Raw genomic sequence first — 57430 nt, forward strand, 5'->3', positions numbered from 1 at the left:
GCGGCACCGGCATCGCCGTGGGATCCGGCCGCGCCGCGATCGCCGTCGCCTGGCTGCCGCCGACCATCCGCGCCGCGGCGACCGCCGCCCGGTTCACGCTGCTCGGCTGGCTGGCCGTCAGCCTCGTGGTGCTGCTCGGAAGCCTCGCCGTCGACTTCAGCACGGCGGCCAACGTGATGTCGCAGCTGCACACGGGCGCCGGCGAGAGCGTGCTCTACACGCTGCTGACCGCCACCGTGCTGCCCAACGCCACCCTCTTCTCCGGCTCCTACCTCCTCGGCCCCGGCTTCACCGTCGGCGTCGGGACGCTGGTCAGCCCGCACGCGGTCGTGCTCGGGCCGATGCCGATGTTCCCCCTGCTCGCCGCTCTCCCCGACGCCGGCCCGGCGCCGGCCTGGGCTCCCTGGCTGGTGCTGCTCGCCCCGCTCGCGGCCGCGCTCGGCGCCGTTCGCGCCCAGCGGCGGCACCCGACCACCCGGTGGGACGAGGGCGCCATCCGGGGCCTGGCCGGCGGCGTCTGCGCCGGGCTCGCCTTCGGCATCCTCGCCGGGTTCGCCGGCGGCGCGGTCGGGCCGGGCCGGATGGCCGACGTGGCGCCGTACGCGTTGGACGCCTGCGTGCGCGCCGTGCTGGCCTTCGGCGCCGGCGGTCTGCTGGCCGGGCTCGCGATGACCTGGCGGCAGCGCCGTTCGGAGCACGCCCAGTAGGATCGCCGCCCGTGCGACTGGTCGTCCTCGTCTCCGGCTCCGGCAGCAACCTGCAAGCGCTCCTCGACGCGTGCGCCGACCCGGCGTACGGCGCCGAGGTCGTCGCCGTCGGCGCCGACCGTGACGGCATCCTGGCGCTCGAGCGGGCGGAGCGGGCCGGCGTCCCGACCTTCGTGCGCCGGCTCAAGGACCACGCCACCCGCGCCGAGTGGGACGCCGCACTGACCGAGGCCGTGGCCGAGCACGAGCCTGGCCTGGTCGTGCTCGCCGGGTTCATGAAGCTGGTCGGACCGACGTTCCTCGCCCGCTTCGGCGGCCGGACGCTCAACACCCACCCCGCCCTGTCACCGTCCTTCCCCGGCACCCACGGCCCGGCTGACGCGCTGGCCTACGGCGTGAAGGTCACCGGCTGCACCCTCTTCGTCGTCGACCCCGGGATCGACACCGGCGTCATCGTCGCCCAGCGGGCGGTGCCGGTCGAGGACGACGACACGACCGAGACGCTGCACGAGCGGATCAAGGTCGCCGAGCGGGCGATGCTCGTCGACAGCGTCGGCCGGATCGCGCGGGAGGGCTTCAGCGTCGAGGGCCGCCGGGTTCGCATCGGAGGGGCCTGAATCCCTACGATGAACGCACACGACTGGCGCGGGTGGGCGACCACCGGGGAGTGTGTGAGTAGGCATCGACCGCCTGGGTGCCCCCTCGTCGAAGCAGACGACCGATGAGGAGTGAGCCGCTGTGGCTGGCCAGCAGGACAAGATCGCGATCAAGCGGGCCCTGGTGTCCGTGTTCGACAAGACCGGCCTCGACGGGCTGGTCACGGGGCTGCACGAGGCCGGCGTCGAGCTCGTCTCGACGGGCGGCTCCGCGAAGCTGATCGCCGACCTGGGCCTCCCGGTCACCAGGGTGGAGGACCTCACCGGCTTCCCCGAGTGCCTCGACGGCCGCGTGAAGACGCTGCACCCGCGCGTCCACGCCGGGATCCTCGCCGACCGGCGTCTCGAGAGCCACGAGCAGCAGCTCGCCGACCTCGGCGTGGAGCCGTTCGACCTCGTCGTCGTCAACCTCTACCCGTTCGTCGAGACGGTCGCCGGCGGGGGCACGCCCGAGGAGATCATCGAGAAGATCGACATCGGCGGCCCCTCGATGGTCCGCGCCGCCGCGAAGAACCACCCGAGCGTCGCGATCATCACCGACGGCGCCGACTACGGCCGGGCCCTCGAGGCGGCCCAGGGCGGCGGCTTCACCTACGAGGAGCGCAAGGCGCTGGCCGCCAAGGCGTTCGTGCACACGGCGACCTACGACGTCCACGTGGCCTCCTGGATGGGCTCCGTCCTGACCGACAGCAGCGAGGGGACCGGCTTCCCCGCCTGGATCGGCGGCACCTACGACAAGGCGACGGTGCTGCGCTACGGCGAGAACCCGCACCAGAAGGCAGCGCTCTACCTCAACGGCTTCGGCCCGGCCGGGCTCGCCCAGGCCGAGCAGCTGCACGGCAAGGAGATGTCCTACAACAACTACGTCGACACCGACGCCGCCCGCCGCGCCGCCAACGACTTCGCGGAGCCGGCGGTCGCGATCATCAAGCACGCCAACCCGTGCGGCATCGCGGTCGGGGACGACATCGCCGAGGCGCACCGCCGTGCCCACGAGTGCGACCCGGTCAGCGCGTTCGGCGGCGTGATCGCGGCGAACCGTCCGGTGAGCGTCGAGATGGCCCGCCAGGTCGCCGAGGTCTTCACCGAGGTCATCGTCGCCCCGGCCTACGAGGACGGCGCGGTCGAGATCCTCACACGCAAGAAGAACATCCGGATCCTGGTCGCTCCGACCGACGGTGGCTCGCCCGTCGAGACCCGTCCGATCTCCGGTGGGCTGCTGATGCAGACCGTCGACCACGTCGACGCGCCCGGCGACGACCCGTCGACCTGGACCCTGGCCACCGGTGAGGCGGCCGACGAGCGGACCCTCGCCGACCTCGCCTTCGCCTGGAAGGCCTGCCGCGCCGCGAAGTCCAACGCGATCCTGCTGGCCCGCGACGGCGCGAGCGTCGGCATCGGCATGGGCCAGGTCAACCGGGTGGACTCCTGCCGGCTGGCCGTCGAGCGCGCCAACACCCTCGTCGAGGGTGCGGAGCGGGCCCGGGGCGCGGTGGCCGCGTCCGACGCGTTCTTCCCGTTCGAGGACGGCCCGCAGATCCTCCTCGACGCCGGCGTCACCGCGATCGTCCAGCCGGGCGGCTCGGTCCGCGACGAGCTGACCGTCGAGGCCTGCAAGGCGGCCGGCGTGACGATGTACTTCACCGGGACCCGCCACTTCTTCCACTAGGAGGGCGCGGGCCCCGGCGTACGGCTACCGGGGCGGGCCGCCCGTCGGGTCGATGCCCGGGCGGTGGGTGGCCCTGCCCCGCCAGAGGTTGCGGAACTGGCGGGTGTAGGCGGTGTAGTAGGCCGGGTCGGTGAACCGGACGACGACCTCCTCGTTGGCGAACGAGATGGGGCTCCAGTTCTCCGAGCCGGTCCACACCGACTTCGTCGGCTGTCCGCGGAACGAGCCGTTGACGGCCATCTCCTTGAAGTGGACGTAGAACCGCGGGCCCCAGCCGCTGAGACCGTCCTCCTCCGCCGGGTTGCGGTTGGCGAAGCGCCAGTCGCCCATCCGCAGCGGCACCCCGGCCCGGCGCAGGATCCCGATCACCGGGCGGCTGAAGACGCTGCCGATGACCATCACGTCGCAGCCGCGGCGCTTCAGTCCGGCGATGGCGTTCGCGACCCGGACGCCGCGGCTCTTGAAGACGGCGTACTCGGTGATCCGCACGATGGTTCGACCGTCGGCGGTGCCGTAGCCGCGACGGGTGCGGCAGCCGACGTCGTTGATCCGCTGCACGACCGGGTCGTGGCCGGCGCGTGCGACGGGGGCCTGGACGGCTGACGCGGTCGCGGGGGTCCGCTGCAGCCACAGCGAGTAGGCGTGCTTCACGCCCGGCTGGCTCGTGGTCAGGAAGCCGCGCGGCCCGCGCTGCCGCTGGATCTTCATCTGGTCGAAGAAGCCGACCCAGGCGTTGAAGACCTTCGGGTCGTAGGCGATCGCCCACGAGTCGTTCCACTGCCGGTAGGTGGCCTTCGACGTCAGGTTGCCCGAGCTGCCGATGATGACGTCGCGGGCGCCGCCGGTGCGGGTGAAGCTGGCGATCTTGATGTGCTGGTTGCCACCGTCGCCGGGGCCCCGGCAGCGGCCGGGGCAGGTGACGACGAAGTTGGCGCGGTGCGGGTTCTTGCCGAACGCACGCTGCAGGGCGAAGACGAGCCCCGACGAGGTGCGCTTGTTGACGATCACCTGCACGTGCGCCCCGCGGCGCCGCGCCTGGCGCAGGGCGTAGGTCACCTCGGGGCGATCGAGCGAGTACGTCGCGATCCGGATCGTCTCGCCGCGGGGCGTGTGCCGGATCGCCTGGAGGATCCGGCGCAGGATCACGCGAGATCCCCGGCGGCCCGGGTCGTTGAACATCGGCCTGAGCGACGGCCGCCAGCCCGGCAACGGCGCCAGCAGCGCCGACGGCGCGGCCGCCTGCGCCGCTACGGCCGCTGGACCGCCGGCCGGAACCACCTCGATCGCGGACGCACCCAGTGCGCCGGTCGCCACCACCGAAGCGGCGACGACGAAGCGCCGAAACCTTGCCCCCATGTTTCTCGCCCATCTGACGTAGTCGTCGCCCTTGCGAGCCCCTCCCGTCAGGACGATAGTCCTGGGCACCGGTGTGGCGGGAGGGGTCTGACGCGCGAGTCCGGCCCGTCTTCGGCTTTTCCGCCCGGGTCGGGGAAACTAGGGCCGTGACTGCCCAGAAGCTCGACGGCACCCAGACCGCCGCCGCCATCAAGGAGGAGCTCCGGCTCCGCGTGGCGGCCCTGATCCAGGCGGGCGTCCGACCCGGCCTGGGCACGATCCTCGTCGGCGACGACCCCGGGTCCCGGTGGTACGTCAACGGCAAGCACAAGGACTGCGCGGAGGTCGGCATCGAGTCGATCCGCATCGACCTCCCGGACACCGCGACCCAGGAGGAGATCGAGGAGGCGGTCCGCACCCTCAACGCGGACCCCGCGTGCACCGGCTACATCGTGCAGCTGCCGCTCCCGAAGGGCATCGACGAGAACCGCGTCCTCGGCCTCATCGACCCGTCCAAGGACGCCGACGGGCTGCACCCGACCAACCTCGGGTGGCTGGTCCTCGGCGAGCCGGCTCCGCTGCCGTGCACGCCGTACGGCATCGTCGAGCTGCTCCGCCGCCACGGCGTCGAGCTCAACGGCGCCGAGGTCGTCGTCGTCGGTCGGGGCGTGACGGTGGGCCGTCCGCTCGGCCTGCTGCTGACGCGCCGCTCGGAGAACTCGACCGTCACGCTCTGCCACACCGGCACGCGCGACCTCGCCGCCCACACCCGCCGGGCCGACATCGTCGTGGCGGCCGCGGGTGTCCCGGGCATCATCACCGGCGACATGGTCAAGCCGGGTGCCGCGCTCCTCGACGTCGGCGTCAGCCGGGTCGACGGGAAGCTCGCCGGTGACCTCGCCCCCGACGTCTGGGACGTCGCCGGCTGGGTGTCGCCCAACCCCGGCGGGGTGGGGCCCATGACCCGTGCCATGCTGCTCTCCAACATCGTGATCAACGCCGAGAAGGTCGCGGCGGAGACGACGGCGAAGGGTCTGGCGTGACGGTCGTGCACGAGAGCGAGGAGTCCCCGGCGGAGCCGGGTGGCGTCCCCTCCCCGGAGGAGGTCGAGGCCGAGCTCGTCGCTGCCGGCGTCCAGGAGCCGACGCGCGTCGACGGGGCGGAGCGCCGCTACCCGTCCACGCTCGGCGGTGCGTTCTATCTCGGCATCCTCGCCGTGGTCGGGCTCGGCCTGGCCGTCACGGCGGCCGGCCACTGGCGCGGGGGCGTGCACCTGATCGCGGGCGCGCTCGTCGCGGCGGCGCTGCTGCGCCTGGTGCTGCCCACCCGCGACGCCGGGATGCTCGCCGTCCGCCACCGCGCCCTCGACTGCTCGCTCCTCGCGGTCGCCGGCGTCGCCCTCTGGGTGCTCGCCAGCACCATCCCCAGCCAGCCGGTCTGACGGCTCAGCGGGCTCTGCTCACCGTCGCGAAGTGTCTGTGACACCGTGTAACGTGTAACGCCGGACACGCCCGGTGTCCCCACGGCCCCAGGGGGTTCTGCATGGTGCTCGCGTACGAACGGACCGGTAGCGGCGAGCCGCTGGTGCTCATCCACGGGATCGGCCACCGCCGGCAGGCGTGGTACCCGGTCCTCGACCGTCTGGCCCACGACTACGACGTCATCGCGATCGACCTCCCGGGTCATGGCGAGAGCGCCGACACCCTCGACCCGTCGCTCCCGGTCAAGGACGCCCTGCGCCAGACCCTCGCGGAGACCTTCGCCGAGCTGGGCGTCGACCGCCCCCACGTCGTCGGGAACTCGCTGGGCGGGCTCATCGCCCTCGAGGCCGCCCAGGACGGGATGGCCCGGACCGTGACCGCACTGTCGCCTGCGGGGTTCTGGGGCGGCCCCCGCGACTTCCTCTACGTCCGCGCGCTCTTCGGCGCCGTCCTGGCGACGGCGCGCGCGACCCGGCCGGTCGCCGGCCCGCTGCTCCGCACCCGCGCCGGTCGCGCGGCCATGTTCGGCTGGCTGCACGCGCACCCGGCCTCGATCGATCCGGACCTCGCCCGTGGCGACTTCGCCAATCTGCTGCGCGCCCGGCGCACCATCGGGAGGCTGTTCGCGGCGGCCTACTGCTACGCCGCCTCCGACACGGCCGCCGCCCCCGTGCCGACGACGGTCGCGTGGGGCGAGCGGGACCTCGTGCTGCTGCCCTACCAGGCCGGGCGGGCGACGACGCTGTTGCCGCACGCGCGGCACGTCCGGCTCGCCGGCGTCGGCCACGTCCCCATGCCCGACGACCCCGAGCTCGTCGTCAGCACGATCCGGGCGGGCACGCTGCCGGGGACCGAGCGGCTCACCGCCTGACCCCGGCGCCGCCGGTCGATGATCAGATGAGCCCGAGCGAGCGGACGGCGTCGGCCTCCTCCTGGAGCTCGGCGACAGAGGCGTCGATCCGGCTGCGCGAGAAGTCGTCGATCTCCAGCCCCCGCACGATGCTCCAGCTGCCGCCGTCGGTGGTGACGGGGAAGGACGACACCAGACCCTCGGGGACGCCGTAGGAGCCGTCGGACACGACGCCCATCGACTCCCAGTCGTCGGCCGGCGTACCGAAGAGCCAGTTGCGGGCGGCATCGATGGTGGCCGACGCCGCGGACGCGGCGGACGAGAGGCCGCGCGCCTCGATGATCGCCGTGCCGCGCTTGGCGACGGTGGGGATGAAGTCGTTCTCGATCCAGTCCCGCTCGACGAGCTCGGTCGCGGGGCGGCCGGCGACCAGGGCGTGGAAGAGGTCGGGGTACTGCGTCGCCGAGTGGTTGCCCCAGATCGTCATCCGGTGGATGTCGTGGGCCGGGACGCCCGTCTTGCGGGACAGCTGGGCGAGGGCCCGGTTGTGGTCGAGCCGGGTCAGCGCCGAGAAGCGGTCACGCGGGATGTCCGGGGCGTTCGAGGCGGTGATGAGGGCGTTGGTGTTGGCCGGGTTGCCGGTCACCTGGATCCGCACGTTGTCGGCGGCCGCCTCGTTGAGGGCGCGGCCCTGCGCGGTGAAGATGGCGCCGTTGGCCTCCAGCAGGTCCTTGCGCTCCATGCCGGCGCTCCGCGGTCGGGCGCCGACGAGGAGGGCCAGCTCGACGCCGTCGAAGACCTGCTTGGGGTCGTCGCCGATCTCGACACCGGCCAGGTGCGGGAACGCGCAGTCGTCGAGCTCCATGACCACGCCCTCGAGCGCCTTGAGCGCAGGAGTGATCTCGAGGAGCCGGAGCTCGACCTCACGATCACCGCCGAGCGCGCCGGACGCGATGCGGAAGAGCAGGCTGTAACCGATCTGACCGGCGGCACCAGTGACCGCCACCTTGAGGGGAGTGCTCACGCTCAGCACCGTAGCGGAGGTGTGAACCAGGTAACAGGGCATCCTTGGACGTGTGCTCGTACGACGGACCCCCGCCGCCCTGCTCGCCTCGATCTGCCTCTGTCTGACCGCCGGCTGCGGCACGTTCGCGCAGTCCTACGACCCCGCCGGCGTGGACGGGCTGACGATCCCGACGCCCAGTCCTGACCCGGGGGAGTTCGCGAGCACCGTCGACAACGACTGGCTCCCGCTGAAGCCGGGCACGACCCACACCTACGCCGTCACGAGACCCACCCTCCCCGCGGCCACCCGCACGGTCGAGGTGCTGCCCGGGCGCGTCGACGTCGACGGCGTGCCGACGACGGCGGTCCGCAGCACGCTCGGCGCCGAGGTGACGACCGACTACTACGCGCAGGACAGGCACGGCAACGTGTGGTGGTTCGGTCACGAGGCGCCGACCGGCGGCTGGCGTGCCGGACAGGGCGGCGCCGAGGCCGGGCTGGCGATGGCCGCCCGGCCGCGCCGGGCCGACGGCTACCGGACGGCATACCTCGCAGGCGTCGTGGAGGACGTGGCGACCGTCGTCCAGGTCGATGCCGACACCGTCGAGATCGACGTGACGACGGCCCTCGCGCCCGGCGGCGTCAGCCGGGAGACCTATCGGCGCGGCACCGGCCTCGCCAGCCGCGTCGACGCGGCGACGGGGGAGTCCGACCGGCTGGTGCGGTGAGGGTGGCGGTTGTGGCCGGACTTGGTCAGGAGGGCCGACCTCGTGGGACCCTGGCAGATGTGTTTGCTCCCTTCGGCCGGGTACGACGCCCTGCTCGTCTCCTCGCCCCGCTCCTCGCCGTCGCCCTCGCCGCGTCGGTGCTGACGGCCGGGCTCGTCGCGGCGGCGCACGCTCCGCAGCACGTCCACGCGCACCTGGCGACGAGCCCGTCCGTCTCGACGCTGGCGACGCCGACGCGCGCGAGCCTCGCGGCCAAGCCGAACATCGTGGAGGTGCTCGCCGACGACATGCGCGTCGACGACCTCGCCTACGCCCCGCACCTGCGCCGGCTCGTGGCCGCACAGGGCATCACGATGCAGAACGCGTTCTCGTCGTACCCGCTGTGCTGCCCGGCGCGCGCGTCGTTCTACAGCGGGCTGCTTCCGCACAACCACCACGTCTACTCGACCAAGCCGCCCTACGGCTACCGGTCCTTCGACGACCGTCAGACGCTGGCGACGTCGCTCAAGGGCGCGGGCTACCACACCGGGTTCCTGGGCAAGTACCTCAACGGCTACGGCCGTGACGCGGCGCTCGCGCCGCAGCTCCGGTGGCGGGCCAAGCACCCGGGTGCCCCCGCGCGGCGCGCCCCGCGCGTGCAGTCGCAGTACTACGTGCCGAACGGCTGGGACGACTGGAAGGGCGCCATCTCCGACGTCTTCTGCAAGCCCGCCTGCGGCGGCCTCTACAACTACTTCCACTACGCCTACTCCGACAACGGCCGCCCGACCGCGTCGCGCAAGGGCGCCTACTCCTCGGACGTCATCGGTCGACAGTCGGTCACCATGGCCAAGCGGTTCCACCGCAATCGCGCCCGCACGGGCCAGCCGTTCCTCATGTCGGTCAACTACGTGGCGCCGCACTACGGCCGCGGGCAGGGCTCGCTCCACACCAAGAACCCCGACGGGTCCACGACGACGCTGCAGACGCCCGCGGCCCCGAAGCGGGTCTACCGGCTGCCGGCGATCAAGAACATCCACAAGGGCGCCGGCATCACCGTCGGAGGGCTCGGCGAGACGGACGTGAGCGACAAGCCCGGGCAGTTCGCCCGCCTGCGCCCGCTCAACGCCGGACAGCGCGCCATCGAGACCGAGGACACCCGGCGCCGCGCCGCGGCCGTCTACGCGATGGACCGCAACATCGGACGCCTCGTCCGGCAGCTGAAGGCCAGCGGTGAGTGGGACCGGACCGTCTTCGTCTTCTGGTCCGACAACGGCTACTTCCAGGGCGAGCACAACCGGATGACCGGCAAGATCCACGTCTACGAGCCCTCGCTCCGGGTGCCGATCCTCATCACGGGTCCGGGCATGCGCGGCGGCAGCCACACGGGCCTGTTCGGCGGCCAGGACCGCTTCGACCCGATGGACGTCGTCGACCTGACTCACACGCTGGTCGACCTCGCCGGCGCGCGGGTGCCGCACACGCCCGACGGCAAGTCCATGGTGGCGGTCCTGCGCGGCCGTGACGCCGGCTGGACCGAGGCCGTGCCCTACGAGGCCGTCGGCAACAACCCGGGCGGCTCGTCCGCGGGCGACGGCGACCGCGTCCTCGGCGTCCCCGTCGACAAGCGCGAGAGCGACACGGTCGCCGCCGGGGTCGACCCGCGCGACAGTGTCGGGGTCAGGACCAGCCGCTACGTCTACGTCCGCTACCGCGACAGCGAGATCGAGATCTACGACCTCTGGAACGACCCGAAGCAGTGGTCGAACCTCGCGAAGAACGCCGGCTGGATGCGCGCCAACGCGGGCGTGGTCAGCGCGCTCCAGGCGGCGGTGGCGGAGCTGCGCTACTGCGCGGGCACGTCGTGTCACCCGCGCCTGCCCGCCAGTCTCTCGGCGCCGGCCGCGACGAACGCCTCGAAGACCGCGGCCTACTGGCGGACGATCGCCCGCGAGTACGGCTGGTCGCGGATCCTCCGGTCCTAGGAGCCTGGCGGCCGGTCAGGACTCCTCGGTCGGGGGCTCCTGCAGCGGCTTCCACTGCTGTGCGGCGTAGTCCCACTCCCAGCCGTCCTGGATGATCCGCGGCTGGGCGGCCGGCTCCGCCGCGCCGCCCGTGGGCATGCGGGTCGTCGTCTCGCTCGGGGCGGTGACACCGGGTACGCCGGTCGCGTCGTCGTCCTGGTTCCACTGCTGCTGGAACGAGTCCGGTGCTCCGTAGCCGGGGACGGCGCCAGGGATCGCACCGGCACCGGCACGGGCGCGGGCGCCCCAGCGCATGCCCGAGCCGGCGACCGGCTCCGTGGCGTGGCCGAAGAGGACCGGGTAGACGAGGCCGCCGACCACGCCGCCGACGAGCGGGGCGAGGATGAAGAGCCAGAGCTGGACGATGTAGGAGCCGCCGGCGAACAGCGCCGGGCCGATCGAGCGGGCGGGGTTCACCGAGGTCCCGGTGAGCGGGATGAGCACGAAGTGGATGCCGGCCAGCGCGAGGCCGATCGCGAGGGGCGCGAGGCCGGGGTGCTCGTTGCGCTCGTCGGTGACGCCGAGGATGACGATGACGAAGATCGCCGTGAAGACGAGCTCGACCAGGAACGCCGCCCACCAGGCGAAGTGGGAGGCCGAGTGGTCGCCGTACCCGTTCTGGCCCATGTGGCCGGTGGCGTCGAAGTTCGGCACTCCTTGGAAGGAGACGAACAGGACGAGGGCCGCGACGATGGCGGCGACGACCTGCGCCGCGACGTAGAGCGGGACCTGCCGCCACGGGAAGCGCCCGCCGATGGCGGCCCCGACCGTGACCGCGGGGTTGAAGTGACCGCCCGAGACCCGGCCGAACGCGTAGACGCCGATGAGCACGGCGATGCCGAAGGCGAGTCCGGTGGGCGGCACGTCGCCACCGGTGGAGATCGCCGCGCCGCAGCCGACCACGACGAGGATGAAGGTGCCGAGGGCCTCGGCAGCGAGCTTCTGTACCTGATCCGACGTCTGCATGCTCGGGACTCTAGACCCAGGCGTCGCCTTCCGCCGGTAGCCGTGCGGGTGCGAAGGTGGCCGTGAGGGCGACGTCAGGTATCTTGACGTCAAGCAATCTTCTCCCAGTTCCAGGAGTGACGCCTCTTATGGCCAAGATCATCTACACCCACACCGACGAGGCGCCGCTGCTCGCGACGTACTCGTTCCTGCCCATCGTGCAGGCGTACGCCGCCAAGGCGGGCGTGGAGGTGGAGACCCGCGACATCTCGGTGGCGGCGCGCATCCTGGCGCAGTTCGGCCTGGCCGACGACGCGCTCACCGAGCTCGGCGAGCTGGCGAAGACCCCGGACGCCAACATCATCAAGCTGCCCAACATCTCCGCCTCGATCCCGCAGCTCAAGGCCGCGATCAAGGAGCTGCAGGCGCAGGGCCACGCGGTGCCGGACTACCCGGACGACCCGCAGACGCCTGCGGAGAAGGAGATCCGGGCCAAGTTCGACAAGGTCAAGGGCTCCGCCGTCAACCCGGTGCTGCGCGAGGGCAACTCCGACCGCCGCGCGCCGCTCTCGGTGAAGAACTACGCGAAGGCACACCCGCACCGCAACAAGCCGTTCGCCGACGGGTCCAAGACCGCCGTCGCCACCATGGGCGAGCACGACTTCCGCTCCAACGAGAAGTCGGTGACCGTCGCAGCCGACGACACCCTCTCCATCGTCCTCGAGACGGAGAGCGGCAACACGATCACGCTCAAGGACGGCCTGAAGGTCCTCGCGGGCGAGATCGTCGACGCCACCAAGATGGACGTCGCGAACCTCAACGCCTTCCTGCGCAACGCGCTCGCCAAGGCCAAGGCCGACGACGTGCTCTTCTCGGTCCACCTCAAGGCCACGATGATGAAGGTCTCCGACCCGATCGTCTTCGGCCACGTGGTGAGGGCCTACTTCCACGACGTCTTCGAGCAGTACGGCGCCGACCTGGCCGCGGCCGGTCTCTCGGCCAACGACGGCCTCGGCGCGATCCTCTCCGGGCTCGACGCGCTGCCCAACGGCGCCGAGATCCGCGCCGCCTTCGACGCGGCGCTGGCGAACGGCCCACGCCTCTCCTACGTCAACTCCGACAAGGGCATCACGAACCTGCACGTCCCGTCCGACGTCATCGTCGACGCGTCGATGCCTGCCCTCATCCGCAACGGCGGCAAGCTGTGGGGCGCCGACGGCAGCGAGGACGACACGCTTGCCGTCATCCCGGACTCGTCCTACGCCGGCGTCTACCAGACCGTCATCGAGGACACCATCGAGCACGGCCCGCTCGACCCGGCCACCATCGGCACGGTCCCCAACGTCGGCCTGATGGCGCAGGCGGCCGAGGAGTACGGCTCGCACGACAAGACCTTCGAGATGCCCGCGGCCGGCACCGTCCGCATCGTCGGCTCCAACGGCGACGTGCTCATCGAGCACGACGTCGAGGCCGGTGACATCTGGCGTGCCTGCCAGACCAAGGACGTCCCGATCCGCGACTGGGTCAAGCTGGCCGTCAACCGCGCCCGCGCCTCCCAGACGCCGGCGATCTTCTGGCTGGACGAGACCCGCGCCCACGACGCCGAGCTCATCAGGAAGGTCGCGGCCTACCTGCCCGAGCACGACACCGACGGGCTGGACATCAAGATCCTGGCGCCCACGCTCGCGACGGCGTACTCCCTCGAGCGGATGCGCCGCGGCGAGGACACCATCTCCGTCACGGGCAACGTGCTGCGCGACTACAACACCGACCTCTTCCCGATCCTCGAGGTCGGCACGTCGGCCAAGATGCTGTCGATCGTCCCGCTCATCGCCGGCGGCGGCCTCTTCGAGACGGGCGCGGGCGGCTCGGCGCCGAAGCACGTGCAGCAGCTGATCGAGGAGGACTACCTGCGCTGGGACAGCCTCGGTGAGTTCTTCGCGCTCGCCCCGTCGCTCGAGCTGTACGCCGACCAGGCCGGTGCACCGGCCGCCAAGGTGCTCGCCGCGACCTTGGACCGGGCCACCGGAACGTTCCTGGAGAACGACCGCTCCCCGGGTCGCAAGCTCGGCACCATCGACAACCGCGGCTCGCACTTCTACCTGGCGCTCTACTGGGCCCAGGAGCTGGCGAACCAGACCGACGACGCCGACCTCGCCGCGGCCTTCAAGCCGCTCGCGGACAAGCTCGCCGCCGCGGAGTCGACGATCGTCGAGGAGCTCCTCGCCGTTCAGGGCAAGCCGGCCGACATCGGCGGCTACTACTTCCCGGACGCCGAGAAGACCTCGGCGGTCATGCGTCCCTCCGCGACGCTCAACGAGGCGCTCGCCTCGTTCTGACGACCGGTGGCCGCGGTCCGCAGCACGCTGCGGGCCGCGGCCTCGCCGTCTCCGGAACCCCGTTCGGGGGTCTGATCCCGGGGCTTGTTCCGGGGGCCTGTTCCGGGGCGACGGTCGGCACGGCTCTCGCTGATTCTGCTGCGGCCCCGGCGGGTGTCTCCCTACGCTCGGCCCCGTGACGGATCCCGGCTCCGGCAGCCTGTGGGAGTGGTACGCGACGAGGCTGTCGTCCTCGCCGCGGCCCGAGCCGCTGCCGCGCAGCGTCGCGCTGTTCCTCCAGGCCGGCCTGCGGGCGGGCGCGGGCGACGCCCGGACGGCGCTCCGGCTCGTGGAGCAGGTGCTCGTCGACCCCGCCGCCGAACCGCTGCTGCTCAGCGCCGCGCAGAGCTTCCGCGCCGCTCAGCTCACGACCCTCGGCCGGCCGGTCGAGGCGCTCGCCGCCGCCCGCTCGGCCACCGCCGTGGCCCGGCGACTCGACGGCTCGGACCCCGGTGAGGCGGCAGCGCTGCCCCGGGCCCTGCGCGGCGAGGCGACGATGCTGGCCCGCGCCCAGCACGACCAGGAGGCGCTGGCGGCGGCCGAGGAGGCGGTCGACCTCGCGCGGGCGCTGCCCCTGGACGACGGGTCCGAGCTGGTCGGCGCGCTCAGGTCGCTCGCGGCCGTGCTCGGCCTCCTCGACCGCAAGGCCGACGCGCTGCCCGTCGTGGACGAGGCGGTCCGCGTCCTGCGCCGGCTCGACCCGGAGCGCCCCCACGTCCGGCGCGCGCTCGCCTCGTCGCTCGCCCTCCGCGCCGACTGCCACCGCGAGCTGGGCGAGGTCGCCGAGCAGGTGGCGAGCGCTCGCGAGGCCGTGGTGCTGCGGCGGAGCCTGCCGCACGACGCCGCCGCGCACCCGCAGCTCGCCGCAGGCCCGCTGTCCCTGCTGGCCAGCGGCCTCTTCAAGCTCTCGGTCAGCCACGCTCGCGCGGGCGAGCCGGACGCTGCCCTGGTCGCCAACGGCGAGGCGCTTCAGGTCTTTCGCGAGCTCGAGGTCGTGGCGCCGGGCCGGCACCCGGACGGCGTCGGGCTCACCCTCCTGAACCGCGGCAACATGCTGCTGCAGTGCGGGTGGCCGCGCGAGGCGGCCGAGGCGTATGCGGGGGCGGTCGACGCACTGCGCGCCTCCTCGCCCGACCCGGCTCGCGAACCGCAGCTCGCCCTGGCGCTCAGCCACCTCACCGCGGCGCAGCTCGGGATCGAGCGGTTCGCCGAAGCCGTCGCGGCCGCGACCGAGGCGGCCGAGATCCGCGAGCGCCTCTACGAGGACGACCCGGCGACCATGACCGCCCCGTTCGCCGCCGCGCTGACGACGCTGGCGGAGGCCTTCCTCAGGAGCGGACAGCCGGCGGAGTCCCGCGCGATGGCCGACTGGGCGCGGGAGCTCGACGCCGTCGCCGGCCGGGCTAGGAGTTAAGAAAACCAGGAGAGAAGTGTCCGTTCGGACACGTAGCGTCATCCCTTGATGACCGACACGCTGGCCCCTCTCGCACCCACCGATCGCACCTCGCCGGCGGACCGCCCCGACGACCCCTCCCGACGGGTCGACTGGCGCCGTCTGCGCGGACCCGTGACGGTCGCCGCCCTGACCGCGGCGGCGGTCGCGTCGGTCGGCGCCACCCTCGGCACGGTCGTCGCTGGCCGGATGACCGAGAGCCCGAGCGGGCACCTCGTCGCGCTCCTGGCGCTCTGCGTCGTCGGCGCCGCGATCGTCGACACCTCCGGCAAGGTGGCGTGGGTCGGCGTCTCCGACCGCGTGGAGGGCAAGCTGCGCGAGGACGTCCTCCGGGCCGCCATGCGCCAGCCGCTCGCCGCGCTCAACGAGCAGGCGGTCGGGGAGATCCTCGACCGGGTCGACGACGACTCCCACGAGGTCGGCAACCTGATGCGCTGGCAGCTCTGGATGCTGTTCCGTGCGCTCTTCGGGACGATCCCGATGTGGGTGGTCGCCGGCGTCACGTGGTGGCCGTCCTTCGTCCTCTTCCCGCTCCTCGGCGGCCTGACCTGGCTGGCCATCCGGCGGCTCCTCCAGGAGATCGCGAAGCGCAAGGTCGTCGAGGAGATGGCCTGGACCGACCACGCCGCCGTGCTCGAGGAGGGCATCGCCGGCCGTGACGACCTGCGCACCAGCCTCGGCCAGGCGCACATCATCGCCCGCGTGGCCGGGCTCTCCGCGTCGGTGCACGCCAAGTTCCGCGCGGTGGTCGACATCGAGAGCAGGCTCGCCCGCCGGGCCGGCGTGCTCCTGCACGCGCTGCTCGCCGGCATCGCGGTGGCCGGCGTCGCGCTCGCGGTCGACGGCAACCTGTCCGTCGCCCGGCTGGTCACGCTCTTCCTGGTCACCTCGACGTTCGTCGGCCAGATCGCCATGCTCGCCAACCACCTGCCCGACCTGCAGGCCGGGCTCGGCGCGGTGATCAGGCTCCGGCAGATGCTCGCCGTCGAGCCGGAGCCCGAGGGCGGCCTGGCGGTGCCCTCCGATGCTGCCGTCGGCATCGAGATCCGCGACCTGCACTTCTCCTACGCCGAGGGCACCTTCGCCCTCCAGGGCATCGACCTGTCGGTGCCGGTCGGGCAGACCATCGCGCTGGTCGGCCGCACCGGCTCGGGCAAGTCGACCCTGGCGTCGCTGGTCTCGCGTGCCGTCGAACCGCCGCCCGGCACCGTCTTCGTCGCCGGCGTGGACGTCCGCGACCTCGACCTGCAGCGGCTGCGCGCCGCCGTGGGCGTCGTGACGCAGCGGACCGAGCTGCTGGCGGGCACGCTGGCCGAGAACATCGCGCTCTTCGACGACGAGATGCCGCGCGCCACCATCGAGGCGGCGGTCGCCGAGCTCGGCCTGGGTGCCTGGGTCGCCGGCCTCAGCGACGGTCTCGACACCCTGCTCGGACCCGGCGGCACGTCGCTCTCGGCGGGCGAGGAGCAGCTCGTCGCGTTCGCGCGGCTGCTCGTCCGCGATGTCCGGGTCGTCATCCTCGACGAGGCCACCGCGCGGATGGACCCGCTCACCGAACGCCGCGTCGTCGCCGCCTCCGAGCGGCTGCTCGCCGGTCGCACCGGCGTGCTCATCGCGCACCGCCTGTCGACGATCGAGCGCGCGCCGCTGGTCGCCGTCCTCGACCACGGGCGGGTCGTCCAGGTGGGCGCCCGCTCCGAGCTCGCCGTCGTCCGGGGGCCGTTCCGCGACCTGCTCGAGGCGAGCCGCGACCAGCACGAGGGGCCTGTCGACCATGCTCCGGCCGACGGGAGTACGGCGGACCACGCGACGCTCGACCACGTGGCCGTCGGCGGTCGGCGGCGCTCCGGACCGCCGCCCGCGACGCCCGAGGTCGGCACCGGACCGTCGCTGACCCGTGGCATCGCGCACGCGCTGCTCATCCGGCCCGAGTGGGGTGTCGCCGGAGCCCTGATGTTCCTGCTCGCCTCGCTGAGCGGTGCCCAGGGCGCCTTCACCGGCTTCGTGTGGGGTCGCATCGCCGAGTCCCTCAAGCACGACGAGACGCCGCAGTGGCTGCTCGTCGCGCTCGTCGTCAGCCTGCTCGCCGCGCCGATCATGCTGGCCGACGCGTTCTGGCGCTACCCGCGCTGGTGGGTCGAGGTGATGCTGCGGGCCCGCATGGCCGTGCTCAACGGCCAGACCCAGCAGCACCGGCTGGCCCGGACGCCGGCCGGCGAGGTGGTGGCGCGCTCCATGGACGCCGACCGCTACGCGCGCTACGCCGACCGCTGGGTCGACTTCATCAACGGACTGATCATCGCGACGGTGACCGCGCTGATCGGCGGCACCTGGCTGGCCGGGGCCGTCCTGCTGGCCGTCATGATCTCCTCGGCCCTGGCCTCGAGCCTGGGCCGGCCGATCGCCGGCCGGTCTGCCGCCGCGTCCTCGGCCGCGCGGGCGCGGTTCGGACGCGCCCTCGTCTCGGCCCTCGAGTCAGCCCGCACGGTGAAGCTGGCCGCGGCGACGCCGCAGGTCCACGCCCACCTGCGCAAGGTCGACGCCGGGCGCGTCGCGGCGGCCGTCCGCGAGCACCGCGTGCAGGCGATGCTCGACGGCGTCCCGATCGTGATGGTCCAGTGCGGCATCGTCACCGCCTGGGCCGTCTACGTCCAGGGCGGGTGGCCGCTCGCCACGGCGCTGCTGGTCGCCAGCGCGGTCTCCGGCTTCGACTGGTTCGGTCGGGTGGCCGGCATGGTCGTCACCGAGGCGCCCGGCACGCGCGCCTGGCAGAAGGAGACGAGCAGGTTCGCGGGCGGCGCCGACCTCATGGACCTGCCGCCGGGCGTCGACCTGGTGTCCGGCACGGCGCCGGAGCCCGTGACGGTCGAGCGCGTCCCGCTGCGCCGGCTGGAGCTCGCCGACTTCTCGGCGGTGCACGAGGACGGCACCATCGGCGCCCTCGGCGTCGACCTCACGGTCGACGCGGGCGAGCTCCTCCTGCTGGTCGGCCAGGTCGGGTCGGGCAAGTCCAGCCTGCTCTCGGCACTGGCCGGGTTGATCGACCACGGCGGCACGATCAGGTGGAACGAGAACGTCGTCGACGATCCCCAGGCCTTCCTCCGCCCGGGCCAGGTGGCCCACGTGGCGCAGGTCCCGCGGGTGCTCTCCGGCACGTTCGCCGACAACGTCCGGCTCGGCCACGAGCGCGCCTTCGACGGGCCCGTGGCGGACGCGCGGCTCGAGTCCGACATCGTCGAGGCGGGCGGCAAGGACGCGCTGGTCGGGCACCGCGGTGTCCGGCTCTCCGGCGGCCAGGTGCAGCGCCTCGCGCTGGCCCGCGCTCTCGCGACCGACGCCGAGCTGCTGCTGGCCGACGACGTGTCGAGCGCCCTCGACGCCACGACCGAGATCGAGCTGTGGCGCGCGCTACGGGAGCGGAGGGCGACGGTCATCGGCGCGACGTCCAAGCGGGCGGCGCTGGCTCAGGCCGACCGGGTCGTCGTGCTGGTCGACGGCGAGGTCGCGGCCACCGGCCCCTGGAACGAGCTGTCGGCGACCTGGGGACACCTCGCGGGCTGAGGGTCGCGCCGAGCCGTCAGGCGTAGAGCCCGAGGAAGCTGCGGGAGGCCGCCTCGACGATGTCGTCGGCGGTGGCGTCGATGACGCCGTCGAGCCAGGCGGCGATCAGCTCCGCCATGCCCCCGATGAACAGCAGGCCGGCGACCTCGTCGCTGCTGTCGGGGCGGCGGGGGAGGCCCATCAGCTCGTGCGCCTCCTCCGCCGAGCGGTGCGCGAGATGGCGCAGCAGCTCCGTGCGCCGGTGCCGCAGCGCCGGGATCGCCGCCGCCTCGATGATGGCGACCCGGCCCTTGCGCGGGTCGTCGGCCAAGAGCTGCATGAACGCGGCGACGGAGGCGTGCACGCGCGCGACCGGGTCGTCACCGGCCTGCTCGGCGGCGCGGTGGGAGGTCTCCTCGATCTCCACGGCGACGGCGTCGAGCACCGCGGTGAGGGCTTCGTCCAGGTTCGTGAAGCTCTCGTAGAAGTAGCGCTCGGTGAGCCCTGCTCGAGCGCAGATCGCGGTCATCGTCGTGCGTGTCCCCGGGTCGGCCCAGACTGCCAGCGTGGCCTCGACGAGTCGCCCGCGGCGCTCGGCGGCACGGTCCTCGGCGCTGACGCCGCGGTAGACACCCGACTGCACGGCCATGCCGCTCAGACTCTCACGAGATGTTGACGCGTCCAATGGTTGACAGGGCATCCTTCCTGAATCAGGCTGTTGCCCGGCATGACGCACGTCACACGTCAGCGTCACCCCGTTCCCGCACGGAGAGGCAGGGCACGATGACCGTCCAAGCCACCCGCGCCGCCGAGATCTCCGGCGAGGGCGACTCCGGCGGACGTGCGCCGATCCCTGCCGTGCTCCCGGCCGACCGCGGTCTGCCCTGGCTCGGGCGCGTCTTCGAGTACGCGAAGGACCCCGTCACGCTGATGCGGCACCAGTGGGACACCTACGGGCCGGTGGCGCCGTTCAACGCGACCGGCAACCTGGGCGCGATGCTGCTCGGGCCCGACGCCTGCGGTGAGGCCCTGCAGAACCGCGACAAGGCCTTTGCCAACGGGCCGGCGTGGTCGCGGCTGGTCGGGCCGTTCTTCAACCGGGGACTCATGCTGCTCGACTTCGAGGAGCACCACGCCCAACGCCGCATCATGCAGGAGGCGTTCACCCGGCCCCGGCTGGACGCCTACACCCGGCGGATGCACCCGGCGATCGCCCGCGGCATCTGCGGCTGGGACGCCGCGAGCAGATTCAAGTCCTACTGGCGGCTCAAGCAGCTCACCCTCGACATCGCGGCCGACATCTTCATGGGCGGCGCCGCCGACACCAGCCGCGCCGAGATGGACCGGGTCAACCGGGCCTTCATCGACTGCGTCCAGGCCGCGGCCGGCATCGTGCGGGCCGACGTACCGCTCACCCGGTGGGGCCGCGCCTACAAGGGCCGCGTCGTCCTCGAGGACTTCCTGCGGCACTACCTGCCGGCCAAGCGTGCCGAGCAGACCGACGACATCTTCTCCGTGCTGTGCCACATCGAGACCGACGACGGCGAGCGGTTCACCGACGAGGACGTCGTCAACCACATGGTGTTCCTGATGATGGCGGCCCACGACACCTCGACCAACACCGCCACCGCGATGCTGCAGTTCCTCGGCCAGCACCCGGCCTGGCAGGAGCGCTGCCGGGCCGAGTCGCAGGCGCTCGGCGACGAGCCGTCGATGGAGGAGCTCGAGGGCCTGGAGTCGCTCGACCTCGTCATGCGGGAGGCGCTGCGGCTGCGACCGCCGGTCCCGGTCGTCGTACGCCACACGGTGAAGGAGACGGTCGTCCAGGGCGTGGAGATCCCGGCCGGGACGGAGGTCGTCGTCGCGCTGCAGTTCTCCCACACGCTGGAGCAGTACTGGACGAACCCCAACGTCTTCGACCCGGGGCGCTTCTCCGCGGACCGTCGCGAGGACCGGTCGCACCGGTTCGCCTGGACGCCCTTCGGCGGGGGCGTGCACAAGTGCATCGGGCTCTACTTCGCCGGACTCGAGATCAAGGCGATCCTCCATCGCCTGCTGCGCGACTACCACTGGTCCGTCCCGCCCGGCTACCGGCCGCCGCTCGACAACCACTCGCTGCCGTTCCCGAAGGACGGCCAGCCGATCACCCTCGTCCGGAACTGACCTCCGAGGACACGCCATGACCACCGCCCTTCCCGACGCGCCGCAGACCACCGGGCCCGGGCCGGCCAGCCGGTTCCGTCCCGAGTGGGTGAGCGATGCCCGGCTCGCGTCCTGGACCCGCTGGGTCGCCGCGCCGGCCGGTGCGGCGACGCTGACCGCCACCGCGCCGTACGACGGCCTCCCGACCGCCCCCGTCCCCGCCTGCGGCCCCGACGACGTCGCCGCCGCGGTCGCCGCCGCCCGCGCGGCGCAGCCCGCTTGGGCCACCCTCGGCGTCGACGAGCGCGCGGAGGTGGTGCTGCGGTTCCACGACCTGCTCGTGGAGCGGCAGGACGAGGTGCTCGACCTCATCCAGTGGGAGATGGGCAAGGCCCGCTTCCACGCGTGGCAGGAGGTGCTCCAGGTCGGCAACCTGGCCCGGCACTATGCCCGCCACGGGCGCGCCTACCTGGAGGACCGGAAGGTGCGGCCGGCCATCCCGCTCGCCACCTCGGCCCGGGAGGTGCGCGTCCCGAAGGGCGTCGTCGGCATCATCTCGCCGTGGAACTACCCGCTCTACCTGGGCGTGGGCGACCTCCTGCCCGCCCTCGTCGCCGGCAACACGGTCGTGGGCAAGGCCGATCCCCAGACCCCGCTCACGCTGCTGTGGGCGCGGGCGCTGATGGCCGAGGCCGGCCTGCCCGAGGACGCCTGGAAGGTCGTGGCGGGGCCGGGTGCCGAGGTCGGCGAGGCCCTGGTCGACCACGTCGACTACATCGCGTTCACCGGGTCGACGGCCACCGGCCGCCTGGTCGCCGAGCGCGCGGCGCGCCGCCTCATCGGCGCCTCCCTCGAGCTCGGCGGCAAGAACCCCCTCATCGTCCGGCACGACGCCGACCTCGCCGTCGCAGCGCGTGGCACCGCCGACGCGGCGTTCGCCAACACCGGGCAGATGTGCATCCACATCGAGCGGGTCCTCGTGCACACGGACGTCTACGACGACTTCCGCGAGGCACTGCTCGCCGCGACCAGCGGCCAGCGGGTGGGGCAGGCCTACGACTACGCGTTCGGCGTCGGCTCGCTGGCCTCCCAGGCGCAGCTCGACAAGGTGAGCGCCCACGTGGCCGACGCGGTGGCCAAGGGCGCCACCGTGCTCGCCGGCGGGCGCGCCCTGCCGGAGATCGGGCCGTTCGTCTATGCCCCGACCGTCCTCGAGGGCGTCACCGAGGACATGGACCTGTGCCTGGGGGAGACGTTCGGCCCGGTGGTGGCGCTCTACCGCGTGGCCGACGACGACGAGGCGGTCGCCGTCGCGAACCAGGGCCGGGCCGGCCTGTCGGCGAGCATCTTCAGCAAGGACATCGCCGCCGCGCAGGCGCTCGCGCCGCGGATCCGGGCCGGCTCGGTGAACATCAACGACGGCGCCTCGCTCGCCGCGGGCACCGTCGAGGCAGGGATGGGCGGCATGGGCGACAGCGGCCTCGGCCGCCGGCACGGTCCGGAGGGCATCCGGAAGTACACCGAGACGCAGACGGTGGTCGCCTCCAGGATCGGCCCGGTCGGGCCGCCGGCGGGCACCCCGGTCGCGAAGTTCGTCGCCCTCGGCAACGGCCAGCTCCGCCTGCTGCGCCGCCTCCGGGTGCGCTGAGTCGCGACCGCCACGACGGAAGGACCCGCATGGACTTCGACGACACCGGCGCCTACGACGAGGTGGCCGAGCTCGCGCTGGCCGCAGGAGGTGGGAAGTGACCACGACGACGGGCGAGCACAACCTCGCCGTACTCGCCGAGCGCAGCCTCGAGCGCCTCGGGGACTACGAGGCGCTGTTCTTCGAGGGGACCTGGCACACCTCGGGCGAGATCTGCGACCGCTCGGCGCGGGTCGCCGCCGGCCTGCGCGGCCTCGGCATCGAGCCGGGCGACCGGGTCGTCGTGCTGATGATGAACACGCCCGAGGTCTTCGTCTCCTACCACGCGATCTGGCGGGCCGGCGCCGTCGTCACCCCGGTCATCTTCCTCCAGACCCCACCCGAGCTGCGCCACATCCTCGAGGACTCCGGCGCCAAGGCGGCGATCCTGACGCCCGAGCTGCTGCCGCTCTTCCAGGGCTCGGCCGAGGGGCTCGACATCCGGGCGATCGTGGTCGACGGGGACGGCGCCGACGGCACGACGCCGTACGCCGACCTGGAGCGGAACGCCCCCGAGGAGATCGTCCCGAGGGCCGACGACGACCCCGCCGCCCTCCTCTACACCGGCGGCACGACCGGCCGCGCGAGGGGCGTCGTGCTCAGCCACCACAACCTCTGGGCCGCCGGCAGCGGCATGCAGGACGTCGCCCGGGCGTCCGACACGACGCGGATGCTGCTGCCGCTGCCGCTCTCGCATGCGTTCGGGCTCAACGTGCTCGTCGCCGGGCTGCACGCCGACCGACGGCACGTGTCGGTGATGCAGCGGTGGTTCGACGCGAAGGGGTGGCTCGAGCTCGTCCAGGAGCACCGGCTCGAGACGAGCACGGTGGTGCCCTCGATGATGCAGATGCTGCTCGACCAGCCCTACCAGGACTACGACCTGAGCTCGCTGGTCTCCTTCGGCTCCGGGGGCGCTCCGTTGCTGCCGTCGCTGCGGGAGAAGGTAGAGAAGGCGTTCGGCGTGGTGATCCTCGAGGGCTACGGCTGCACCGAGACCAGCGCCATCGTCACCGCCTCGACCGTCGAGACGAGCAGGCCGGGCAGCGTCGGCAAGCCGGCGGCCCACGCCGAGGTGGCGATCATGGCGCCCGACGGCACCGTCCTGCCGGCCGGCGAGGAGGGCGAGATCTGCGTCCGCGGGTCCGGCGTGATGCTCGGCTACTGGAACTCCCCGGAGCTGTCCGCCCAGACGGTCCGCGACGGGTGGCTGCACACCGGCGACGTCGGCCGCCTCGACGAGGACGGCTACCTCTACGTCGTCGACCGGGTCAAGGACCTGATCATCCGCGGCGGCTTCAACGTCTATCCGCGCGACGTCGAGGACGTCCTGGTGGAGCACCCGGCGGTGGCGGCCGCGGCCGTCGTCGGCAGGCCGGACGAGGAGAGCGGCGAGGAGGTCGTGGCGGTCGTCCAGCTCGCGCCGGGCGGCGAGGCGACGGCCGAGGAGCTGATCGCGTTCGCCCAGGCCCGCCTGGCGAAGTACAAGTACCCGCGCGAGGTGATCGTCGTGCCCGCGGTGCCCCTGACCAGCGTCGGGAAGATCAACCGCCGTGCCGTCCGTGACCTGGTCAGAGGCTGACCCCGTGCAACCGACCCCACCGTTCGCCGACCGACAAGAGGTGTGCCATGTCCCGTGAGATCTCCGGCAAGTCCGTCATCGTCACGGGCGGCGCCCGCGGCATCGGCAAGGCGACCGTCGAGCGGTTCGCCAGGCTCGGTGCGTCGGTCGCCGTCGGCGACCGCGACCTCGACCTGGCCCAGGCGGTGGCCGGCTCCTTCGGCGATCGCGTGGTCGCCGCCCGGCTCGACGTGACCGACCCGGCGTCCTGGCGCGAGTTCCTCGACGAGACCGCTCACCTCGGCCCCTGGGACGTCCTGGTCAACAACGCCGGCATCATGCCGCTCGGGCCGGTCATCAAGGAGCCCGACGCGGTCACCCGGGCGATCATCGACGTCAACGTCCACGGCGTCATCAACGGCACCAAGGCGGTCGCCCCCGGCATGGTGGACCGCGGCCGCGGTCACATCGTCAACGTGGCCTCGGCCGTCGGCCGCCTGGCGGTCCCCGACGGCGCGACCTACTCGGCGTCGAAGTTCGCGGTGGTGGGGTTCAGCGAGGCGATCCGGCAGGAGCTCGCGCCGCAGGGTGTCGAGGTGTCGGTGGTGCTGCCCACGGTGGTGCAGACCGAGCTCGCCGCCGGCGTACCCGCGGCCAAGGGCATGAAGCCCGTCACCCCGGACGACGTGGCTGCCGCCATCGTGCGGGTGGTGCGCCACCCCCGTGCCGAGCTGTGGGTGCCCAACTGGGTGCAGGGCCCGACCAAGCTGACCCAGGCGCTGCCGCGGCGGATCCAGAACGTGCTCGCCAAGATGAACGACGCCTCGAGGGTGCTGTCCCAGGCCGACCCGGCGGCACGCGCCGCCTACGAGGAGCGCGCACGTCGCGCCAACGCGCGCGACTGACCTACTCGTAGCGGAACGTCGCCACCAGCTCCTGCAGCCGGCCCGACATCCGCGAGAGCTCGCCGACCGCGGCGCTGATCTCGTGGACGCCGTCGGTCGTCACCTGCGAGCTGCCGGCGAGGGTGACGATCGCCGCGGCGATCTCCCCGGTTCCGCCGGCGGCGTCGGAGACGCTGCGGTTCATCTCCTTCGTCGTCACCGACTGCTCCTCGACGGCTGCCGCGATCGTGTTCTGCGAGTCGCTGATCCGGGTGACCACCTCGCCGATGCGGTCGATGGCCGCGACGGCGCCGCTGGCGTCGGCCTGGATCGCCCCGACGCGCTGGGAGATGTCGTCGGTGGCCTTCGCCGTCTCCTGCGCGAGGTCCTTGACCTCACTCGCCACGACGGCGAAGCCCTTGCCGGCCTCGCCGGCTCGGGCCGCCTCGATGGTCGCGTTGAGCGCGAGCAGGTTGGTCTGCTCGGCGATCGAGCTGATCAGCTTGACGACGTTGCCGATCTCCTCGCTCGACTGGCCCAGCTGGTCGATGGTGCGTCGCGTCGTCTCGGCCTCGCGGACCGCCTCGGCGACCACGCCGACGGCGTGCTGGGCGCTGCGGGCGATCTCCTGGATCGAGGCACCCATCTGCTCGGACGCCGCGGCGACGGTCTGGACGTTCTCGGAGACCTGGCCGGCGGCGGAGCTCACCTCGGTGGCACCCGCCGACGCCTCGACCGCGGAGCCGGAGATCCGCGCGGTCGTCCTCTCGATGCCTGCAGCGGTGCCGCTCAGCGTGTCGGCCGACTCGGCGAGCGTCGAGACGATGCCGCGCAGGGAGGCCATCGACGCGTCGAAGGCGGCCGCGAGCCGACCCACCTCGTCGCCCTGGTCGATGCCGGGCGAGGCGGTCAGGTCGCCGTCGGCTACGCGGGTGAGAGCGTCGACGGAGCGGCGCAGCGGGCGGACGATCGAGCGCGTGACGACGATGCTCAGCAGGATGGCGGTCAGCAGCGCGAGGACGGCCGTGCCGAGGACGGCCGCCCGGGCCACCGACCCCGTGTGGGCGGAGCGGTGCGCGAGGGCGACCTGGCGGGCGTCGAGGGACTTCGCGAGCTTGTCGGTGCTGTCGAGGAGGTCCGACCAGGCGGTGTCGAGGTCGTTGTTGAGGAGGTCCCACGCCGCGGCCATGCTCTTCTTCGAGCCCTTGCGGATCTTGAGCACCATGGCGTCGTTGATCGTGAAGTAGTCGTCCCACTGGTCGCGGATGTGGTCGAGCTCGGCGAGCTCCTGCGTGGTGTAGAGGTGGCGGTCCGCGGAGTTCAGCAGCGCGTAGACGGCGTTCCGCGACGCGGTCAGCCCCTGCACGTTGTAGTTGTCGGGCGCCACGGCCTCCACCGGGTCCTCGACGACCGCCTCGGCGTAGATGTAGCCCTGCCAGCCGCTGATGTCGGAGTCGAGGTAGCGCAGCTCCTGGACGTCGTCACGCAGGGACTGGAGCTGGTTGGTGTCCCGGAGCAGGTTCTCCTGCTTCGTGCCGCCGGTCGCGCCGGCGACGGCCACGATGGCCAGCAGCACGCAGATCAGACCGAAGGCGACCGTGAGCCGGCGCCCGATGGACATGTCACGCAGCAGGGTTCGCACCTGCTGGGCATCGGCACGGCCGCGCCGTTCCTGAGGCCGACGCGGTGTGGGATCGGCGACTGTCGGGCGGGGAATAGCTGCGGCGGCCGCCCCGGTTGGGCATGAGTCCCCTTTGGATCGATCGAAAGCGACGGATGACAGCGACCACCGAGCTGACCGCTCCCACTCAGGGGACCGTCAAGCATGCCGTGCTGGCCATCCTCGCGCTGGCGGTCGGCGGCTTCGCCATCGGGACCACCGAGTTCGTCACGATGGGCGTGCTGCCGCAGATCGCCGACGGTCTCGACGTGTCGATCCCGAGCGCCGGGCACGTCATCTCGGCGTACGCCCTGGGCGTGGTTGTCGGCGTGCCCCTGCTCTCGTTCTTCGTCGCGCACCTGCCGCGCAAGGGGCTGCTGCTCGCGTTCATGGGCGTGTACGCCGCCTTCAACGTGCTCTCCGCGGCGTCGCCCAGCTATCGGGTGCTGATGGTGGCGCGCTTCTTCGACGGCCTGCCGCACGGCGCCTACTTCGGCATCGCCTCCCTGGTGGCGGCGGGCCTGGTGTCGGAGGAGCGCCGCGGTCGCGCGGTCGCCAGCGTGATGATGGGCATCTCGGTCGCCAACGTCGCCGGGGTCCCGGCGGCCACGTGGCTCGGCCAGCACGTCGGCTGGCGGGCGACGTACCTCGCCGCCGCCGCTCTCGCCGCCCTGACCGTGGCGCTGATCGCGTGGTCGGTGCCGCGGACGCCCGGCAACCCGGAGTCGACCGGCCGGTCGGAGGCCCGCGGCTTCTTCACCAACCCGCAGGTCTGGCTCACCATGGTCGCGGGCGCCGCCGGCTTCGGCGGCCTGTTCGCCATCTACTCCTACATCGGCAAGATCGTCCCCGACGTCGCCGGCCTGTCCGCCGACACCGTGCCGGTCTTCGTGCTGGTGCTGGGCCTCGGCATGGTGGCCGGCACGTTCGTCGCCGGCGAGCTGGCCCAGTGGTCGGTCTTCAGGACGCTCCTCGTCGGCAGCATCGCGTCCCTGGTGATCATGCTCCTGACGTGGGTGGTCGCCCCGCACGGCTGGCTGCTGGCGCCCGCGATCTTCCTCGTGACCGCGTCCGGCTCGGTCATCGCCGTCAACCTGCAGATCCGGCTGATGGACGTCTCCGGGGACGCCGTGACGCTGGGCGCCGCGATGAACCACGCGGCGCTCAACATCGCCAACGCGCTCGGCGCCTACCTCGGCGGCCTGGCCATCGCGTGGGGCTTCGGCTACCGCTCGACGACGCTGGTCGGCGCCGGCCTGGCCGTCTTCGGGATCGCGCTGCTGCTGTGGAGCGCGGCGCTCCACCGACGTACGACGCTGACGTCAGCGCGCTGACGCGGTCTCCCAGTCCTCCCGCGGCTGCAGCGGCTCGCCGGCCAGGAGGGTGCCGGCCCAGGCGTTCGTCAGGTCACCGCGGTGCTCGAGCCACTGCCGGACGCAGCCGTCGTAGGAGAACCCGACCCGCCAGGCGAGCTTGCGCGAGGCCCAGTTGCCCTCGTTGGCCCACCAGATGACCGTGCGCAGGTCGCGGTCCTCGAAGCCCCACCGGAGCAGCAGCCGCAGGGCTCGCTCCATGGCGCCGGTACCGCGCACGTCCGGGTGGGACCCGAAGGCGACCTCGGCGCGACCCGGACCCTCGTTGCGCAGCTCGACGGTGCCGCCGAACCGGCCCTCGAACTCGACGGCGAAGGGCCACTCGGTGTCGTCGAGCCACGCCTTCGCCCGGGACCCGATGAACTCGTGCGCGTCCTGGAGCGAGTACGGCGTCGGCACGATCGTCCACCGCACCGACTCCGGGTCCACGCACTGCTCGACGCACCGCTCGGCGTCGCTCGGGCGGTGCGCGCGCAGGGTGACGGGGCCGTCGGTGAGGGTGGGGATCGCGCCGGGGAACGTCATGCGCCCCACCCTGCACAAGCGGTGGGGACGGCGGCAAACGGGTTCAGCGCAGCGGGTTGGTCCACCGGGTCCGCGGCAGGCGACGACGGCGCCGGCGTCCGGCTCGGCGCCGCGGCCGGGCTGCCGAGCTCGGAACCGCCACCTCCGTCGAGCGTCAGCGCGACGGCCACGACGGCCCTCTCAGGAGCCTGATGCTCACGTCGGAGCTCGTTCGTCCGGTCCTCCTGCTCGTGCTGTCGCTCGTGAGACTCCCGGGGAGCACGTCGGTTGCGGAGGAGCGCTGAATCCCGGTTGGGTGCGCGGGCGGTGCATCAGCGACAATGGCCGCATGCCCGACACCACTCCTGAGGTCCGGCCCCGGGTGCTCTCCGGCATCCAGCCGACCGCCGACAGCTACCACCTCGGCAACTACCTCGGTGCGGTGCGGCAGTGGGAGGCCCTGCAGGCCGACTACGAGCCGTTCTTCTTCATCGCCGACCAGCACGCGATCACCATCGAGCAGGACCCGAAGGTGCTGCGCCGCCGCACCCTCGTCGCCGCCGCGCAGCTGCTCGCCGCCGGCGTCGACCCGGAGCGCAGCGCGATCTTCGTGCAGTCCCACCTGCCCGAGCACGCGCAGCTCGCCTGGGTGCTGGAGTGCCTGACCGGCTTCGGCGAGGCGCGCCGCATGACGCAGTTCAAGGACAAGTCGGCCAAGGGCGGCGAGGGCGCGTCGAGCGTCGGCCTGTTCGCCTACCCGATGCTGATGGCCGCCGACATCCTGCTCTACCGGCCGGCGTACGTCCCGGTCGGCGAGGACCAGCGGCAGCACCTCGAGCTCACCCGCGACCTCGCGCAGCGGTTCAACAGCCGCTACAAGAAGACCTTCCGCCTCCCGGAGCCCTACATCCTCAAGGAGACGGCGAAGATCTACGACCTGCAGGACCCGACGATCAAGATGTCGAAGTCGGCGTCCAGCCCCGGCGGCATCATCGAGATGCTCGACGACCCGAAGGTCAGCGCGAAGAAGATCCGCAGCGCGGTCACCGACTCCGACACCGTGGTGCGGTTCGACGAGGCCGGCAAGCCGGGCGTCTCCAACCTGCTCCGGATCTACTCGGCGCTCACCGGCAGCACGGTCGAGAAGCTCGAGGACGAGTACGCCGGCCGCGGCTACGGCGACCTCAAGAAGGACCTCGCCGACGTGGTCGTGGACTTCGTGACGCCGTTCCGGACCACGACCCACGCGCTGCTCGACGACCAGACCCACCTGATGTCAGTGCTGGAGAAGGGCGCCGAGCAGGCCCGCGAGGTCGCCTCGCGCACCCTGGCCGACGTCTACGAGCGGGTCGGCTTCGTCCCGCCGGCGCGGTAGCCTCGCCCGGTAATGTCGACCAGCGTGCGGACGATCGGTGTGGCCGTCGCGATCCCGGAGCCCTGGGCCAGCCAGCTCCAGGACTACCGCGCGCGGCTGGGTGACGCGACGGCGTCGATGATCCCGACCCACATCACGCTGGTCCCGCCGACCGAGGTCGCCACCGAGGTCGTCGAGAAGATCGAGGCGCACCTCACCGACGTCGCCGAGACCGTCGACTCCTTCGAGGTGCACCTGCGCGGCACCGGCACGTTCCGGCCGGTCTCGCCGGTGGTCTTCGTCGCCGTCGTCGAGGGCATCTCCTCGTGCGAGCAGCTGGCCTCCGCCGTACGCCGGGGACCGCTCGCCGTCGACCTCTCCTTCCCCTACCACCCGCACGTGACGGTCGCCCACGACCTGCCGGAGGAGGCGCTCGACCGGGCCTTCGAGGAGCTCGCCGAGTTCGAGTGCACCTTCGAGGTGCACGACTTCCACCTCTACGTCCACGACGACCAGAACGGGTGGCGCCCGACGCGCGACTTCGTCCTGCGCTCCGACGCGCGACGCTGATCCGGCCTCCGGCGGGTACCGGCCGGGCATGGCGGGACTGAAGCAGCGTCTCGACGACCTGCGGGCGCGGCGGCCGCTGGTCGACCACGCGCTGCGCACCCAGGAGCACTACAGCACCGTGGCAGCCGGGCAGCAGGCCGGCGCGGTCACCTACTTCGGCTTCCTGTCGTTCTTCCCGATCCTCGCCCTGGCGGTGTTCGTGGTCGGCTGGGTGGCGAAGGTCTACCCCGACGCGCAGGCGAACCTCACGAAGGCGATCAACCAGGTCGTCCCCGGCCTCGTGGGCAACGGGGAGGGCCAGATCTCCCTCAGCGACGTGCAGCACTTCTCCGGCCTGGCCGGCGTCCTCGGTCTGCTCGGCGTGCTCTACGCCGGCCTCGGCTGGCTCGACGCGACCCGGACCTCGCTCCACGTCGTCTTCGAGGTCCCGCCCCAGGAGCGGCCGAACTTCGTCGTCGGCAAGCTCTACGACCTCCTCGGCCTCGTCGCGATCGGCCTCGTGCTCTTCCTCAGCGTCATCGCGGCCGGCGCCGTCACCGGCTTCTCCAGCGACCTGCTCGACTGGCTCGGGCTCGGCGCCGGCCTCGGCTGGCTGCTCCAGCTCATCACCCGGCTGATCGGCTGGGCGATCAACGCGGTGCTCTTCTTCGTGCTCTTCCGGCTCGTCGGGGAGGCCCAGGTGCCGTCCCGGTCCCTGTGGGTCGGCGCGTTCATGGGCGGCTTCGTCTTCGAGGTCCTGAAGTCGATCTCGTTCCTGCTGCTGGGGGTCGTGCGGGGGAGCCCCGCCTTCCAGGCGTTCGGGATCGCGCTGATCCTCGTCGTCTGGATGAACTACTTCGCCCGGGTCGTGCTCTACGCCGCCGCGTGGGCCTACACCTCGCCCGCCGCACGTGAGCTCCAGGCGGCCGCGTTCGAAGCGGCTCCGGTGCAGGGTCCGCAGACGCCGGCCCTGGCGCTGGCCGGCCCCGACGGTGTGGCGCAGGCCTCGCCGGACGGCCGACGTACGGTGCCGGTGGGGTCGTTCCTGGCCGGCGCTGGGACGATGGTGGCTGCCCTGGGACTCCTCGAGAAGGTGGGACGCAAGTGAGGTTCTCCAAGAAGCACGCGTGGCTGCTGATCGGCGTCGCGGTCTGGAACTTCTTCATCTGGATCACGTTCGCCAAGAACCTCTCCGCCGCGCACTCCAACGGCGAGGATCACCCGACCGGCTACTGGGTAGCGCACACGGTCCTCATCGTCGTCGACCTCATCATCGGCGGCGTGCTCGCCGCCGTCGGCCTCAAGGCCCTGCGCGCCGCGCGCCGCGAGGCCTGAAAGCCGAAGGGCCGCCCTCCCAGCGGGAGAGCGGCCCTCGTGGTCTCGACAGGCTCGACCGGCGAACGTGTGGCTCAGTAGCCCTGCTTGATCGCCGAGCGCAGGTCCTTGTTGAGCTGCGAGATGACGTCGAGCGGGATCTCCTTGGGGCACGCAGCGGCGCACTCGCCGATGTTGGTGCAGCCACCGAAGCCCTCGTGGTCGTGCTGCGCGACCATCGAGGCCACGCGGGAGTAGCGCTCGGGCTGACCCTGGGGGAGCTCACCGAGGTGCGTGATCTTGGCACCGAGGAACAGCGAGGCCGAGCCGTTGGGGCAGGCCGCCACGCACGCACCGCAGCCGATGCAGGTCGCCACGTTGAAGGCTCGCATCGCCTTGTCGCGGGGCGCCGGCACCGAGTTGGCCTCGGGCGCAGCACCGGTGTTGGCGGAGATGTAGCCGCCGTTCTGGATGATCCGGTCGAAGGCCGAGCGGTCCACGACCAGGTCCTTGACGACCGGGAACGACGAGGCCCGCCACGGCTCGATGGTGATCACGTCGCCGTCGTTGAACGAGCGCATGTGCAGCTGGCAGGTCGTCGTGACCTCCGGGCCGTGCGCCTGGCCGTTGATCATCAGCGAGCACATGCCGCAGATGCCCTCGCGACAGTCGGAGTCGAAGGCGACGGGCTCCTCGCCCGAGGTGACGAGCTGCTCGTTGAGCAGGTCGAGCATCTCCAGGAACGACATGTCCGTCGAGACACCGTCGAGCTCGTAGGTGTGCATCGCCCCGGCGGCCGACGCGTTGGCCTGGCGCCAGATCTTGAGCGTCAGCTTCATTACTTGTAGGACCTCTGCTTCATCTCGATGGCGGTGTAGATCAGGTCTTCCTTGTGCAGGACCGGCGCACCGTCATCGCCGCCCCACTCCCAGGCCGCGACGTAGGCGAACTCCTCGTCGTGACGCAGCGCCTCGCCGTCCTCGGTCTGCGACTCGGCCCGGAAGTGGCCGCCGCAGGACTCGCGCCGGTTCAGCGCGTCGATGCACATCAGCTCACCCAGCTCGATGAAGTCGGCCACGCGGCCGGCCTTCTCGAGGTCCTGGTTGAGCGAGTCGGCGGAGCCGAGCACCTTGACGTTGCTCCAGAACTCCTTCTTCAGGTCGCGGATCAGGCCGATGGCCTTGATCAGGCCCTCCTTGGTCCGCTCCATGCCGCAGTACTCCCACATGATCTGGCCGAGCTGCTTGTGGAAGGAGTCGACCGACCGGCGCCCGTTGATCGTCATGAAGCGGTTGATCCGCTCCTGAACGGCCTGCTGGGCCTCGACGACGGCGGGGTGCGTCTCGTCGATGACCGGGAACGGGCCGTCGGCGAGGTAGTCGCGGATGGTGTTCGGCAGCACGAAGTAGCCGTCGGACAGGCCCTGCATCAGCGCCGAGGCGCCGAGGCGGTTCGCGCCGTGGTCGGAGAAGTTCGCCTCACCGGCGCAGAAGAGGCCGGTGACGTTGGTCTGCAGCTCGTAGTCGACCCACAGGCCGCCCATGACGTAGTGCACGGCGGGGTAGATGCGCATCGGCAGCTCGTACGGGTTCTCGCCGGTGATCCGCTCGTACATGTCGAGGAGGTTGTCGTACTTCTCCTCGACCTTCTCGCGGCCCATCCGGCGGATGGCGTCGGTGAGGTCGAGGTAGACGCCGCGGCGGACGAGGCGCTTCTCGCCGTCGGGGCCGGTCTCCTCGATCTGGGGGCCGACGCCGCGGCCCTCGTCGCACATGTACTTCGCCGCACGCGAGGCGATGTCGCGGGGGACCAGGTTGCCGAACGACGGGTAGATCCGCTCGAGGAAGTAGTCGCGGTCCGCCTCGGGGATCTCGCGCGGGTCCTTCTCGCAGTCGGCGGCGTTCTTGGGCACCCAGACGCGACCGTCGTTGCGGAGCGACTCCGACATCAGGGTCAGCTTCGACTGGTGCGCGCCGGTGACCGGGATGCAGGTCGGGTGGATCTGCGTGTACGCCGGGTTGGCCATGTAGGCGCCCTTGCGGTGGGCACGCCACGCGGCGGTGACGTTGGACCCCATCGCGTTGGTGGACAGGAAGTAGACGTTGCCGTAGCCACCGGTCGCGAGCACGACGGCGTCGGCCAGGTGAGTCTCGATCTCACCCGTGACCATGTCGCGGGCGATGATGCCGCGCGCCCGGCCGTCGGCGATGATGACGTCGAGCATCTCGTGGCGGGTGAACTGCTCCACGGTGCCGGCAGCCACCTGGCGCTCCATGGCCTGGTAGGCACCGAGCAGCAGCTGCTGGCCCGTCTGGCCGCGGGCGTAGAACGTGCGGGAGACCTGCACGCCGCCGAACGAGCGGTTGTCCAGCAGGCCGCCGTACTCGCGGGCGAACGGGACGCCCTGCGCGACGCACTGGTCGATGATGTTGGCGCTGACCTCGGCGAGGCGGTAGACGTTCGACTCCCGCGAGCGGTAGTCGCCGCCCTTGACCGTGTCGTAGAAGAGGCGATAGACCGAGTCGCCGTCCTCCTTGTAGTTCTTGGAGGCGTTGATGCCGCCCTGGGCGGCGATCGAGTGGGCCCGGCGCGGGGAGTCCTGGTAGCAGAACGACTTCACGTTGTAGCCGGCCTCGCCGAGCGTCGCGGCGGCGGCGCCACCGGCCAGGCCGGTGCCGACGATGATCACCGACAGCTTGCGGCGGTTGGCCGGGTTGACCAGGCGGTTCTCGAACTTGCGCGTCGTCCAGCGCTCGGCGATCGGGCCCGTCGGGGTCTTCTCGTCGACGAGCTTGTCGCCGAGGACGTAGAAGCCCTCCGCGTCGTCGGACGTCTGCACGGCCGGGCCGTTCGTGGCGGTGAGTCCGGAGAGGTAGTGGGTTCCAGCAGCCATGTCTGTGCCCTTACTTGGTGATGACGCCGAACAGCGTGAACAGGGGGACCAGCGAGAAGCCGCCGGCGATGACGATCGCCACGACCCAGCCGGCGACCCGGGCACGCTGGCGCGACGACGCGGTGTTGGTGTAGCCGAGGGTCTGCAACGAGCTGAACGTGCCGTGGTGCAGGTGCAGGCCGAGGGCGAGCATGGCGACCAGGTAGATCACGGTCAGCCACCACGTGTCGAAGCTGTCGACCAGGAGGTTGTAGGGGTCGTTGGTGGCGCCACCACTGACGTTGACCTTGCCGATCGTGAAGTTGATCAGGTGCCAGATGATGAAGACCAGGAGCGTGAGACCGCCCCACCGCATGGTCCGCGAGGACAGCGACGAGGAGAGGTTCCGCTTCACCTGGTAGTTGACCGGACGCGCCCGGTTGGCCCGCTTCCACAGCGCGGCGGCGCTCGCCACGTGCGCGACGAGCGAGACGATCAGCACGACGCGGAGCACCCAGAGCGCACCCGTGCGGGGCAGGATCGGGGTGCCGACGGTGCGGATGTGCTCGGCGTACTCGTTGTAGGCGTCGTGGCCGGAGAAGGCCTTGAGGTTGCCGTACATGTGCACGAGGACGAACAGGATGAAGACGATGCCGCTGATCGCCATGAGGAGCTTCAGCGCGATCGTCGAGCGCGTCGTGCGCACTCCCTTGACGAGTTCGGTGGTTGCCACAGCGCAGCACGATACGCGCGGTGACATCGGTCATGTGACGCGGGGCGGTGTGACATATGCCCGGTTACCGGCAGGTCACCAGCGCGTCGATCAACTCGTCGACCGCCCTCGTCCAGCTGCGCTCCAGGGCCAGCTCGCGAGCGCGAGCGCCGAGGTAGGAGCGGCGCGGGTCCGCCGCGAGTGACGCGACCGCCTCGGCCGGGCCGCCCGGCGTGTCGGCGTCGTAGAGCAGGCCGGTCTCCAGGTTGCGCACCAGCTCCCCGGCACCGCCCGAGCGCGGAGCGACGACGGGTACGCCGGACGCGCCGGCCTCGCGCAGGACGTGGCAGCACGTCTCCGACCGCCCCGGGTGGACCACCACGTCGAGGCTGGCCAGGGCGATGGCGAGGTCGCCGGTGCCGAGCGGTCCGACCAGCTTCGCGCCAGGCAGCCGGTCGGCCAGCCAGCCGCGCTGGGTACCGTCCCCGATGAGGACGACCCGGATGCCGGGGACGCCCGACAGCAGCGCGAGCTCGCGGACGTCGTGGCGGCGGGCGAGCGCGCCGGCGTAGCCGACGACGACGCGGCCCTCCCGCGCCCACTTGCCGTGCAGCCACGGGTCTCGCAGCGCGGGCGTGAAGGCGTGGCCGTCGACGCCGGGCCGCCACAGCGCCGCCACCACTCCCAGCCGGGCGAGCGCCTCGACCATCCACCCCGCCGTCACGACGACGTCGTCCGCGCGCTCGGCGACCCGCGAGACCCAGAGGTCCTCGGTCGCGCGGCCGACCGGCGACTGCTGGACGACGAGGGAGCGCAGCTCCATCCGCTCGGCGTGCTTGAGGGCACGACGGCCGATCCGCCCCGGATCCGTGACGTGCACCAGGTCGGGATCGAACTCCGCCAGCGCGTCGCGTACCTGCGCGCCGGGCTGGGCGAGCGGGCTGATCCGGACGACGCGGCTGTTGCGGTAGCGGGTCAGCCCGGGGCCCGGCGCCACCAGTCGGACCTCGTGGCCGAGGTCGATGAGCCGGTCGGCCACGGCCTTCACGGTCGTGGTCGTGCCGTCGGACGCCGGGTAGCGCGAGAACCAGTGCTCGGTGACGAGTGCGATCCTCATGGCAGCACCGTGCGCCAGGCAGGTGGCGGGACCGCTGCCGCGGGGTAGCCGTCCGGTGAACGTGCGGGCGCGGACGGGATGCCCTCCCTCAGATGGGGCAATGGGGGTGGCGCACAGACGGTTCACAGGCGAACGTCGGGGCCACCCGAGACACCTGGAGGAGACCGATGACGTTTTCCGCCCTATCCCACCGAGGAGTACGCGTCACAGCGGCGCTCGCCTCGGCCCTTGCCCTGACCCTCGCCGGTGCTGCCAGCGCCGACGCCCACGGGTCCCACGGCAAGCACGGCACGAAGCACCGCCACCATCACGGCCAGACCCAGCGCGTGCTCGCGACCGGCCTCGTGTCGCCGCTGCGCGCGGCGGTCGCCGAGAACGGCACCGTCTATGTCAGCCAGAACTTCGCCGGCAAGCTCACGAAGGTGCGGCCGGGGAAGGCGCCCACCGTGGTCTACACCGACCCCGACGGCAACGAGGTCGGCGGCGTGTCGGTCAACGGCAGGGTCGTCACCTTCACCGTGACCAAGAGCAACGACGAGGGGCCGGTGGACTCCTGGCTCAAGAAGCTCTACCCGGACGGCTCCGTCCGCACCGTCGCTGACATCCGCGCCTACGAGAACGCCCACAACCCCGACTCGTCGACGACCTACGGCTTCCGCAGCATCGACCCGACCTGCGCGGCCAAGTGGCCGGCCGACAGCGGGCCGGCGACCTACACCGGGCTCCCCGACTCGCACCCCTACGCGACGTACGCACTGAGGGGCGGCTGGACCTACGTCGCCGACGCGGGCGCCAACGCGGTCTTCCTCGTCTCGCCGCGGGGTCGGATCCAGACCGTCGCCACGCTTCCGGGCATCCCCTACACGCTCACGGCCGATGCTGCGACCGGCCTCGGTCTCGACCCCTGCTTCGTCGGCCACACCTACTGGTTCGAGCCGGTCCCGACCGACATCGAGCTCGGGCGCGGCGGCCGGCTCTACGTGACCAGCCTGCCCGGCGGTCCTGAGGGCGACCAGCTCGACGCCCGCGGCAGCGTGTTCACCGTGAGCGCGCGCAGCGGCCGGGTGCGGCAGCTCGTCGACGGCCTGCTCGGCCCGACGGGCATCGCGGTCGGGAAGGGTGGCTCGCTGTATGTCACCCAGCTGTTCGGCGACGAGATCTCGAAGATCACGTTGCGGCGCAGCGGCCCGGTGGTGCGTGACTTCCTCGCCACCTCGCAGCCGGCGGAGATCGAGTCCACGCGGCGGGGGCTCTACTTCACCGACCACGCGCTGGCTGACCCGCCCGCCGGTCGGCTGGTGTTCCTGCGCCAGCGCTGACGACACGACAGGCTCGCCCTCGTCCGGCTCGGCGGACGAGGGCGAGCCTCAGCTCTGCGTCGTCAGGTCCACCGCGACCCGGTGCTCGAGGTCGCTGCGGCGGTCGGCCCACATCCGCTGGTCCTCCCGGACGGCGGCGACGACGTCCGGGTCGATCTCCGCGACCACGATGCCCTCCTCCGCGCCCAGCCGCTCGACCGGCCGCCCGAGCGGGTCGTAGACCGCGCTGCCCCCGATGAACCCGCCACCGGTGAGGGCGCTGAGGACCACGTAGATCCCGTTGTCGAGCGCACGGCTCGCGTAGTGCAGGTCGCGCCGGTGCTCGCCGCCCGGGAAGTAGGCCCCCGAGTTGACGTAGACGACCGCGCCGTCCGCCGCAGCTGCCGCTGCGTGCTCCGGGAAGTTGGCGTCGTAGCAGACCGACAGCGCGACGCCGATCTCACCGATGGTGAGCGTGGTCGCGTGCGCACCGGCAGTGAACACCGCGCGCTCCGGTGGGTGCAGGTGCTGCTTGTCGTACGCCGGCCACGGCTCGCGCCCCGGCACCAGGACGACGTCGGTGAGCGTGCGCCGGTCACCCCGGTCGAGCGCGCTGTTGAGCACCACCGTCGTCCCGGTCTCCTCGACCGCCTCCTGGAGCGGACCGAGCCATGCGGCGTCGTCGGCCCGGGGGAGCGGGCCGCGGAACACGGCGTCGTCGTACCCCGTCGTGAAGGCCTCGGGGAAGACGACCAGGTCGGCCCCGGCCCTGCGGGTCCAGGCCGCCGCCGCGGCGATGTTGTCGGCGACCGCGCCGACCGTCGGGGTGGCCTGGACGGCGACGATACGGAGCGTCACGATGCGATTGTGCCGCAGAGGCAGCCCTCCCGACCTTCAGGATCCCTTCACGATCAGCCTCGTACGGTCAGGAGCGTGCTCACCACGACGAAGGCCCCGCGCGTGCGGGCAGCGTTGGCCGCCCTGGTCGGCGCGGCCCTGCTGGGGGGCTGCGCGGTGACCGGAGGGTCGCCGGGCGCTCGCCACGAGGCAGCGGCGCAGGGTGCGGCGCAGGGCGCCGCGGACGAGTGGATGCCGGCGGCGCCGGCCAGCGCGGCCGCGTGGCTCGCGGATGTCGGCCACATCTACGACACCGCCGTCGGCGGCGGCAGCGCCGAGGCATGGCTGCGCCAGCGCATGGCGCACCGGCGCCCGGGCGAGCGGCTCGCGGTGGTCCTCGGCATCGACGACGTCATGCTCCAGACGCACTTCGCCGGCCTGAACGCCCTCGTCCCGCGGTCGGTGCGGTTCGTGCGGACCGCCCACGCGCTCGGCTACTCCGTCTTCTACGTGACGGGTCGGTCCTACGGGACGGGGCTCGGCGACGTCGAGTCGACGATCGAGCGGGCGAACGTGCCGGCCAACGCGTTCTACGGGAGGCCGCTCGGCGCCAAGGACGACGAGTCCGCGAAGGCGGAGTGCCGGGCCGCGATCGAGCACCAGGGCTACACGCTGGCGATGTCGGTGGCGGCGAGCGAGGTCAGCTTCGACGGAGCCCCGGCGGCGGAGAAAGAGGTTCGTCTCCCGGACTTCGCGGTGACAGGCTGAGGCCCGTGACGATCCGGCCTGCCGAGGTGTCCGACGCCGAGGCGCTCGCACCACTGCACGTCCAGGTCTGGGACGAGGCCTACACCGGGCTGATGCCGCAGCGGGTCCTCGACGACCGGCAGGCGAGGCCGATGCAGGAGAAGGTCGAGCGTTGGCGCGAGCGGATCGCCTGGCCGCACGGGGCCACGTGGGTCGCCGACGACGACGGCGGGCTGGTCGGGTTCGTGAGCATCGGGCGCGGTCGCGACGGCAGCGGCGACCTCGAGGTGATGGCGCTCTACGTCCGGCGTGCCCACTACGGCACCGGGCTCGGGCACCGGCTGCTCGACACCGCGATCGGCGACCGGCCGGCGTACCTCTGGGTGCTGGACGGGAACGCCCGCGCGATCGGCTTCTACGAGCGGCACGGCTTCGCCTTCGACGGGCAGGTCGAGGAAGAGCCCGAAGGGCTGCACCGTCGGATGGTCCGGGGCTAGCGTCGCGCCATGCCGACCCTGCGTCTGGAGACGCTCGTCAGGGCTTCGCCCGAGGACTGCTTCGACCTCAGCCTGTCGGTCGACGCCCACACGGCGTCGATGGGGCCGTCGGGCGAGCGTGCGGTCGACGGGATCACGGAGGGCAGGATGGGTCCCCTCGACACGGTGACGTGGCGGGCGCGCCACTTCGGGCTGCCGTTCCGGATGACGTCCACCATCACGGCATGGGACCGGCCCCGACGCTTCGTCGACGAGCAGGTCGCCGGCCCGTTCCGCAGCTGGCGGCACGAGCACACGTTCACGCCGCACCTGGACCGGACCCTCATGGTCGACATCGCGACCTTCGAGGCGCCGTACGGCGTCCTGGGCCGTGCCGCGGAGACGCTGGTGCTGACCCGCTACCTGATGCGGCTGCTCAGCCAGCGCAACGACTGGCTCAGGACGGAGCTGGAGCGGGCCTGATCAGGACCGCTCGGCGGCGGATCCGGTGGCCGCGTCGACCTCGCCGCGGCGGATGCGGTCGACGAGGTCGTGGACCCGCAGGCCGCTGGCCTGCCAGTCGCCGACCATCTCCTCCCGGGCGAGCCTCCACCCGCGCCGGACCTGCACCCACCACTTGCGGCCGAACACCATGCGCCCGGCCACCGCGAACGGCAATACGGCGAGGACCAGGACGAGCTCGACGCCGGTGATCATCAACAGCGCCACAATGGGCAGGAGGACCAGGACCACGAGGCCGATCGCGAGCGCCGCGACGGCGCCGCCGAGGTCGTCGACCCCGTCGAAGAAGTCGAAGGAGCTGCCGTCAGGCATGGACTCGACGTCGCGGATCCGCGGGTTCCACGGGAGCCAGCGGCGATGCACGCGCCAGACCTGGCCGGAGGGGTCGTGCACCTTCACGGATGAGGAGGCTACTGGTTGGAAACCTCACACTCGGTGGCGATCGCCACTTCCCTCTTCCTAAGGTGCCCCGCATGACCGACAAGCCTGCGCACCTGCAGCTGGCGCAGCCCGAGGACGACCACGGCGTCGCCGAGTGGGAGGCCGCGGCCGCGGGCGTGCTCCGCAAGTCGCGGCGGCTCACCGAGGAGGACGCCGACGCGCTCGTCTGGGACAAGCTGGCTCGTACGACGCTGGACGGCATCGCCGTCACGCCGCTCGGGACTCCCGCCGACCTCGAGGGCCTGACCACGGCCGGACGGCCGACCCGCGCCGGTGCCTGGGACATCCGCTCCTTCGTCGCCGACCCCGACGCCGAGCTCGCCAACGAGAGCGCGCTCGCCGACCTCGACGGCGGCGTCACCAGCCTCTGGGTCCAGGCCGACGCGGACACCGACCTGGCCACCGACCTGGACACCGTCCTCGACGGCGTCCTCCTCGACCTGGCACCGGTCGTCCTCGACGCGCCGACTGCGCCGCTGCAGGCCGCCCGGGCCCTGCTCGCGCTCGTCTCGCGGACGGGCGTGGAGCCGCACCCGGCCACCAACCTCGGCGTCGACCCGATCGGCGCCGTCCACCGCGACCTGCGGGCCGAGGGTGCGTGGCAGGAGGACCTGGTCGGCGTCGCGCGGCTCGCGCAGGAGCTCGGCGTGCTCGGCGTCGTCGTCGACGCGACCGCTGCCCACGACCTCGGCGCCAGCGACGCCCAGGAGCTCGGCTACGGCCTCGCCGTCGGAGCGACGTACCTGCGCACCCTCACCGCGGCCGGCCTCAGCGTGACCGAGGCGGCGCGACTGGTGGAGTTCCGCTTCGCGGCGACCGACGAGCAGTTCCCGACGATCGCGAAGCTGCGCGCCGCCCGCCGGCTCTGGGCACGCGTGCTGGAGCTCAGCGGTGCCGACGGCGTCCGCATGCGCCTCCACGCCGTCACCAGCCGGCCGATGCTCAGCAAGTACGACCCCTACGTCAACATGCTGCGGGGCACCGTCGCCGCCTTCGCCGCAGGCGTCGGGGGAGCGGACGCGGTCACCGTGCTGCCCTTCGACAGCGCCAACGGACGCCCGGAGGCGTTCGGCCGCCGCATCGCCCGCAACGTCAACCACCTGCTCATCGACGAGAGCCACGTCGCGGTCGTCGCCGACCCGGCCGGCGGTGCGTATGCCGTCGAGCGACTCACCGACGACCTCGCCGTCGCCGGGTGGGCGGAGCTCGGGGAGATCGAGACGACCGGGTTCGACACGTTCCGTGGCCGCGTCGCGACGATCGTGGAACGGCGCGAGGCCGAGATCGCTCGGCGCAAGCGGCCGATCACCGGCCTCAGCGAGTTCCCCGACCTCACGGAGACGCTGCCTGAGCGGAAGCCGGACGCGATCGCCGACCGGGTCCGCCGCTACGGCGCCAGCTTCGAGGAGCTGCGCGACACGCCGCCGGCCCAGCACGTCTTCCTCGCGACCCTCGGCACGGTCGCCCAGCACACCGCGCGCGCGACGTTCGCGAGCAACCTGCTGGCCGCCGGCGGCGTCGCGGTCGACCTGGCCGGGGCGACCACCGACGCGCAGGACCTCGTGAGCAAGTACGGCGGCCAGTTGGTCGTCTGCCTCGCGGGCTCCGACGCGGCGTACGAGCAGTGGGGAGCCGAGGCCGCCGCCGCGCTCCGCGACGCCGGCGCCCGGCGCGTGATCGTCGCTGGCAAGCCCGTCGGCCCGATCACGGACGCCGTCGACGACTCGGCAGCCCTGGGCGTCGACGCGCTCGACTTCCTGCACCGGACCCGAGAGGCATTGTCATGAGCATCCCGGAGAGCTTCGCGGGGCTTCCGCTCGCGGACGCCGAGCTGGTCGAGGCACCCCTCGACGAGCTCGGGGTGCGTGGCGAGGGCTGGCACAGCCCTGAGGGGATCGAGGTCAAGCCGTTCTACACGGCCGCCGACCTCGAGGGTGTGGACGCGCTCGCGACGTACCCCGGTCTGAGCCCGTTCCTGCGCGGGCCCTACCCGACGATGTACACCACCCAGCCGTGGACGATCCGGCAGTACGCCGGCTTCTCGACCGCCGAGGAGTCCAACGCGTTCTACCGGCGCAACCTCGCGGCCGGCCAGAAGGGGCTCAGCGTCGCGTTCGACCTGGCGACCCATCGCGGCTACGACTCCGACCACCCGCGGGTCCGCGGCGATGTCGGCATGGCGGGCGTGGCGATCGACTCGATCTACGACACCCGGACGCTGTTCCACGGGATCCCGCTCGACGAGATGTCGGTGTCGATGACGATGAACGGCGCCGTGCTGCCGGTCATGGCCCTCTACATCGCGGCGGCCGAGGAGCAGGGGGTGAAGCCGGAGCAGCTCGCGGGGACGATCCAGAACGACATCCTCAAGGAGTTCATGGTCCGCAACACCTACATCTACCCGCCGGCGGCCTCGATGCGGATCATCTCCGACATCTTCAGCTTCACCGCCGAGCGGATGCCGCGGTTCAACTCGATCTCCATCTCCGGCTACCACATGCAGGAGGCCGGGGCGACCGCCGACCTCGAGCTGGCCTACACGCTGGCCGACGGGGTCGAGTACATCCGCGCGGGCCTGGCCGCCGGCCTCGACATCGACGCGTTCGCGCCGCGGCTGTCGTTCTTCTGGGCGATCGGCATGAACTTCTTCATGGAGGTCGCCAAGCTGCGCGCCGCCCGCGCCCTGTGGTCGCGGCTGGTGCGCGAGTTCGACCCGAAGAACCCGAAGTCGCTGTCGCTGCGCACCCACTCGCAGACCAGCGGCTGGTCGCTCACCGCGCAGGACGTGTTCAACAACGTCGGCCGCACGGCGATCGAGGCGATGGCGGCGACCCAGGGCCACACCCAGTCGCTGCACACCAACGCCCTCGACGAGGCGATCGCACTGCCCACCGACTTCTCCGCACGCATCGCCCGCAACACCCAGCTGCTCCTGCAGCAGGAGAGCGGTACGACGGGCACGATCGACCCGTGGGGCGGCTCCTACTACGTCGAGCGCCTGACGCACGACCTGGCCGAGCGCGCCTGGGCCCACATCCAGGAGGCCGAGGCCGCGGGCGGCATGGCGAAGGCGATCGAGCAGGGCATCCCGAAGATGCGCATCGAGGAGGCGGCCGCCCGCACCCAGGCGCGCATCGACGCCGGCAGCCAGAAGGTCATCGGCGTCAACACCTACCGCCCGGCGGTCGAGGACCGGCTCGACGTGCTCCGCGTCGACAACGACGAGGTCTACCGTCAGCAGGTCGCCAAGCTCGAGCGGCTGCGGGCCGAGCGCAGCCCCGAAGAGGTCGAGCGCACACTGGCCGCGCTGACGTCGTCGGCCGAGTCCGGTCGAGGCAACCTGCTCGAGCTCGCCGTCGACGCCGCCCGCGCGAAGGCGACGGTCGGCGAGATCTCCGAGGCGATCGAGAAGGTGTGGGGCCGCCACCAGGCGGTCATCCGTACGATCTCCGGCGTGTACAGGGATGAAGCCACCTCCGGTGGCGACGCCTCGGTGGAGGAGGTCCTGCAGGCGACCGCCGACTTCGAGGAGGCGGAGGGCCGGCGCCCGCGCATCCTGGTCGCGAAGATGGGCCAGGACGGCCACGACCGCGGCCAGAAGGTCGTCGTGACCGCCTTCGCCGACCTCGGCTTCGACGTCGACGTCGGTCCCCTGTTCTCCACCCCGGAGGAGGTCGCCCAGCAGGCCGTCGACGCCGACGTGCACATCGTGGGCGTCTCCTCCCTCGCGGCCGGGCACCTGGCGCTCCTTCCCGCGTTGAAGAAGGCGCTCGCCGAGCAGGGGCGGCCGGACATCATGATCGTCATCGGCGGGGTCATCCCGCCCGACGACGTCGCGACGCTCAAGGAGATGGGGGCCGCCGAGGTCTTCCTGCCCGGCACGGTGATCGCCGAGTCGGCGCTCGACCTGCTCCGGCGGCTCCGCGAGCAGCTCGACCACTGACCCCGACGCCGGTCGCCTCCGTCACTCCTCGACGGGGCGGCCGGTGTCGCGCACGAGGTAGAGCCACGGGAACGCCTTGCAGCCGACCTGCCAGCCGTCCTTCTCGTAGCGCGAGGGGAGCCTGACCCAGGCGACCCGGCGGTGCTCCCACTGGGTCGGGGTGCGCAGCATCCGGTGGCGCAGCATCCCCGCACCGACCGTGTGCCAGCCGAGACGTCCGGCCAGCTCCAGCTCGCGCATCTCGTCGAACGCCGTGACCGGGCCGAGCCAGCGCTCCTCCGGGCCGACGCTCTCCTCGTCTCGTCCGCCGAACCGCTGCTGCGCCGCCTGGCGGCTCATGCCCAGCTCCGCGCCGATCGCCGCCCAGCTGTGTCCTTCGGCCCGGGCGGCGCCGACGGCCTGCTGGAGCAGGCCACCGACGGCCTGCTCCGCGGCGGCCGTACGCCGAACCAGGGCCAACGCGTCGTCGGAGTCGGCCTCGTCGGTCCGCGTGGCGAGGATGGCCGCGCCGAGCGCGTCGGCCAGCTCGCTCACCGGTCGGCCTCGTCGCGGCTGGGCAGCCAGTCGCCGTCCTCGTCCCCGCGGCTCGGCAGCCAGCCGCCGTCCCTGCGCCAGGACCGCGAGATCACGAGCACGCCGAGGAGCATCAGCGCGACGGCGGCACCCGTGAACAGGCCGGCGAGGAAGCCGTCGAGGGAGCGGCCGAGCAGGAACAGGCCCATGCCGACCAGGATCGAGCCGACACCGAGCGCGTGGCCGGCGGGGTGGGGGTTGGTCATGGTGTCAACTTACGGTTGACGCAAACTAGGTGTCAACCTGTTCTTGACATGGCACACTGGCCGCCGTGCCGACCCAGCAGCAATCGCTCGACGACCTTCTCGCCGGCATCGTGGAGGGAAGGCGCGCCGCGGTGTCGCGCGCCATCACGCTGGTGGAGTCCACCAAGCCGGCGCACCGGGACACGGCCCGCGAGCTGCTGACCGGGCTCGCCGACGTCGAACGGCCGGCCGCCGTACGGGTCGGGATCTCGGGGGTCCCCGGCGTGGGCAAGTCGACGTTCATCGAGGCGCTCGGCTCTCGGCTGACCAGCGAGGGTCACAAGGTCGGCGTGCTCGCGGTCGACCCCTCCAGCGTCCGCACCGGCGGCTCGGTGCTCGGCGACAAGACCCGGATGCAGCGGCTGGCCGTCGACCCGAACGCCTACATCAGGCCCAGTCCCAGCGCGGGAACACTCGGCGGTGTCGCCAGGGCGACCGTGCAGGCGATGGCGGTCCTGGAGGCGGCGGCCTACGACGTCGTGCTGGTCGAGACTGTCGGCGTCGGCCAGTCCGAGGTCACCGTGGCCGGCATGGTGGACACCTTCCTGTTCCTCACCATCGCCCGCACCGGCGACCAGCTGCAGGGCATCAAGAAGGGCATCCTCGAGATCGCCGACGTGGTCGCCGTCAACAAGGCCGACGGCGATCGCGAGGGCGAGGCCCGGGCCGCAGCCCGCGAGCTGGCCGGCGCGCTGCGCCTGGTGCGAGGCAAGGGTGAGTGGGCGCCACCGGTCGTCACGGCGAGCGGTCTGCACGACGTCGGCGTCGACGGCGTGTGGGAGCAGGTGCTGCGCCACCGCGAGTATCTCGGCGACGACGGACTGCGGGACAAGCGTGCCCGCCAGCAGCTGGACTTCACGTGGGCGCTGGTCCGCGACGAGCTCGAGCAGCGACTGCGGCACGATCCGGGGGTGCGGGCGATCCGCGAGGAGGTCCGCGACCAGGTGCTCGCCGGAGAACTCCCCGCCACGGTGGCGGCGGACCGCATCCTCCAGGCCTACGACGGTTAACGTCGTTAGGTGGACATCGCAGCGCTGATCACCCAGGTCGTCGACGAGAACTCCGACGAGCTGGTGTTGCTGCGCCGCAACCTGCACGCGCACCCCGAGCGGTCCTGGGAGGAGCAGCGCACCACGCGCGTCGCCGCCCACCACCTCGACCGTCTGGGCTGGAAGATGACGCCGATGCCCCGCTCGGGCCTGGTCGCCGAGCTCGGCCCCGACTCGGGCGAGGGCGTCGGGACGATCGCGCTGCGCGCGGACATGGATGCCCTCCCGATCCACGACGAGACGGCCGACCCCTGGTCGAGCACGATCGAGGGCGTCGCCCACGCGTGTGGACACGACCTGCACGTCACCTGCCTGCTCGGGGCGGCGTACGCCCTGACCGAGATGCACCGGCACGGGATGCTCGGCGGCCGGGTGCGGCTGCTGCTCCAGCCGGCGGAGGAGACCATGCCGGGCGGCGCCCTCCACATGATGAACCAGGGCGCCCTCGACGACGTCCGGCGGATCTTCGCGCTGCACGCCGACCCGACGGTCGACGTCGGCCAGGTCGGGCTGCGGGCCGGGCCGATCACCAGCGCCTCCGACCACGTCATCGTCCGGATCAGCGGCCCGGGCGGCCACACGAGCCGGCCGCACCGCACCGGCGACGTGACGTTCGCGCTGGCCACGCTGGCCACCGAGCTGCCCGCGGTGCTGTCCCGTCGGCTCGATCCGCGCGCCGGCGCCAGCATGGTGTGGGGCATGATCCGCGCCGGCTCGGCGTCCAACGTCATCCCCCAGGAGGGGCTGCTCAGCGGCACTCTCCGGATCCTCGACGCGGTCGCGTGGGCCGAGGCCGAGCCGATCGTGCAGTCGGCGGTCGCCGACATCGTCCGTCCCTACGCCGTCGAGGCGGTCGTCGAGTACACGCGCGGCGTGCCGCCGGTGGTCAACGACGACGGCTGCCACCAGGTCCTCGTCCGGGCCGTCCTCGACGTGCTCGGACCCGGCGGGCAGGTGGCCACCCACCAGAGCCTCGGCGGCGAGGACTTCGGCTGGTACCTCGACCGGATCCCCGGGGCGATGTTCCGGCTCGGCACCCGTACGCCGGGCGGGCCGACGTACGACCTGCACCAGGGCAACCTGCGCGTCGACGACCGCGCGGTGCCGGTCGGCGCCAAGGTGCTCGCCGCCGCGGCGGCCGAGGCGCTCGCGACGATGAGCAACCTCTAGGTAACAACTTGATGTCGGGTATGCGAAGCGCAGGTCCATCCGCCTAGGGTTCGTCCATGCGTGCCCCGTCCGGGCACGTCCAGGAGGATCCAGAGGAGGCGTCTTGCGACGCAGCACCAAGTTCGCGGCAGTACTGACTGCCGGCATCCTGTCGGTCGCGCTCACTGCGTGCGGCGGCGGCAGCGACAACAAGAACTCGGCCAACGACACCGGCAGCTCGGGCGGGAAGTCTGACATCAAGGTCGGCATGGCCTATGACATCGGCGGCCGCGGCGACCAGTCGTTCAACGACATGGCGGCGGCTGGTCTCGACAAGGCCAAGTCGGAGTTCGGCATCAAGACCTCGGAGTCCGAGGCGACCCCGGACGAGGCGGAGTCCGCCAAGGAGGACCGGCTCATCCAGCTGGCCGACGCGGGCTACAACCCCGTCATCGCGGTCGGCTTCGCCTACTCGGAGGCGGTCGGCAAGGTCGCGAAGCAGTACCCGGACGTGAAGTTCGCGATCATCGACGACACGGCCAACACGGACAAGAACGTCACCAACCTCGTCTTCGCCGAGGAGCAGGGCTCGTTCCTGGTCGGTGCCGCCGCGGCCCTCAAGTCGAAGGCCGGCCACATCGGCTTCGTCGGCGGCGTCAACACGCCGCTGATCAACAAGTTCGAGGCGGGCTACGACGCGGGCGCCAAGGCCGTCAACCCGAGCATCAAGATCGAGTCGGCCTACCTCACCCAGCCGCCGGACTTCACCGGCTTCAACGACCCGGGCAAGGGCAAGACCGCTGCCGAGGGCCAGTTCGACGCCGGCGCTGACGTCGTCTACCACGCTGCTGGTGGCTCCGGCCTCGGTGTCTTCCAGGCCGCGAAGGCCGCGAAGGGCCTGGCCATCGGCGTCGACTCCGACCAGTACCTCACGGCGTCGGCCGACCTGCAGCCGTTCATCCTGACCTCGATGATCAAGCACGTCGACGTCGCGGTCTACAACTTCATCAAGTCAGTCAAGGACGGCGACCCGCTGACGGGCACCGTGACCTTCGACCTCAAGGCCGGCGGCGTGGACTTCTCCACCAGCGGCGGCCAGGTCGACGACATCAAGTCGAAGCTGGACGACTTCAAGAAGCAGATCATCGACGGCACCATCAAGGTTCCGACGACGGTCAAGTAACGCCCCTGCGTGATCCCGGGCCCGGGCCGGACGTTGTAGCGTTCGCCCCGGGCCCGGACCATGTCTCAGCATCGAACAGGAGGGTTCGTGAGCGACACCAGCGACGCCCAGGACACCGCCGTCCGCCTCACCGACATCGGCAAGCGTTTCCCGGGTGTCATCGCGAACGACCAGGTCAACGTCACGGTCCGGCACGGGACGGTGCACGCGCTCGTGGGCGAGAACGGTGCCGGCAAGTCGACGCTGATGAAGATCCTCTACGGCGTCCAGAAGCCCGACAGCGGCACGATCGAGGTCGACGGCCGTCAGGTCTCCTTCTCCTCGCCCGCTGACGCGATCGCGGCCGGCATCGGCATGGTCTTCCAGCACTTCATGCTCGCGGACAACCTCACCGTGCTCGAGAACGTCGTGCTCGGCGCCGAGAAGCTCTACGGCAGCGGTGACCGCGCCCGGCGCCGCATCCACGAGCTCGCGACGTCGTACGGCTTCGACCTCGACCCGGACCGCCTGGTCGAGGACCTCGGTGTCGGCGACCGCCAGCGCGTCGAGATCCTCAAGGTGCTCTACCGCGGCGCCCGCACCATCATCCTCGACGAGCCCACCGCCGTCCTGGTGCCGCAGGAGGTCGACGAGCTCTTCGAGAACCTCCGTGGCCTCAAGGCCGAGGGCCTCACCGTCCTGTTCATCTCCCACAAGCTCGACGAGGTGCTCGCCGTCGCCGACGACGTGACCGTCATCCGGCGCGGTCGGACCGTCACCACCGTCGACCCGAAGCAGACGACCGCCCGCCAGCTCGCCGAGCTCATGGTCGGGTCCGAGCTCCCGTCGCCCAGCACGGAGACCTCCACCGTCACCGACGTCGTCGCGCTGTCCGTGCGCGACCTGAGCATGTTCGACCCGCAGGGCGGCCGCGACCTGCTCACCGACGTCTCGTTCGACATCCGCCGTGGCGAGGTCGTCGGCGTCGCCGGCGTCGAGGGCAACGGCCAGGCCGAGCTCGTCGAGGCGATCATGGGCATGCGGAAGGTCCAGGGGACCATCGCGCTCGGCGACGAGGACGTCGCCAACTGGTCGACCGCCCGCCGGCGGGAGTCGGGGATCGGCTACATCCCCGAGGACCGGCACCGCCACGGCCTGCTGCTGGACGCTCCCCTGTGGGAGAACCGCATGCTGGGGCACCAGACCCGTGAGCCCAACCGGAAGGGCCCGTTCATCGACCGCGGCGGCGCCCGCGCCGACACCGAGCGGATCGTCGAGGCCTACGACGTCCGCACCCCGTCGATCGACACCACCGCACGTGCCCTCTCCGGCGGCAACCAGCAGAAGCTGATCGTCGGTCGCGAGATGTCGAGCGAGCCGCTGCTGCTCATCGCCTCCCACCCGACGCGCGGTGTCGACGTCGGCGCCCAGGCCGCCATCTGGGACCACATCAAGACCGCCCGACGGGAAGGCCTCGCAGTGCTTCTCATCTCCGCGGACCTCGACGAGCTGATCGGCCTCTCGGACACCATCCACGTGATGCTCCGAGGCCGCCTGGTCGGCACGGTCGATCCGCAGACAGTGACCCCCGAGCAGCTCGGCTCGGCGATGACCGGCGCGGAGGTGCCGGCATGAGGTTCGACGTACGTCGGGCGGCGCTGACGCTCGCCGCGCCGCTCCTGGCGATCATCTTCGCGGTGCTCGTGACCAGCCTGGTGCTGGCCGTCGCCGGTGACCCGGTCGGCGAGGTGTGGTCGACGATCTTCAGCAAGCCGAAGCCGCGCAACATCGTCAACATCATCAACTCAGGCTCCGTGCTCTACCTCTCGGCGCTCGCCGTGGCGGTCGGGTTCCGGATGAACCTGTTCAACATCGGCGTCGACGGCCAGTACCGGCTCGCCGCCTTCGTGGCGGCGTACGTCGCCGGCGAGGCGTGGCTGCCCGGCAAGCTCAACGTCGTCTTCAGCATCGTCGTCGCGATCGCCGTGGGCGCCATCTGGGCCGGCATCGCCGGCCTGCTCCGGGTGACCCGGGGCGTCAGCGAGGTCATCTCGACCATCATGCTGAACTCGATCGCGACCTACCTGGTCGCCTACCTGCTGCGGCAGGTGTCGGCGAAGGGCACCAACAACATCCACACCAACGACATCCCGGTGAGCAGCCAGCTGGCCGGCTTCAAGATCGTCCCGGACGCGCCGATCGCGGTCTACACGCTGTCGCTCCTCGCCGTCGTCGCGGCCGTCTTCTACTGGCTGCTGCTCAACCGGACGGTGTTCGGCTTCAACCTCCGTGCGACCGGCCAGTCCGAGTCGGCAGCCGTCGCGAGCGGCGTGAACGTCAAGAAGATGATCATCGTGTCGATGCTCATCAGCGGCGGCATCGCCGGCCTGATCGGGATGCCGCTCCTCTTCGGTGACTCCTACAACTACGGGCTGACGTTCCAGACCGGCCTCGGCTTCGCCGGCATCGCGGTCGCGCTGCTGGGCCGCAACAACCCGATCGGCATCGCCTTCGCCGCGCTGCTGTTCGCGTTCCTCAACGAGCAGTCCAACGCCCTGCAGCTCACCGCCGGCGTCTCCAACGACATCGTCAACATCATGCAGGGAGTCATCGTGCTCTCCGTCGTGGTCGCCTACGAGGTCGTCCGCCGCTACAACAACGCCGCCGAGCAGCGCCGGGTCGCCGCGCAGCTCGAGTCGACCCGCCAGCCCGAGGAGGTGGCCGCATGACCGAGCTTCTCGAGAAGGCGACCGGCACGGTTCGCAAGGTCCGCCCGACGTGGCCGGTCGTGCTGCTGGGCGTCGCTGCGGTCATCCTGCTGCTGGCCGTGCTGCGGGAGATCACCGGCGCCCAGGACGTCGCCTCGTCGGGCACCGTCCGCGCCGCGATCCGCGCGGCCATGCCGATCGCCCTCGCCGGTCTCGGCGGCCTCTGGTCGGAGCGCTCCGGCGTCGTGAACATCGGCCTCGAGGGCATGATGATCATGGGCACCTTCGGAGCCGGGTGGGCCGGCTACCAGTGGGGCATGTGGGCGGGCGTCGCGTTCGCGCTCCTCTTCGGTGCGATCGCCGGCGGTCTCCACGCCATCGCGACCGTGGGCTTCGGTGTCGACCACATCGTCTCCGGCGTGGCGATCAACGTCATCGCCCTGGGCGCGGGGCAGTACCTCGCCGGGCTCGCGTTCACGGGCAAGCAGGGCGGCGGCCCGACCCAGTCCCCGCCCGTGGAGCCGATGTCGACGTTCGACATCCCGGGCATCTCCAACCTCGCGCAGACGCTCGAGAGCAAGCACTGGTTCTTCGTCTCCGACCTGGGCGCCATCGTCCTCGGCCTCACCAGCCGGCTCACGCCGCTCGTCATCGGCGGGCTGCTGCTCTTCGTGCTCACGTGGTGGGTGCTCTGGCGCACGACCTTCGGCCTGCGCGTCCGGTCGTGCGGCGAGAGCCCCGAGGCCGCCGAGTCCCTGGGCGTCAACGTCTACTTCTACAAGTACGTCGCCGTCATCATCTCCGGCGCCCTGGCCGGCCTGGCCGGTGCGTTCCTCGTCAACGACTCCACCGTCTACCGCGAGGGCCAGACCGGCGGCCGCGGCTACATCGGCCTGGCCGCGATGATCTTCGGCAACTGGCGCCCCGGCGGCCTGCTCGCCGGCTCGAGCCTGTTCGGCTACACCGACGCGCTCCGCCTGCGCTCGGGTGGCGAGTCGGTGCACGCCCTGGTCCTGCTGCTCGCCGTGCTGCTGCTGTTCTACGCGATCTACATGCTCCGGACCCGCCGCAGCCAGGCGCTCGCGAGCGTCGCGCTCGCCGTCGGCCTGCTCGCGATCTTCGTCCTCACCGACGAGATCGCCGGCGACTTCACCGGCATGACGCCCTACCTGACGACGCTGCTGGTCCTCGCGCTCTTCTCGCAACGGCTGCGGATGCCGAAGGCGGACGGGCAGGTCTACCGCAAGGGCTCGGCCGGATGAGCGACGTCGACTGGGACGGGCTGCGCGACAGGGCCGTCGAGGCCGCGACGCACGCCTACGCGCCGTACTCGAACTACCCGGTGGGCGTCGCCGCCCTCGTCGACGACGGTCGGCTGCTCCAGGGCTGCAACGTCGAGAACGCGGCGTACGGCGTCGGCCTCTGCGCCGAGTGCGGCCTGGTCTCCCAGCTCCACCTGACGGGCGGCGGCCGGCTCACCCACGTGGTCTGCGTCAACGGGAAGGGCGACGTCATCATGCCGTGCGGCCGCTGCCGCCAGCTCCTCTGGGAGAACGGCGGTCCGACGATGCTGCTGTGGACGGTCTCGGGTGTGAAGCCGATGAGCGAGGTGCTGCCGGATGCCTTCGGGCCCGACGACCTCGCTTGACCTGAGCTCGCCCGAGCTCGCGGCCGACCCCTACCCCTTCTTCGCGGAGGAGCGGGCGCGTCATGAGATCGCGTGGTCGGAGGCGGCCGGGACCTGGCTGACGTTCAGCCACGCCGCCGCCTCGGCGGTGCTGCGCGACCGCCGGCTGCAACGGCTCTGGCGCGACCGCGAGCCGGCCGACTACCTCGAGCCGTTCAACCTGCTCCACCGCAACCAGATGATGGAGAACGAGCCGCCGGTGCACACCCGGCTGCGCCGACCGGTCGCCGCGGCGTTCAACCGCGGCCACGTCGACCGGCTCCGCCCGCGCGTCGAGGCGCTGGCGGCGCAGCTGCTCGACGAGGTCGACCCGGCGGGCTTCGACGTCATTGGCTCCTACGCGGAGCCACTCCCGGTGCTTGTCATCGCGGAGCTGCTCGGCGTGCCCACCTCCTACGCGCCGCAGCTGCGGGCGTGGTCGCAGGCGATCGTGCACATGTACGAAGTCGCGCCTTCGCAGGAGGTCGTCGACGCGGCCGTCGCGGCGGCGGCCGAGTTCGCCGGCCTGGTCCGCGAGCAGGTCGCCGAGCGGCGGGTGCGGCCGAGCGACGACCTGATCTCCGACCTCGTCGCGCTCAGCTCGACGGAGGCGGGCAGGCTCACGGAGGGCCTCTCCGATGATGAGGTCGTGGCCTCGGTCGTCCTCCTCCTCAACGCCGGCCACGAGGCGTCGGTCAACGTCTTCGGCAACGGGCTGGTGTCGATGCTGCGCGCCGGCGCGCGCCCCGCCGACGACGTGGCACTGACCATCGAGGAGATGCTGCGCTACGACGCGGCGCTCCAGCTGTTCGAGCGTACGGCGGCCGAGCCGGTCGAGCTGCGCACCTCCTCGGGGTCGAGCGTCGTGATCGAGCCCGGCCAGAAGGTCGCTGCCCTGCTCGGCGCCGCCAACCGCGACCCGGCCCTCTTCGAGGCGCCGGACGAGTTCCGGCCCGGCCGGGACCCCAACCCGCACCTGGCGTTCAGCGCCGGCATCCACTTCTGCCTCGGTGCGCCGCTGGCGAGGATGGAGCTGACCGAGTCGCTGGCCGCCCTGACCACGCGGTTCCCGGGCCTCTCGCTCGCGGCCGAGCCGGAGGCACGCGGGACGTTCGTACTGAAGGGCTACAGATCTGTGGAGGTATCGGCATGAGCCACGACGCGGTCGAGGTGATCCTGGCCAAGCGGGACGGCGGCGAGCTGAGCGACAGCCAGATCGACTGGGTCATCCGGAGCTACACCGACGGCGTGGTCGCGGACGAGCAGATGGCCGCCCTCAACATGGCGATCCTCCTCAACGGCATGACCCGCCGCGAGATCGCCCGCTGGACCGCGGCGATGATCGCGACGGGCGAGCGGATGTCCTTCGCCTCGCTCTCGCGGCCGACCGCGGACAAGCACTCGACCGGCGGCGTCGGCGACAAGATCACCCTGCCGCTCGCCCCGCTGGTCGCCGCGTGCGGCGTCGCGGTCCCGCAGCTGTCCGGTCGCGGTCTCGGACACACCGGCGGCACGCTCGACAAGCTCGAGGCGATCCCCGGGTGGCGTGCGGCGGTGTCGAACGAGGAGATGTTCCGCCAGCTCGAGGAGGTCGGCGCCGTCATCTGCGCGGCCGGCTCCGGGCTGGCGCCCGCCGACCGCAAGCTCTACGCCCTGCGCGACGTGACCGGCACCGTCGAGTCGATCCCGCTGATCGCCTCGTCGATCATGTCGAAGAAGATCGCCGAGGGCACCGGCGCGCTCGTCCTCGACGTGAAGGTCGGCACCGGCGCCTTCATGAAGGACCTGGCCGCGGCCCAGGAGCTCGCCCGGACGATGGTGGACCTGGGCACCGATGCCGGCGTCCACACGGTCGCACTGCTCACCGACATGTCCACCCCGCTCGGTCACACCGCCGGCAACGGCCTCGAGGTGGCCGAGTCGGTCGAGGTGCTCGCCGGCGGCGGACCGGCCGACGTCGTGGAGCTGACGCTCGCACTGGCCCGCGAGATGCTGGCCGGCGCCGGCATCACCGACGTCGACCCGGCCGACAAGCTCGCCGACGGCTCGGCGATGGACGCCTGGAAGGCGATGATCCGCGCCCAGGACGGCGACCCCGACGCTCCGCTCCCGGCCGCGGCCGAGCAGCACGTCATCTCGGCGCCCGCCTCGGGTGTCCTGACCCGCCTCGACGCCATGGCGGTCGGCCTGGCCGCCTGGCGCCTTGGGGCGGGCCGCGCCCGCAAGGAGGACCCGGTCTCGCCCGGCGCCGGCGTCGTCTGGCACGCACGCCCCGGCGACACCGTCACCGAGGGCACCCCGCTGCTGACGCTGCACGCCGACGACCCGTCTCGCTTCGAGCGGGCGCTGGAGTCGCTCGAGGGCGGGTTCGACATCGCCCCAGCCGGGACGGAGCTCAGGCCGGCGCCGCTGGTCATCGAGCGGGTCTCCTGAGCGATCCGGCGGGCGTTGCTCCGCCGCCGAGCGGGCCGGTGCGGCCGGATGGTTGGATACGGCCATGGCATCGACCGCTCTCCCGTGGGACCAGATCCAGGCCGCGCCGAAGGTGGTCCTGCACGACCATCTCGACGGCGGCCTGCGCCCGTCGACCATCGTCGAGCTCGCCGGGGCGATCGGTCACGAGCTGCCGGCGAGTGACGCCGTCGCGCTCGGGGAGTGGTTCCGCGAGAGCGCGTCCTCCGGCTCGCTCGAGCGCTACCTCGAGACGTTCGTCCACACCATCGCCGTCATGCAGTCGGCGGAGAACCTCACCCGGGTCGCCCGCGAGTTCGCCGAGGACCTGGTCGCCGACGGCGTCGTGTACGCCGAGGTGCGCTGGGCTCCCGAGAACCACCTGCAGGGCGGCCTGACCCTCGACGCGGCCATCGCGGCCGTGGCCGCCGGGTTCGCGGAGGTCGAGGCGGGCGGCAAGATCGTCGTCAGGCAGCTGCTCACCGCGATGCGCCAGTTCGCGCGCGCCCGGGAGATCGCCGAGCTGGCCGTGTTCTGGCGCGACAAGGGGGTGGCCGGCTTCGACATCGCGGGTCCCGAGGCGGGCTACCCGCCCACCCGCTTCCTCGATGCGTTCGAGTACCTCGCCGGTGAGAACCTGCGCTTCACCATCCACGCCGGGGAGGGCTTCGGCCTCCCGTCGATCTGGGAGGCCGTGCACCCCTGCGGTGCGGACCGGCTCGGCCACGGCGTGCGGATCGTCGACGACATCACCGTCGGCCGCGACGGGTCGGTCGAGCTGGGTCGGCTGGCGGCGTACGTCCGCGACCGGCGTATCCCGCTGGAGCTCTGCCCGACCTCCAACGTCCAGACCGGCGCGGTCGGGTCGATCGGGGAGCACCCGTTCGGCCTGCTCGCCTCGCTCGGCTTCCGGGTCACCATCAACACCGACAACCGGCTGATGAGCGGTACCTCGATGACCCAGGAGACCGCCCTCCTCGCCGAGGCGTTCGGCTACGGCTGGGACGACCTGGAGCGGTTCGCCGTCAACGCGATGAAGTCGGCGTTCCTGCCGTACGACGAGCGGGTCGAGCTCATCCACGGGATCAAGGACGCGTACGCGGATCTCCGCGGGTGATTCTGCGCAGGCGGCAAAGTGTCACCGTGACCGTTGCGAACGGTCACCGTGACACTTCGCGGGTGGGGTGACACCTCCGAACTATCACTCGTCCGCCGAAGTGTCACCGTGACACTTCGCGGCCCGCTCGTCGCTCATCCCTGCCCAGCGCTGGGGTGGCCGCGGCAAAGTGTCACCGTGACCGTTGCGATGTGTCACCGTGACACTTCGCGGGTTGGGTGACAGCTCCGAACTGTCACTCATCCGCCGAAGTGTCACCGTGACCGTTACGAAGGGTCACCATGACACTTCGCGGGTCGGGTGACAGCTCCGAAGTGTCACCCGTCCGCCGAAGTGTCACCGTGACACTTTGGCAGTTGCCCCGCCGCCCGAGCCCGCCTGCCCCGCCCGGCCTCACTGGTCGCAGCAGAGCGACCTGCAGCCGACCGAGCTACCGCGGCAGCACCACGAACCACGGCACGTCCCAACCGGCGATGCCCAGCTTCCCGGAGACGAACGCGTGGTGGCCGACCGTGCTGAGCCCGCCCGACGCGGGGTCGTAGACGGAGAGCCCGTCGGGCCCGGCGGAGA

51 protein-coding genes and 1 riboswitch (2 of these 52 cut by a window edge) are annotated in these 57430 nt (G+C 71.9%); of the genes, 36 read left to right on the forward strand and 15 right to left on the reverse strand.

All coding sequences use genetic code 11. The features are described 5' to 3' along the window. The 3 genes from QDS12_RS05790 to purH all read left to right on the forward strand — a co-directional run. On the forward strand, positions 1-707 hold the 3' portion of the coding sequence (locus tag QDS12_RS05790; RefSeq protein WP_279877637.1) for a DUF6350 family protein. 538 nt of this gene lie to the left of the window's left edge; 707 of the gene's 1245 nt are visible here — the last part of the coding sequence; its start codon lies off the left edge, out of view; it ends in the stop codon at positions 705-707. Between the two features lie 11 nt (positions 708-718). After that, positions 719-1324 (forward strand): phosphoribosylglycinamide formyltransferase, encoded by a 606-nt coding sequence (purN, locus tag QDS12_RS05795; RefSeq protein ID WP_279877638.1) that lies wholly within the window; start codon positions 719-721, stop codon positions 1322-1324. A 9-nt stretch (positions 1325-1333) separates the two neighbouring features. Further along, positions 1334-1410: riboswitch (ZMP/ZTP riboswitch) on the forward strand. Positions 1411-1445: 35 nt separating this feature from the next. Continuing rightward, positions 1446-3032, forward strand: a complete 1587-nt coding sequence (gene purH / locus QDS12_RS05800; RefSeq protein WP_279877641.1) for a bifunctional phosphoribosylaminoimidazolecarboxamide formyltransferase/IMP cyclohydrolase — start codon at positions 1446-1448, stop codon at positions 3030-3032. Positions 3033-3056: 24 nt separating this feature from the next. On the opposite strand, the gene QDS12_RS05805 is transcribed toward purH, so the two are convergent. Continuing rightward, positions 3057-4388 (reverse strand): phospholipase D-like domain-containing protein, encoded by a 1332-nt coding sequence (locus tag QDS12_RS05805; RefSeq protein ID WP_279877642.1) that lies wholly within the window; start codon positions 4386-4388, stop codon positions 3057-3059. A gap of 146 nt (positions 4389-4534) precedes the next feature. Here QDS12_RS05805 and QDS12_RS05810 point away from each other — a divergent pair, with 146 nt between their 5' ends. From QDS12_RS05810 to QDS12_RS05820, 3 genes are all read left to right on the forward strand, one after another. Next, positions 4535-5410, forward strand: a complete 876-nt coding sequence (locus QDS12_RS05810; protein ID WP_279877644.1) for a bifunctional methylenetetrahydrofolate dehydrogenase/methenyltetrahydrofolate cyclohydrolase — start codon at positions 4535-4537, stop codon at positions 5408-5410. Further along, positions 5407-5808, forward strand: a complete 402-nt coding sequence (locus QDS12_RS05815; protein ID WP_279877645.1) for a DUF3017 domain-containing protein — start codon at positions 5407-5409, stop codon at positions 5806-5808. Before QDS12_RS05810 ends, QDS12_RS05815 begins: the two co-directional genes overlap by 4 nt. Before the next feature lie 101 nt (positions 5809-5909). After that, positions 5910-6719 (forward strand): alpha/beta fold hydrolase, encoded by an 810-nt coding sequence (locus QDS12_RS05820; RefSeq protein WP_279877647.1) that lies wholly within the window; start codon positions 5910-5912, stop codon positions 6717-6719. 22 nt (positions 6720-6741) lie between these two features. Here QDS12_RS05820 and QDS12_RS05825 read toward each other — a convergent pair whose 3' ends face one another. Further along, entirely contained in the window at positions 6742-7764 is a 1023-nt protein-coding gene (locus tag QDS12_RS05825) for a malate dehydrogenase (RefSeq protein WP_279877649.1), read from the reverse strand. A gap of 10 nt (positions 7765-7774) precedes the next feature. Between QDS12_RS05825 and QDS12_RS05830 the strand changes: the two genes are divergently transcribed. Beyond that, positions 7775-8431, forward strand: coding sequence for a hypothetical protein (locus QDS12_RS05830; RefSeq protein WP_279877651.1), 657 nt, complete (start codon positions 7775-7777; stop codon positions 8429-8431). 59 nt (positions 8432-8490) lie between these two features. Beyond that, positions 8491-10395: a sulfatase-like hydrolase/transferase gene (locus tag QDS12_RS05835; RefSeq protein ID WP_279877652.1), complete on the forward strand. Its 1905-nt coding sequence runs from the start codon at positions 8491-8493 to the stop codon at positions 10393-10395. Positions 10396-10410: 15 nt separating this feature from the next. On the opposite strand, the gene QDS12_RS05840 is transcribed toward QDS12_RS05835, so the two are convergent. Further along, positions 10411-11400, reverse strand: coding sequence for an MIP family channel protein (locus tag QDS12_RS05840; RefSeq protein WP_279877653.1), 990 nt, complete (start codon positions 11398-11400; stop codon positions 10411-10413). A gap of 128 nt (positions 11401-11528) precedes the next feature. On the opposite strand from QDS12_RS05840, the gene QDS12_RS05845 reads away from it, so the two are divergent. The 3 genes from QDS12_RS05845 to QDS12_RS05855 all read left to right on the forward strand — a co-directional run bounded on the left by QDS12_RS05845 (position 11529) and on the right by QDS12_RS05855 (position 18771). Then, the gene (locus QDS12_RS05845; RefSeq protein ID WP_279877654.1) at positions 11529-13718 is read left to right on the forward strand and encodes an NADP-dependent isocitrate dehydrogenase; all 2190 of its coding nucleotides are present in this window, start codon (positions 11529-11531) and stop codon (positions 13716-13718) included. A gap of 175 nt (positions 13719-13893) precedes the next feature. After that, the gene (locus tag QDS12_RS05850) at positions 13894-15171 is read left to right on the forward strand and encodes a hypothetical protein (RefSeq protein WP_279877656.1); all 1278 of its coding nucleotides are present in this window, start codon (positions 13894-13896) and stop codon (positions 15169-15171) included. Between the two features lie 48 nt (positions 15172-15219). Then, positions 15220-18771, forward strand: a complete 3552-nt coding sequence (locus QDS12_RS05855; protein WP_279877657.1) for an ABC transporter ATP-binding protein — start codon at positions 15220-15222, stop codon at positions 18769-18771. 16 nt (positions 18772-18787) lie between these two features. Here the strand turns inward: QDS12_RS05855 and QDS12_RS05860 are convergent, their stop codons facing one another. After that, positions 18788-19399 (reverse strand): TetR/AcrR family transcriptional regulator, encoded by a 612-nt coding sequence (locus QDS12_RS05860; RefSeq protein ID WP_279877659.1) that lies wholly within the window; start codon positions 19397-19399, stop codon positions 18788-18790. 134 nt (positions 19400-19533) lie between these two features. Here QDS12_RS05860 and QDS12_RS05865 point away from each other — a divergent pair, with 134 nt between their 5' ends. The 4 genes from QDS12_RS05865 to QDS12_RS05880 all read left to right on the forward strand — a co-directional run bounded on the left by QDS12_RS05865 (position 19534) and on the right by QDS12_RS05880 (position 25042). Further along, complete coding sequence (locus tag QDS12_RS05865; RefSeq protein ID WP_279877660.1) at positions 19534-20913, forward strand: cytochrome P450; 1380 nt, start codon at positions 19534-19536, stop codon at positions 20911-20913. Positions 20914-20929: 16 nt separating this feature from the next. After that, the gene (locus QDS12_RS05870) at positions 20930-22540 is read left to right on the forward strand and encodes a succinic semialdehyde dehydrogenase (protein ID WP_279877661.1); all 1611 of its coding nucleotides are present in this window, start codon (positions 20930-20932) and stop codon (positions 22538-22540) included. A gap of 97 nt (positions 22541-22637) precedes the next feature. Beyond that, positions 22638-24158 carry an AMP-binding protein gene (locus tag QDS12_RS05875; protein ID WP_279877663.1) on the forward strand — a complete coding sequence of 507 codons (1521 nt, stop codon included), beginning with the start codon at positions 22638-22640 and terminating at the stop codon, positions 24156-24158. A gap of 47 nt (positions 24159-24205) precedes the next feature. Next, positions 24206-25042 (forward strand): SDR family oxidoreductase, encoded by an 837-nt coding sequence (locus QDS12_RS05880; RefSeq protein WP_279877664.1) that lies wholly within the window; start codon positions 24206-24208, stop codon positions 25040-25042. Between the two features lies 1 nt (position 25043). On the opposite strand, the gene QDS12_RS05885 is transcribed toward QDS12_RS05880, so the two are convergent. Then, the gene (locus QDS12_RS05885) at positions 25044-26642 is read right to left on the reverse strand and encodes a methyl-accepting chemotaxis protein (RefSeq protein ID WP_279877666.1); all 1599 of its coding nucleotides are present in this window, start codon (positions 26640-26642) and stop codon (positions 25044-25046) included. 155 nt (positions 26643-26797) lie between these two features. Here QDS12_RS05885 and QDS12_RS05890 point away from each other — a divergent pair, with 155 nt between their 5' ends. Further along, the gene (locus QDS12_RS05890; RefSeq protein ID WP_279877667.1) at positions 26798-28015 is read left to right on the forward strand and encodes an MFS transporter; all 1218 of its coding nucleotides are present in this window, start codon (positions 26798-26800) and stop codon (positions 28013-28015) included. On the opposite strand, the gene QDS12_RS05895 is transcribed toward QDS12_RS05890, so the two are convergent. Next, positions 28004-28579, reverse strand: coding sequence for a GNAT family N-acetyltransferase (locus QDS12_RS05895; protein ID WP_279877668.1), 576 nt, complete (start codon positions 28577-28579; stop codon positions 28004-28006). The genes QDS12_RS05890 and QDS12_RS05895 overlap by 12 nt on opposite strands. A 328-nt stretch (positions 28580-28907) precedes the next feature. On the opposite strand from QDS12_RS05895, the gene trpS reads away from it, so the two are divergent. From trpS to QDS12_RS05915, 4 genes are read left to right on the forward strand one after another with little or no spacing between them, the layout of a single operon-like run. After that, positions 28908-29933 carry a tryptophan--tRNA ligase gene (gene trpS, locus QDS12_RS05900; RefSeq protein ID WP_279877670.1) on the forward strand — a complete coding sequence of 342 codons (1026 nt, stop codon included), beginning with the start codon at positions 28908-28910 and terminating at the stop codon, positions 29931-29933. A 12-nt stretch (positions 29934-29945) separates the two neighbouring features. Then, on the forward strand, positions 29946-30482 hold the full coding sequence (locus QDS12_RS05905; protein WP_279877672.1) for a 2'-5' RNA ligase family protein: 537 nt from the start codon (positions 29946-29948) through the stop codon (positions 30480-30482). Between the two features lie 28 nt (positions 30483-30510). Further along, entirely contained in the window at positions 30511-31569 is a 1059-nt protein-coding gene (locus QDS12_RS05910) for a YihY/virulence factor BrkB family protein (RefSeq protein WP_279877674.1), read from the forward strand. Next, entirely contained in the window at positions 31566-31796 is a 231-nt protein-coding gene (locus tag QDS12_RS05915; protein WP_279877675.1) for a hypothetical protein, read from the forward strand. The genes QDS12_RS05910 and QDS12_RS05915 overlap by 4 nt, the downstream gene beginning before the upstream one ends. Positions 31797-31870: 74 nt before the next feature. Here the strand turns inward: QDS12_RS05915 and QDS12_RS05920 are convergent, their stop codons facing one another. The 4 genes from QDS12_RS05920 to QDS12_RS05935 all read right to left on the reverse strand — a co-directional run bounded on the left by QDS12_RS05920 (position 31871) and on the right by QDS12_RS05935 (position 36476). Continuing rightward, complete coding sequence (locus tag QDS12_RS05920) at positions 31871-32614, reverse strand: succinate dehydrogenase/fumarate reductase iron-sulfur subunit (protein ID WP_279877676.1); 744 nt, start codon at positions 32612-32614, stop codon at positions 31871-31873. Then, positions 32614-34668: a fumarate reductase/succinate dehydrogenase flavoprotein subunit gene (locus tag QDS12_RS05925; protein WP_279877677.1), complete on the reverse strand. Its 2055-nt coding sequence runs from the start codon at positions 34666-34668 to the stop codon at positions 32614-32616. The genes QDS12_RS05920 and QDS12_RS05925 overlap by 1 nt, the downstream gene beginning before the upstream one ends. 10 nt (positions 34669-34678) lie before the next feature. Beyond that, positions 34679-35380: a succinate dehydrogenase cytochrome b subunit gene (locus QDS12_RS05930; RefSeq protein ID WP_279877678.1), complete on the reverse strand. Its 702-nt coding sequence runs from the start codon at positions 35378-35380 to the stop codon at positions 34679-34681. Between the two features lie 64 nt (positions 35381-35444). Then, a complete protein-coding gene (locus tag QDS12_RS05935) occupies positions 35445-36476 on the reverse strand; it encodes a glycosyltransferase (RefSeq protein ID WP_279877679.1) in 1032 nt (343 codons plus the stop codon). 167 nt (positions 36477-36643) lie between these two features. Between QDS12_RS05935 and QDS12_RS05940 the strand changes: the two genes are divergently transcribed. Then, positions 36644-37795, forward strand: coding sequence for a ScyD/ScyE family protein (locus tag QDS12_RS05940; protein WP_279877682.1), 1152 nt, complete (start codon positions 36644-36646; stop codon positions 37793-37795). A 48-nt stretch (positions 37796-37843) separates the two neighbouring features. On the opposite strand, the gene QDS12_RS05945 is transcribed toward QDS12_RS05940, so the two are convergent. Then, on the reverse strand, positions 37844-38632 hold the full coding sequence (locus tag QDS12_RS05945) for a carbon-nitrogen hydrolase family protein (protein WP_279877683.1): 789 nt from the start codon (positions 38630-38632) through the stop codon (positions 37844-37846). 75 nt (positions 38633-38707) lie between these two features. Here QDS12_RS05945 and QDS12_RS05950 point away from each other — a divergent pair, with 75 nt between their 5' ends. The 3 genes from QDS12_RS05950 to QDS12_RS05960 are packed head-to-tail and all read left to right on the forward strand — an operon-like array spanning position 38708 to position 40317. Continuing rightward, positions 38708-39379, forward strand: coding sequence for a hypothetical protein (locus tag QDS12_RS05950; RefSeq protein ID WP_279877684.1), 672 nt, complete (start codon positions 38708-38710; stop codon positions 39377-39379). Positions 39380-39384: 5 nt separating this feature from the next. Beyond that, positions 39385-39855 (forward strand): GNAT family N-acetyltransferase, encoded by a 471-nt coding sequence (locus QDS12_RS05955; protein WP_279877685.1) that lies wholly within the window; start codon positions 39385-39387, stop codon positions 39853-39855. A 9-nt stretch (positions 39856-39864) separates the two neighbouring features. Beyond that, positions 39865-40317 (forward strand): SRPBCC family protein, encoded by a 453-nt coding sequence (locus tag QDS12_RS05960; RefSeq protein WP_279877686.1) that lies wholly within the window; start codon positions 39865-39867, stop codon positions 40315-40317. On the opposite strand, the gene QDS12_RS05965 is transcribed toward QDS12_RS05960, so the two are convergent. Beyond that, positions 40318-40755, reverse strand: a complete 438-nt coding sequence (locus QDS12_RS05965) for a hypothetical protein (RefSeq protein WP_279877688.1) — start codon at positions 40753-40755, stop codon at positions 40318-40320. It lies immediately after the preceding gene. Positions 40756-40829: 74 nt separating this feature from the next. On the opposite strand from QDS12_RS05965, the gene QDS12_RS05970 reads away from it, so the two are divergent. Together QDS12_RS05970 and scpA are read left to right on the forward strand one after the other, a co-directional pair. After that, entirely contained in the window at positions 40830-42584 is a 1755-nt protein-coding gene (locus QDS12_RS05970; protein ID WP_279877689.1) for a methylmalonyl-CoA mutase family protein, read from the forward strand. Beyond that, the gene (gene scpA, locus QDS12_RS05975) at positions 42581-44740 is read left to right on the forward strand and encodes a methylmalonyl-CoA mutase (protein WP_279877691.1); all 2160 of its coding nucleotides are present in this window, start codon (positions 42581-42583) and stop codon (positions 44738-44740) included. Before QDS12_RS05970 ends, scpA begins: the two co-directional genes overlap by 4 nt. 21 nt (positions 44741-44761) lie before the next feature. On the opposite strand, the gene QDS12_RS05980 is transcribed toward scpA, so the two are convergent. Together QDS12_RS05980 and QDS12_RS05985 are read right to left on the reverse strand one after the other, a co-directional pair. Further along, positions 44762-45274, reverse strand: a complete 513-nt coding sequence (locus QDS12_RS05980; protein ID WP_279877692.1) for a hypothetical protein — start codon at positions 45272-45274, stop codon at positions 44762-44764. Next, positions 45271-45519, reverse strand: a complete 249-nt coding sequence (locus tag QDS12_RS05985; RefSeq protein WP_279877693.1) for a hypothetical protein — start codon at positions 45517-45519, stop codon at positions 45271-45273. Before QDS12_RS05985 ends, QDS12_RS05980 begins: the two co-directional genes overlap by 4 nt. 65 nt (positions 45520-45584) lie before the next feature. Between QDS12_RS05985 and meaB the strand changes: the two genes are divergently transcribed. The 10 genes from meaB (at position 45585) to QDS12_RS06035 (ending at position 56860) form a co-directional block, all read left to right on the forward strand. Next, positions 45585-46568 carry a methylmalonyl Co-A mutase-associated GTPase MeaB gene (gene meaB, locus QDS12_RS05990; RefSeq protein WP_279877695.1) on the forward strand — a complete coding sequence of 328 codons (984 nt, stop codon included), beginning with the start codon at positions 45585-45587 and terminating at the stop codon, positions 46566-46568. A 9-nt stretch (positions 46569-46577) separates the two neighbouring features. Continuing rightward, positions 46578-47777 (forward strand): amidohydrolase, encoded by a 1200-nt coding sequence (locus QDS12_RS05995; protein WP_279877696.1) that lies wholly within the window; start codon positions 46578-46580, stop codon positions 47775-47777. Positions 47778-47880: 103 nt separating this feature from the next. Continuing rightward, positions 47881-48939 (forward strand): BMP family ABC transporter substrate-binding protein, encoded by a 1059-nt coding sequence (locus tag QDS12_RS06000; protein ID WP_279877697.1) that lies wholly within the window; start codon positions 47881-47883, stop codon positions 48937-48939. Positions 48940-49026: 87 nt separating this feature from the next. Further along, positions 49027-50553, forward strand: coding sequence for an ABC transporter ATP-binding protein (locus QDS12_RS06005; protein WP_279877698.1), 1527 nt, complete (start codon positions 49027-49029; stop codon positions 50551-50553). Next, a complete protein-coding gene (locus QDS12_RS06010) occupies positions 50550-51647 on the forward strand; it encodes an ABC transporter permease (protein WP_279877699.1) in 1098 nt (365 codons plus the stop codon). Before QDS12_RS06005 ends, QDS12_RS06010 begins: the two co-directional genes overlap by 4 nt. Next, entirely contained in the window at positions 51644-52888 is a 1245-nt protein-coding gene (locus QDS12_RS06015; RefSeq protein WP_279877701.1) for an ABC transporter permease, read from the forward strand. The genes QDS12_RS06010 and QDS12_RS06015 overlap by 4 nt, the downstream gene beginning before the upstream one ends. Continuing rightward, positions 52885-53274: a cytidine deaminase gene (locus tag QDS12_RS06020; protein WP_279877702.1), complete on the forward strand. Its 390-nt coding sequence runs from the start codon at positions 52885-52887 to the stop codon at positions 53272-53274. Before QDS12_RS06015 ends, QDS12_RS06020 begins: the two co-directional genes overlap by 4 nt. After that, entirely contained in the window at positions 53246-54445 is a 1200-nt protein-coding gene (locus QDS12_RS06025; protein ID WP_279877703.1) for a cytochrome P450, read from the forward strand. The genes QDS12_RS06020 and QDS12_RS06025 overlap by 29 nt, the downstream gene beginning before the upstream one ends. Continuing rightward, positions 54436-55725 (forward strand): thymidine phosphorylase, encoded by a 1290-nt coding sequence (locus QDS12_RS06030; protein ID WP_279878470.1) that lies wholly within the window; start codon positions 54436-54438, stop codon positions 55723-55725. Before QDS12_RS06025 ends, QDS12_RS06030 begins: the two co-directional genes overlap by 10 nt. Before the next feature lie 64 nt (positions 55726-55789). Next, entirely contained in the window at positions 55790-56860 is a 1071-nt protein-coding gene (locus QDS12_RS06035; RefSeq protein WP_279877704.1) for an adenosine deaminase, read from the forward strand. A gap of 430 nt (positions 56861-57290) precedes the next feature. On the opposite strand, the gene QDS12_RS06040 is transcribed toward QDS12_RS06035, so the two are convergent. After that, positions 57291-57430: the 3' portion of a hypothetical protein gene (locus QDS12_RS06040; RefSeq protein WP_279877705.1), read on the reverse strand. The gene runs 388 nt beyond the window's last position; 140 of the gene's 528 nt are visible here — the last part of the coding sequence; its start codon lies beyond the right edge, outside the window — the gene reads right to left on this strand; the stop codon is at positions 57291-57293.

The organism is Nocardioides sp. CER19 (genome assembly GCF_029846275.1).
Lineage (GTDB): Bacteria > Actinomycetota > Actinomycetes > Propionibacteriales > Nocardioidaceae > Nocardioides.

Bases quoted from the DNA above. Each gene is read 5' to 3' on its own strand.
- QDS12_RS05860 (WP_279877659.1), bottom strand. From the start codon at position 19,399: ATGGCCGTGCAGTCGGGTGTCTACCGCGGCGTCAGCGCCGAGGACCGT.
- QDS12_RS05825 (WP_279877649.1), bottom strand. From the start codon at position 7,764: ATGCCCTGTTACCTGGTTCACACCTCCGCTACGGTGCTGAGCGTGAGC.
- QDS12_RS05870 (WP_279877661.1), top strand. From the start codon at position 20,930: ATGACCACCGCCCTTCCCGACGCGCCGCAGACCACCGGGCCCGGGCCG.
- QDS12_RS06020 (WP_279877702.1), top strand. From the start codon at position 52,885: ATGAGCGACGTCGACTGGGACGGGCTGCGCGACAGGGCCGTCGAGGCC.
- QDS12_RS05960 (WP_279877686.1), top strand. From the start codon at position 39,865: ATGCCGACCCTGCGTCTGGAGACGCTCGTCAGGGCTTCGCCCGAGGAC.
- QDS12_RS05880 (WP_279877664.1), top strand. From the start codon at position 24,206: ATGTCCCGTGAGATCTCCGGCAAGTCCGTCATCGTCACGGGCGGCGCC.
- QDS12_RS05905 (WP_279877672.1), top strand. From the start codon at position 29,946: ATGTCGACCAGCGTGCGGACGATCGGTGTGGCCGTCGCGATCCCGGAG.
- QDS12_RS05935 (WP_279877679.1), bottom strand. From the start codon at position 36,476: ATGAGGATCGCACTCGTCACCGAGCACTGGTTCTCGCGCTACCCGGCG.
- QDS12_RS05920 (WP_279877676.1), bottom strand. From the start codon at position 32,614: ATGAAGCTGACGCTCAAGATCTGGCGCCAGGCCAACGCGTCGGCCGCC.
- QDS12_RS05910 (WP_279877674.1), top strand. From the start codon at position 30,511: ATGGCGGGACTGAAGCAGCGTCTCGACGACCTGCGGGCGCGGCGGCCG.
- QDS12_RS05895 (WP_279877668.1), bottom strand. From the start codon at position 28,579: ATGACGTTCCCCGGCGCGATCCCCACCCTCACCGACGGCCCCGTCACC.
- QDS12_RS05890 (WP_279877667.1), top strand. From the start codon at position 26,798: ATGACAGCGACCACCGAGCTGACCGCTCCCACTCAGGGGACCGTCAAG.
- QDS12_RS05885 (WP_279877666.1), bottom strand. From the start codon at position 26,642: ATGTCCATCGGGCGCCGGCTCACGGTCGCCTTCGGTCTGATCTGCGTG.
- QDS12_RS05940 (WP_279877682.1), top strand. From the start codon at position 36,644: ATGACGTTTTCCGCCCTATCCCACCGAGGAGTACGCGTCACAGCGGCG.
- QDS12_RS06025 (WP_279877703.1), top strand. From the start codon at position 53,246: ATGCCTTCGGGCCCGACGACCTCGCTTGACCTGAGCTCGCCCGAGCTC.
- QDS12_RS05845 (WP_279877654.1), top strand. From the start codon at position 11,529: ATGGCCAAGATCATCTACACCCACACCGACGAGGCGCCGCTGCTCGCG.
- QDS12_RS05820 (WP_279877647.1), top strand. From the start codon at position 5,910: ATGGTGCTCGCGTACGAACGGACCGGTAGCGGCGAGCCGCTGGTGCTC.
- QDS12_RS05985 (WP_279877693.1), bottom strand. From the start codon at position 45,519: ATGACCAACCCCCACCCCGCCGGCCACGCGCTCGGTGTCGGCTCGATC.
- QDS12_RS05865 (WP_279877660.1), top strand. From the start codon at position 19,534: ATGACCGTCCAAGCCACCCGCGCCGCCGAGATCTCCGGCGAGGGCGAC.
- QDS12_RS05925 (WP_279877677.1), bottom strand. From the start codon at position 34,668: ATGGCTGCTGGAACCCACTACCTCTCCGGACTCACCGCCACGAACGGC.
- QDS12_RS06010 (WP_279877699.1), top strand. From the start codon at position 50,550: ATGAGGTTCGACGTACGTCGGGCGGCGCTGACGCTCGCCGCGCCGCTC.
- QDS12_RS05855 (WP_279877657.1), top strand. From the start codon at position 15,220: ATGACCGACACGCTGGCCCCTCTCGCACCCACCGATCGCACCTCGCCG.
- QDS12_RS06035 (WP_279877704.1), top strand. From the start codon at position 55,790: ATGGCATCGACCGCTCTCCCGTGGGACCAGATCCAGGCCGCGCCGAAG.
- QDS12_RS05840 (WP_279877653.1), bottom strand. From the start codon at position 11,400: ATGCAGACGTCGGATCAGGTACAGAAGCTCGCTGCCGAGGCCCTCGGC.
- QDS12_RS05805 (WP_279877642.1), bottom strand. From the start codon at position 4,388: ATGGGGGCAAGGTTTCGGCGCTTCGTCGTCGCCGCTTCGGTGGTGGCG.
- trpS (WP_279877670.1), top strand. From the start codon at position 28,908: ATGCCCGACACCACTCCTGAGGTCCGGCCCCGGGTGCTCTCCGGCATC.
- QDS12_RS05970 (WP_279877689.1), top strand. From the start codon at position 40,830: ATGACCGACAAGCCTGCGCACCTGCAGCTGGCGCAGCCCGAGGACGAC.
- QDS12_RS06015 (WP_279877701.1), top strand. From the start codon at position 51,644: ATGACCGAGCTTCTCGAGAAGGCGACCGGCACGGTTCGCAAGGTCCGC.
- scpA (WP_279877691.1), top strand. From the start codon at position 42,581: ATGAGCATCCCGGAGAGCTTCGCGGGGCTTCCGCTCGCGGACGCCGAG.